This window comes from Methanococcoides burtonii DSM 6242 (assembly GCF_000013725.1).
In the GTDB taxonomy this organism is placed as follows: domain Archaea; phylum Halobacteriota; class Methanosarcinia; order Methanosarcinales; family Methanosarcinaceae; genus Methanococcoides; species Methanococcoides burtonii.
In genome coordinates this window covers 1-56135 of the sequence record NC_007955.1, presented here as the reverse complement: position 1 = coordinate 56135, position 56135 = coordinate 1, and the positions used below count along the sequence as shown (strand labels likewise).

The window sequence follows — 56135 nt, the reverse complement described above, 5'->3', positions numbered from 1 at the left end:
TTTCAGTTAGATCATGAAGTTCTCCAGTCTTTTATCTATCTAAAGCTTTCTGTAGCTGGCCATTTAACATTGTTTGTAGCAAGAACAAAAGGTCCCTTTTGGTCAGTAAAACCAGCATTGCCCCTATTTATAGCGGTTATAACTACGCAACTTATTGCCACTATAATTACTGTTTATGGAATTTTACTTCCTGCAATGGGTTGGAATCTAGCACTTTTTGTTTGGGCATATGCATTGGTGGCTTTTATTATAACTGATTTTATAAAAGTTCGCGCCTACAAATTACTTAACCACACAGGGATAAGATTTCATAGGTAAAAAAAGATGATTATAGTAAACTCGTGACTTTTGCATAATATACTACTGGCGAATGATACTCAAAACCGTCGATTTCCCATAAGTAAAGATCATAATGGATATTGCAATGTTATATTGGTTTCCTCCGAATTCCCCTAATAATAATGTATTATAAGTTCTAGGTACTTCCCCTATGCCTTAAAAGAACTAATTGAATTATTATGATATTACTTCTATCTTTTAGAGATTATTTATTCTAAAGTTAGATTTTTTATCTGATTGACATAATCCAGAATCTCTTGATGTGAAAGTAAATTATACTGAAAAGAGAATTAAAATCCAAATTTATTACCGTGTGTTTTTTACCGTCTTCTTACCATATGAATTAATCATGATAACATATTTGGTGTTATAATCCTTTTTAATATGGGTGATGGTTAATGGCAGGGAGATATAAAATAATTCGTTTTGTAATAATATTCATTTTTTTGACAATGATTACAGGTGCTGCATCAGCTGCTACTATTACTGTAGATGATGATAGGGAAGCAAATTATGCCAATATACAGGATGCTATAGACAATGCAAATTCTGGAGATATAATTCTTGTTAACCCAGGCACCTATAGAGAGAATGTCAACGTAAACAAACCATTAACAATAATCTCAAGATCCGAAAACCCCAATGATACTGTGGTTCAAGCTGGTAAAAATAGTCATGTTTTCCATATAACATCAGATAATGTAACCGTCATAGGTTTTAAGATAACGGGCACTCATGGCCCTACAAAAGCCGGAATTTATCTCGATGGAGTTGAAAAATGCACAATTGCCAACAACATTTTATCAAAAAATGAGGATGGTATTGGCCTCGTTTCTTCCAGTAACAACACTCTGATCAATAACAATATAAACTCGAACAGTTTTGAGGGCATCGATCTTGAGCGTTCAAGTAATAATGAGCTGAGCAATAACACTATAAGCTCAAACATATGGAATGGAATCTTTCTAGAGGCATCCAATAACAACAGATTTAGCAATAACATCATAAATTCAAACCACTTGAATGGAATTTCCTTTATTAATTCCAACAACAGCAAGATCAACAATAACACTATAAATTCAAACGGTCAGAATGGAATCTTTTTGGATATATCCAACAACAATACACTAAATGATAATTTTCTATTAAACAATAGCAAAGGAATAAGGGCAGATTATACTGAAAATCATATCTACGATAACCATATCAATGATAGAGAAGTCCCTGGAATACCATTTGTCAACACTTTAATTACTACAATCATACTTGGAATCTGTTGCATGTTCATAAGGAAAAAACAAAAATAAAGAATGTGCATGAGTCTCTAAAAGATTGAGGCTCTGGAAAAATCCCCCACATCTGTTTTCATGGCTGTGTTTCATCAGATATAGAGGATTTCTACAGAGCCAAGATATGAGCATCAGAGCAGATGCTCTCCTATATCATCGGAAATGATGCGTTCGCAATATGAACAGCGAAGAATCGTCCTTTGCCCATTGGAACTCACAGCGAACTTAGAGGTCACAGGTTCATTGCTATTAGAGATACAGTTCGGATTTATACACCTGACAACGCCCTCGATTTGTGAATGGATATGAACAATATCTTTATCAGATACTTCAAAATCCCTTATGATATTGATGGTTGCATTAGGAGCTATCAGGGCGATCTTATCGACTTCTTCGACATTGAGTTCCCTGCCTTCGATCTTGACGACATCTTTTCTGCCATGGACACTGGGTGCGTTGATAAGTACACTTACGACCCTTGATGAGGAAGTTGGTATATTCAATATCTTAAGAACGTTCAACGCCTGTCCGGCATTAATGTGATCTATAACAGTACCATTCTCAATGGGATGTACACGTATCTCACGTATATGTTGATCATCACTGCTCATTCCAATGCCCCCATAACAAGTGCAAGAAGTGCCATCCTGATCGGAACACCATAGAATGACTGTTTGAAATAACACGCATGCTTAGTATTGTCCACCCTTGGATCGATCTCATTCGTCCTCGGGAGCGGATGCATTACCTTCAGTTCAGGTTTCGCTTTCTCAAGAAGTTCAGGACTGATCAGCAGACTATTAGCTACTTTACGATACTCTGCAGGATCTGGAAAGCGCTCTTTCTGGATCCTTGTAACATAAAGCACATCCACATTTTCAATAGCATCCTCTATATACTCGATCTCAGTAAGTTTTATATTCCTGCTCCTAAGGTCCTCAATGATATCAGCAGGCAAGCGCAGCTCCTTTGGAGAAACAAGGGTGATCTCCGCACCATAAAGAGAAAGAGCATAACACAATGAATGGACCGTTCTGCCATACTTAAGATCCCCCGCAAGAGCGATCTTCAAGCCATCCAGATGGCTTTCCCTGCGTATGGTATAAAGATCGAGGAATGTCTGCGTAGGATGATGCCCTGCACCATCTCCCGCATTCAGTATGGGGACTGAGGAGAACTCGGAAGCAAGTTGTGCAGCACCTTCCTTGTTGTGTCTGAGAACTATCGCATTAGCATAACCATTCACCACACGAATAGTATCAGCAAGAGTCTCACCTTTTGCAATTGAACTCGCATCTACCGAACCAAGGCTTAAGACATCCCCACCAAGACGCATCATTGCAGTCTCAAAGGACATACGGGTTCTTGTGCTTGGTTCAAAAAACAGTACCCCCAGTATTTTGCCCTTTAGAAGATCAGACTTCGTCTTGCCTTTGGCTATCGGTTCAAGCATTTCTGCAGTATTGAGGACATGATCGATCATATCCCTTGAAAAGGATTTCATCGAAATGATATGCAAATCTTTGAAGCTCATTCACCATGAAGAAGAATTGCATGAAATATAATGTTTGCCTATGATAGTTATAATAAAAATAAAATATTGATATGATATCCAGATGGAATCATTCAGCAAGTTCCGCTCGGAACTTCATCCAGCCCTTTACATCTTTAACTGTACACTTCATAGCATCTTCCTTGAATTTAGTCATCCGCTCAGGACCGGGCAATTCATCGATCTCTTTCAGGTCCATGACAGCTCGCAAAAGACCCGCTGTTTTGTCAAATATCCCTTTTGCTTCCTCAAAGGTCATAGTTTCAGTTTCCAGGACACTTTCAAATGACCGAGCTTTCTTAGAAAGAGAAACAATACAATGCTCTATTTGTTCCTTATCTTCATCGTTCAAATCTGGCTTATTGATAAGTTCCCATGTGATCTCATGAAGCGGGAACATTTTCCCATTGAACTCAACCTCATCAGGAATTCATTCACCACACCAGAACAATTGACGATGAAGTCCTGCAAGGAACCTTTTGCGCTGCTTTTCGGTCAATATATCTTCTTCTGCCATAATATGAGCTCATTAATAATGACTTAGTTTTAACAAATAGTATCAACTATTAAGTATTATAACCATATACCCGGATAGATTTATACTTATTCAACTACACTACGTAAGTTCCAAAGGGTGATCATATCAACACAATAATTCAAGTAGCTCTTGACCTGCTGGAAATAGACCGCGCCATCCAGATCGCAAAGGAAGCCATCGAGGGAGGCATAGACTGGATCGAAGCAGGAACCCCACTTATCAAGAGTGAAGGAATGAATGCCATTCGTCAACTGAGGAAATCATTCCCGAACCATACAATCCTTGCCGACATGAAGATAGCAGACACCGGTGCATTTGAAGTGGAGATGGCCGCCAAAGCCGGTGCGGATATTGTCATGCTCCTGGGAAATGCCGATGATTCCACGGTCCTTGATGCCGTCAGATCAGCACACAAATACGGAGTGAAGCTGATGGCCGACCTGATAATTGTCGAAGATCCAGTATCAAGGGCAATTGAACTGGAACTAATGGGTGTCGATTATATCAATATGCATACCGGGATCGATCAGCAGATGACCGGCAAGGACCCCACTCCCATACTTGAGAAAATGACAACAGCAGTTAGCATACCGGTAGCTGCAGCAGGAGGATTAGATGCTGGAAGTGCTGCAATGGCAGTAAAAGCAGGTGCAAGCATCGTTATCGTAGGAGGAAATATAACGCAATCCGACAATGTGACCGGAGCTGCGAAAAAGATACGAGCAGCCGTTGATTCAAACGAGATCCCTGAAAGAGCACATCGGACCCTCGAAGAAGAGATCCGACAACTGCTATCAGAGGTTTCCACCCCAAACATAACCGATGCAATGCACAGGAAAGGAGCCATGAATGACATCCACACAATGGTTGCCGGAAAAAGAATGGTAGGTAAAGCTGTGACAGTTCAGACATTCGAAGGCGACTGGGCAAAAACTGTCGAAGCTATCGAAGTTGCCGTCAAAGGAGACGTAATTGTCATCTACAACGGAAGCCGACATATATCACCATGGGGAGGACTTGCCACCCTTAGCTGCCTTAACAAAGGCATAGCAGGAGTGGTAATTGATGGTCCAGTAAGGGATATCGAAGAGATAAGGACTATAGGACTGCCCGTCTTTGCCACCAGTAATGTACCTAACGCAGGAGACCCGAAAGGATTTGGCGAAATTGGGGCATCCATACACTGCGGCTCACAAAATGTCAACCCTGGAGATTACATAATAGGAGATGACAACGGAGTGGTCGTAATACCAAAAGAAAGAGCATATGAGATAGCAAGGCGTTCTAAGGAAGTTGAAAAGAACGAAAAGCGTATCTATGAAGAGATAAAAAGAGGAAGCACGCTTTCTGAAGTCCTAAAGCTCAAAAAATGGGAGAAAATGTAAATGATAGAACTATTGAAAGTGCTTGTTTGTCTGCTATTTCTCCTTTACTCCTGCTATTCAGATATTAAGACACGAAGGGTCACTAACAAGCTCTGGCCAATAATGCTCGGTGCAGCAGCCCCATTAATCATCTATGATATCGCACGATATGGCATTCCCTACGTAAAATGGACACTCATATCGTTCATATTTATATTCGTGTTCGTTTACATATTGTTCTATTTCGGAGCCTTCGGTGGTGCAGATGCCAAAATATTGATGGTGATATCATTGATACTGCCAATCTATCCTGCACTGGAGCTGATCAGCTACCATTTGCCTGTAGCAGGTATGCCCCCCATTGGCCTTTTCACATTCAGTGTCTTTGGGAACTCGGTCATACTCACCGTGGTCGTACCGCTGGGACTTTTCCTCTACAACCTCACGCAACCAACCCTGAAAGATACTCTTAAGAGACCTCATTACATGTTCATTGGATACAGATCATTGATCAAAGACCTTGAAAGGCCCCACATTCGCCTTATTGAACAATACGAGGAGAACGATGGGATCGTATCACATCGATTCACAACAGGGGGAATGCAGCTTGATGAGGATACAATCGCTATGATGAAGGAATATGATAAAAATGGACTCATTGAGAAAAGGACATGGGTAACCCCAGGACTCCCATTCATGATACCCATAACTGCCGGTTTCATCAGTGCAGTGATTTATGGAGACCTTATATTCCAATTGACACTTCATTTATTACTATAAATGGAATTTACTTGTTTCCTTTTTCAAAGGCAACTATCTCTTTCATAAAAACGGAACCATATTTCTTTAACTTGACCTCACCGACACCCGTGATGCCAATAAACTCTTTTTCATTATTAGGGAAGTTTGCAGCCATCTGCCTGAGACTGGTATCTGCAAATATGATATAAGGAGGAACATTCGCTTCCACAGCAAGCCTTTTGCGCAATTCACGAAGCTTGTCAAAGAGTTTCTTGTTCGGCCGTGATATCGGTGTTGGAGCTCTCTTAGCCTTTCCCGGAACAGACGTTCTTCTTTGGCTGCTGTACTTTGTAGACTTAGCCGGTGATCTGACTACCGTTGAGCTAACCTTTTTCGAACCACTAGATGCAGGTCGGGAAGATACAGAATTGCCCGGCCTTGACACAGTAGCAGGTGCTTTCCGTGGTTTGGAAACAGTTGTTCCCATCGAACGTGTCAGATGTACCTCACTCCCCCCAAGGACCTCACGGCTATTCTTGTTCAAAAGTAATATAGGGTATTTCCCTTCCTTCACATCAACATGACCCAAGCGTATCATTTCCCTTGCCATCTCCACCCATTCGGACTTAATGTATCCTTCACCAGTGCCATAGCTTTTAAGGCGGTCATGTTTGTAGCTTATTATTTTCTTGGACTTAGAGCCTGTAAGGATATCCACTATATGCGTCAGGCCAAACCGCTCATTGACCTCATCGACACAGGAAAGGAAGGTCCTTGCGACATCTGATGCATCATAAGTGTCACGTGGGTTCAAACAGACATCACAGCTTCCGCAATTATCGGATTCCAGCTCTTCCCCAAAATAATGTAATAAGGCTTTCCTGCGACAGGAAGTGCTTTCACAATAATCGATCATTTCCTGCAACTTCGTCATTGCGATATCGCGCTCGGACTTTTTGGGTTTCTGATCAATCAAATATTTGATCTTGTACCAGTCAGCCCGACTGAAATACAAGATGCAATCGCATTCAAGCCCATCACGCCCACCCCTGCCGGTTTCCTGATAGTAGCCCTCTAGGTTCTTGGGGAGGTCATAATGGATAACAAAACGAACGTTCGGTTTATCAATGCCCATACCAAAGGCAACAGTAGCCACAATGATATCGACATCATCCCTGATGAAACGTTCTTGATTATCCTGCCTTTTGGCATCATTCAATCCTGCATGATAAGGGAGAGCATGGAATCCTTCACGATTCAGTTTGGTGGAAACAGATTCAACACTTTTTCGGCTGTTGCAATAGATAATACCCGAATTTCCACGCTGACCCTTAAGGTAACTTACCATGTCACCATAGGTATTGTTCTTGGGTCGTATCTCATAGGAAAGGTTCGCACGATCAAAGCTTGCCACATAGACAGAAGGAGAGACCAGATCAAGTTGTTTGATGGTATTTTCCTTTACCTTCGCAGTAGCCGTTGCGGTCAGTGCGATTACAGGAACATCAGGGTACTTCTTTTTCAAAAATCCCATCCGCCGATATTCCGGCCTGAAATCATGTCCCCATTCAGAGATACAATGAGCTTCATCGATAGCGAAAAGACTTACATTGACGTGACTTAGCAGCTCCTGAGTGCTTTTCATGCAAAGACGTTCAGGTGCAACATACAATATATCCACATTCCCTTCGACAATGGCACGAGTAATTTTCTGAACTTCGTTATAACTCAACGTACTATTGAGGTAAGCAGCCGAGATCCCATTGCTGACAAGTCCATCCACCTGGTCCTTCATCAGAGAAATGAGCGGAGACACCACCACGGCAAGCCCATCCATTATGAGTGCAGGTATCTGGTAGCATATTGATTTGCCACCGCCGGTCGGCATTAATACAAAAACATCCTTTTTATTCAGAACATCATTGATAATATCCTCTTGGAGAGGACGGAATTCGCTATAACCAAAATATTTCTGGAGTGTTCTGTGCATATTGATACCGTGATTAAGCTAATGATACGATCCTAAAAATGTCTTTCAACATATTTAATATGCAACCATGCAGAGTGAAAGTAATTGAAATACTGTATTTGATAAAAAAGTAAAAAAATGAAACGAGTAAGGGAGTCCTTACTCATTCTTTCTGCGCTGGAAGAAGAATGCCAGTCCAATTATTGCCGCAATTGGGAGAGCCACTGTAGGGAATTCAGGGATCTCATTGTCAGTGAGGATCACTTCAGTGTCGTCATCATGCTGAGTGGTCTGAGCTGTGTCGTCACTGTTTATCGTAACAGCATTGTCAAGCATTGTTCCTATTGGAGTACTTGCACCAACATTCACTGTGACACTAACACTATCAGATGGAGCACCTGCTGCAAGTGTTCCAATTGTCCATGTAACAGTGTGTGTTGTGGAATTATAGACACCACTATCACTTGCTGATACAAATGTAACCTCGACTGGCAGAGAATCAACGATCATTACACTATTTACAGGATTGTTGTTCAAAGCATTGTCATAGCTGATCGCATAGGTCAGTGTACCACCCTGATATACCTGAGTAACACTATCGGTCTTTGCCATATTGAGTGGGTTAAAGGATATGTCCTTACCCGGCACACAAATACCTGTTGGGTTTCCAATATCACCAGTAGAATCGGTCAGATCAGATGGCTCGAGAGCAGGTGTACCAAGTGATGGATTAAATACAAGAATCCTATCAGAACCACCACTTGCCTGATTTCCTGTAGTAACATAAACAAGTCCTGTTGCAGGATCCACTGCAATACCAACTGCATTATCGAGTGAAACGCCACCTGGCAAGGTTCTTGTATTAACGGTTACTTCAGTGGAAGTGCCAAGATCATACTGGCTCAAAAGACCGATACTTCCAGCATTAGGGTATGCATTTCCTGTATATACATATCCATTTGTAGCATCAACAGCAATTCCCATCACCTTTTGAGAAACTGGGAAACTACCTGCAGAAGACCAATCTGCAGTATTAAATATTTTAACTTGTGTTGTCAGATCTCCAACATAAAGCAGATCATTTGCCTCATCCAGTGCAATTCCATATATCTGGGTAGTCCCTACTAGAGACTGAATCTTATTGAGAGTTAGCGTTGAAGTAGTTGCATCCCAATCATAGATATAAATGGATTTTGCACCACGGTCGTTTGTATAGACTTGTTGTTTGTCCTGGTCCACTACAATGCCTGCAAGATTCTTTGCCCCAGGGGCAGTTACTGTTCCTAAGACTGCGAGTGTTTTAGCATCGACAATATCGAAAGTACCATACCCTTCAAACGTAACGAACAAAGTCTCAGAGTCTGTATCTATACCCAAGCCAGCACCACCATAATGTGTCGGTACTGAGGTCATTTGATAGGTCAGTGTATTTCCTGATATATCATACGCTTGAATAGGACTATTCGCATTGAGATCCGCGTTTACATACAGTGATTTAGCCGATGCAGCACCTGCACCCATTACTACTATTAAGGCAACTAATAATGCAATATATCTTAATTTCATATTGTACCACCCCATTTAATCAAATATCCAGATTCATAATCTCCGGAGAACATTATCACTAAAGCAGAAAATGCCAAAAAAACTAAGAAAACAGGCATTTCTGCATTCTCGTCCCCCACAGACGGATATGAACCACTAATAAATAATGGTATTTGATTATATATATACATTATGAATAAAATTAAAATGATGGCATAAATATATTAATTTATACTAAGAAAAGATTGAAAATTCCATCGATACTATTAAAACCAACAAACATATTTGTTCTGTGCATATTGATACCGAGATTAAGCTAATGATACGATCCTAAAAATGTCTTTCAACATATTTAATATGCAACCATGCAGAGTGAAAGTAATTGAAATACTCCAAAAAAGTAAAAAAGTGAAATAAGTAAGAAAATCCTTACTCATTCTTTCTGCGCTGGAAGAAGAATGCCAGTCCAATTATTGCCGCAATTGGGAGAGCCACTGTAGGGAATTCAGGGATCTCATTACCATTGCCATTACCATTACCGACCACTTCAGTCATATCAGACTGGGTTGTCTGAGGTGTCTGATCGCTGTCGATCGTAGCATCGTTGGTAATTGTTCTCAATACCCCAGAAGATTCCTGCACGGTCATTGTGACAGAACCGGATTCGCCTGACACAAGATCTCCAATTGTCCAGGTAACAACTCCTGCACTTTCAACATAGGAACCAGTAGCACTTACAAAGGTTGTACCTACAGGAATTGTGTCAGTGATCTCAACATTGGTAACACCCGTTGGATTCGTATTAATGTAGCTCAAGTTGTAGGTTATTTGACTACCAGCAACTACTGATGTTGATCCATCATCCTTGTCAAAACCGAGTGGGTTATAGGATACGCCCGTACGAGGTACACAAAGTCCAGTGGGATCGCCAATATCACCAGTACTGTCTATCAAGGTCAAACTAGAATCAAATACCTGTACCATATCACCAGTGTAACCAGTGGTAGCGTAAACACGTCCGGTTTCTTGGTCTACAGCAAGTCCCATTATGCCATATGTATTAGTGATATTGCTCTCTGTCTTAGCAACAAGATCGTATTGACTCAACACATTGCTACCTGCAAAACCTGATCCTGTGTAAAGATATTTACCATCTTCGACTGCAATTCCTATTGCTTTCTGCCCAAGCGTAATAGTTCCCTGTTGAGTCCATGTAGCAGTGTCGTAGTATCTTACAATGTTATTATATGAAGCTACATAGAGCAGGTCGTTTGCCTCATCAAGGGCAATACCATAAGCATTTGCCCCAGTCAGAGTAAAAGGAGAACCTGTAACTGCAATCAAAGTTTTTGCACTTGAATCCCAATCATAGACATAGAGGTTGGAAGTACCTCTGTTCACAGCATAGACCCTCTGCTTTTCCTCATCGACTACAATACCTGCCAAGTTACTAGCACCAGGAGCGGTAACAGTGCCGGCAGCCGTCATGGTAGTCCCATTGACCAGATAGAGCTGACCTGAAGATTCATGCGTAATGAACAAATACCCCGAATTGCTGTCAATCGCAACACCCACTTCACCCCATCCAGAGCCAGTATTATGTGTTGCCTGATAGGATATGCCTGCAACATTGACATCATACGCCTGTATTGGACTTGATGCGGAGTTCGTGTTCGAAAGTACGTACAGTGATTTTGCAGATGCAGCACCTGCTCCCATAACTACTATTAAGGCAACTAATAATGCCATATATTTTAATTTCATATTGTACCACCTCATTTGATCAAGTATCCGGATTCACCTGCATCTCCGGAGAACAGCATCACTAAGGCAAAATATACCACTACAAAATAAAAACAAAACAGGCATATCTGCCTTTTCGTCCCCCACAGACGGATATGAACCACTAATAAATAATGGTATTTGATTATATATATACATTATGAATAAAATTAAAATGATGACATAAATATATTAATTTATACAAAGAAATGATTGAAAATTCCATCGATACTATTAAAACCAACAAACATATTAAAGCACAGTATATCTAAGAAATTCACTGAATATAATCATTATCACATCATAACTGGAGTTCACATTCATGGTAAAAGTCGAGAAATTCATACCAAATGCTATAGACAGAATCAAGGAACAAGCAAAAGGAAAGACGATAATTGCACTTTCCGGCGGTGTTGACAGTTCAGTCTGTGCAGTACTTGCATACCAGGCTATTAAAGATGACCTGATTCCTATATACATCGATACCGGTCTTATGAGAAAAGGTGAGACCGAAAGGATCAAAGAGATCTTTGCGGACATGAACCTGCAGACCATAGATGCAAAGGATCGCTTCCTTGACGCACTTGTAGGCATCAAAGACCCTGAAGAGAAGAGAAAGGTTGTCGGAGAGACATTCATTCGTGTCTTTGAAGAAGAAGCACGCGAAATAAATGCACAATATCTCATCCAGGGAACTATCTATCCTGACAGGATCGAGTCTGACGGCGGTATCAAATCTCACCACAACGTAGGCGGATTACCAGAACACATCGATTTCAAGGGAATAATCGAGCCTATAGATGACCTTTACAAAGATGAAGTGCGAGAGGTAGCCTGGGCACTTGACCTTCCTGAAGAGATATGCGAGAGAATGCCATTCCCAGGACCTGGGCTTTCCGTGAGAATAATCGGAGAGGTCACTGAGGAAAAGGTAGATGTCGTGCGTGAAGCGAACGCAATTGTAGAGGAAGAACTTCTTGAGCAGTTCAAACCATGGCAGACATTTGCAGCCGTCATAGGAAAAGGAACCGGCGTCAAAGGAGATGTACGCGTACATGGATGGATAATTGCTGTACGTGCTGTCGGTTCAAGGGACGGTATGACCGCAGAAGCACTTGAACTGCCCTGGGAGACCCTCATGAAGATCGAATCCAGGATCTCCGGCGAGATAGCATCAGTCGCAAGAGTACTTTACGACCTGTCACCAAAACCACCTGCAACTATCGAGTTCGAGTAAATGTCACTTAATAAAGCCGTATTAGATATACGCGAACGTCAGCGTATAAAACCATCATCTAACGATTATCCTGCTGCCGTATGGAGAAGCACAGACCACTGTGACGGGAAGACAGTTGATACACTGACCATCATCTTCAAAACATCAGGCTGCTGGTGGGGAAAGGCTGGAGGCTGTACAATGTGCGGCTTTGTTTATGATAGTGCAAAGATACCCCCACAACCAGAAGAACTTGAAAGACAGTTCGATAACGCCATGCGGAAGGGAGAGAAGTTTGAACGTTTTATGGTAAAGATATTCACTTCAGGAAGTTTCCTTGATGAAAATGAAGTGACAGCCGAAACAAGAGCTAACATCCTGAACAAACTGGCAGCCGATGAACGTATCTTTAAGGTACTTGTAGAGAGCAGGCCTGAATTCGTGACAGAGGAGACCCTGAAAGCCTGTAAAGAAGCACTTGGAAAGACAGCTTTTGAAGTTGCTATCGGGCTGGAGACAAGTTCTGACAATATAAGGAAGAATTCCATAAATAAGGGATTCACGTTCGAGGATTATATTACAGCCTCAAACGTGGCAAAGAACAATGATGCGAGCATGAAAGCATATCTGTTGCTAAAACCTCCATTCCTGTCCGAAAAGGAAGCATTGGAAGACATTGTCAAAACTGTCGATGATGTTGCAGCTCATGCACAGACCATCTCGATAAACCTATGCAATGTCCAGAATGGTACGTATGTGGAACAGCTCTGGCAGAGGAGCCAATACAGAACACCATGGCTTTGGAGTATCGTTGAGATCCTTAAACGAACAAAACAACGCCATCCTAATCTGGCAATAACTTCCGACCCCGTGGGTGCAGGTTCAAAACGTGGCCCTCACAATTGCAAGATATGCAGCAGGGATGTTTCAGATGCAGTACATCTTTTTTCACGTACCCAGGACCTAAAGGTGCTTGAAGGGCTGACATGTGATTGCAAACAGACGTGGACAAAAGTGCTCGAACTTGATGATTTTACCTATGGCAGTCCGATACTTGACAGATAAAGCCAAAAAAAGATGAGGGGACACCTTATTTGGTGTCCTTATAAACCATCGTACCAATACCCTGATCGGTGAAAAGCTCCAGCAATACTGAATGGGATATGCTGCCATCGATAACATGAACACGGTCCACACCGCCCTCAACACTTGCTTTTGCACTTCTCATCTTCGGGATCATACCGCCACTGAGAACTCCATCTTCTATCAGTTGTTCAACTTCGTCCACACCTATACGTGATATGCGTGTTGATATATCGGTCTGATCTCTGAGAACACCAGGCACATCGGTCATAAGTATTAATTTCTTTGCATTCAGAGCATCTGCAAGATCACCTGCAACCGTATCAGCGTTGATGTTCAGGGCATTCCCCTCAGAATCCATTGCAATTGGAGATATGACTGGAATATACCCATTTGCAGTCACAATATTGATGATCTCAGGATTGATGATCTCAGTATCCCCTACCCAACCAAGATCAACATCGTGTTCAATATCTTCGATTAGAATTTTCTGAGTGGGCTTTTTCTTTGCCAATATCATATTCCCATCTTTTCCGGAAAGACCGACACCTTTCCCACCATGTTTGCTTATAAGAGAAACTATACGGGTATTGATATTTCCGACAAGCACCATCCTGGCAATTTCCATGGTCTCATCGTCAGTTATCCTCAAACCGCCTATAAATTCCGATTTTTTGCCCATTCGGTCCATCTTTTCAGTTATTTCCGGTCCGCCACCATGAACGATCACAGGATGAATACCGACAAAGCGCAGAAGAACAATGTCCTGGACGATATCACTCATTACCTGAGGATCCACCATTGCATGTCCACCTACTTTGATCACCATAACAGAATCGTGGAATTCCCTTATGTAAGGAAGTGCCTCGATCAACACATTCTCTCTTTTTCCTGTCATATAGGTACAATAAAGATTATACATCGTATAAAGCTTTTTGATTTAGAGAACAAAAGTTAACAGTATAAAGCTTGAAAGAGATATCAACAGAAATTGTTAATAAAATTCAAAAAGAAGAACTTGCAGGCTCAGATCAGAACCTACAATAATTGAAAATATTAGATAGTTTCCAGTTTGATTATGCCTGGTTTCTGTTTCTTGACGAATGGCTTGTTGATCTTGTCAGGCATCCAGTCAGGTTTGTTCTTTGGTGCATCGACCATTTCTTTCCAACCCACGAAAACATGGATCTTTTTGGTGCCGCGCTCACGAAGCATGATATTATCTGGCTTCTTTTTGGTACCCTTGCCCCTGTTAGCAACCTTAAGAGCTGCCTGACGTGGCTGTTTACCCGTGAATACGCCGCTTTCGTTGCCTTTTTCGTCTCGTAACACAAAGTTTCTTGTTTCAGACATTTTATCACCTTACTAACCCGATATCGGTTATAGGTAGTTGTACTTATGAAATATAAATAGTTTTCTTTTAATGTTGCCTTTAGATTATGATTTTGGAGACATTATAGATAAAGAGGAATAATTTGGCATAAATATGCTATCCCTTCGGCTTAAATACAACAAAATATGAAATAATTACAGAGGTCGCGCCTGATATATTATGGCAACATAACAAAACATTTACATGCAATGAATTTGTTTGTGTTGGTTACTATTTAATTAAATATACAATTATTTACTTAATCCTTGTTAGAGGCTATAAATATGGAACTTCCAATTGCGCAATTTCCTGATGTACAGGCAAACAGACCGAAAATACCCATAAACCTTACACGCGTGGGTGTTACCGGAGTTAAAAAGCTTGTTGAGATAAAGAGAAAGGACAAACGTCCAATTGTACTTATCTCAACTTTTGAGATCTTTGTAGACCTACCTTCAGACCGTAAAGGTGCAAACCTGTCACGTAACTTTGAAGCTATGGATGAAGTCCTTGAAAAAGCCATCAACCTGCCAGTCTATGAGATAGAGAAACTCTGTAATGATGTTGCTAAAAGCCTTCTAAGACGTCATGAATACGCCACTCGTTCAGAAGTACGTATGAAGAGTGAATATGTTGTCAAAAGAGAAGCACCATCTACAAAAATGAAATGTCAAGAAGTAGTGGATATATTTGCAGAAGCGACCGCAACAAGACTTGAAGATGGGGACATCGATGTCAAGAAACTCATTGGAGCCGAGGTCGTTGGCATGACAGCATGCCCATGCGCACAGGAAATAATGAGAGACAACGCAAAAACTGCACTAAGGGAACTTGGAGTCGGTCTTGAGACCGTCATGAACTTCCTGAACAAAGTACCAATGGCTACCCACAACCAGAGAGGACGTGGAATTATATCCCTCGAGGTCAGCGGTGACGTTGATGTCTCCCTTGAGACCATCATCCGTATCATCGAGAGTTCCATGAGTTCAAGCATAGTAGAGCTCCTGAAGCGCGCAGATGAAGCACTTGTAGTTGAAAGAGCACACCAGAACCCTAAGTTCGTGGAAGATTGTGTCAGAACAATGGCACAAAATATAGTCAGTGAATTTGCTCATGTGCCTGACAGTGCACTCGTTACCATTAAGCAGATTAATGAAGAGAGCATACACAGACATAATGCATTTGCAGAAAGAGTTGCTCTTCTCGGTGATCTCAGAGACGAGATAAAAAATAATTGATGCGAGGAACAAATGAACGAAGTGCCCAAACCCGTTGATATCGATGGCAAACCAATTAATGTTGGCAGCAATGTACGCTATATTAACACCGACACCATAGGAGTGATAGAGGATATCACCACCGATGACGAAGGCACCTGGGCACTTCTTGACACAACACAATTATACTACAGGATCGATACATTGCAAATCACTGAAAAGGTATCGACCAAAGGAAAGGAACACGTCCTTACAAAGGAGGAAGCAAAGGAGCTTATAAAAGCGCATTCCGAAACCGGTCAGGAAAAAGTAGAAGACGTTTTTCAGGCAACTGGTGGCGGTTGATTCATCCGATCAACTTATAGAGTGCGCATACATTTCGCTGCACTTAACATAACTATTTTTAATACATTTTCACATCTTTATTAACATCGATTCTAACACTTTTTGATACAAGACCATATTACAGATCTAGTAGTGTCAGTGATCTTATCCACTCGCCTTTAGGCTCCCTCGAAGTTCCTACTACAAGTCTCTTAATATCGCCTACCTGTTCAACTACGCCCTGTGCTTCGATCAATTCCCCTTTTAGAGCCTGACCGGCATAGGTGTGAGTGTATGAAAGGACATGATCGATCTCATCGTGATCGATATTGTATATAGAAGGATTATCGAATGCCAGTTCTGCATCAGTTACCATTGCCTCGATTTTTGCAGTACCGATGTCTTCACCGCGGGAGATAGGCAAACTTATTTGATCCCAGTCTCGAACAAAAAGGAGATCAAAATATGTGCCACCGACCATTCCCCTGTTGCCCTTACGCTTTTCGTGTAGAACGAATTCTTCAAAAGATATCTCAGGGATACGTTTGTTGTAAATGCGACGCCACATATCCTCATCAATATCCTCAATGAATCCGCCCTTTGCTTTTGCAACTGCAATGACATCCCTTGCATTGAACCAGTCCTTGCCATATACAACAAAATCAACATCGGACATATCGTTTTGTAAGCCAGGAAGGAAAGAGCCGGTAACACCCATCTTTTCAATTGGGATACCGGCTGCATGCAATACTTCATAGACGGCTTTTACCCTCTCATCCTTTTTTATGAGTTCTGAAATGGGATCTGAAGGATGGAGAATGACCTTTACCTGATCCTCAGGAACTACATGGACATCCTGAACCCACTCAGGTCTGTTATTACGCATAAAATCAAAAGCAACATCGAAATCATATTTGCGGTAATTCACCCCATTGAGCTGACGTTCCCCATTCTCATCGGGTACATATCGTAGCACACACCTGACACCTTCGGGATGGAAATAGTCAGCAACTGCAAATATCCAGTCGTCTTTGGTAATTATAAAATCTCTGATACGTGCTTTAATCATTATTATCTTCCTGGTTTGGTTATAGCTAGGCAAATGTACTTGGGATTAATAAATGATTACATTGATTAATCGAATTATGAAAGTTCCAATGAAAGAGCTATTTCGTCACAATCAGGGAACTTATGACATTTGATGCAACCAATCCATATTTTGTGCGGGAGAGTTGCCTTGTCCACACGTTTGAAATGATTTTTCTCAAAAAAGACAGGTGCATACGTCAATGTGAAGACAGAGGTAGCCTTGAGTTCACGAGCATCATCAAGGCATGCATTTAACAATTGAGTGCCAATACATTTCCCCCTATATTCCGGAAGAATAGCAAAGGACAGGATCTCTGCAAGATCTGCCCACAACACCTGCAGACCACAGCAACCTACCACATCGCCATCGATCTCATAAACATAGAAGTTACGTATGGACTCATAGAGCTCACTGACAGAACGATGGAGCATAAGCTCCTGCTTTGCATAGAAACTAATGATGCTTTTAATCGCATCAACATCATTTAATGTGGCTTTCCTAATCAAAACACAAGCTCCTTAACCTGAAACATTATCAGAAGAATAATGGCGGGCGTGAAGGGATTTGAACCCCTGATTTACAGCTTAGGAGGCTGCCGCCATATCCTGGCTAGGCCACACGCCCTCGAACAACCCTTGTAATGTCAACCAATATTTTAAACCTATTGGTCAAAATACATCGCAAAAGAAAGAGATGAAAATAGAGAACAGAGCTATCCAAATGAGATAACATCGATGAGAAAAAATCGATTGGCAAAAATGATTTTATGACAAGTAAGATAAGATGAGATTTTTCAACAACAACTATAAATATAATCTATCATTATGAGGTGCAGCGCGAAATGCCCGTACGGAGATGAAAAAATGAAGATAGTACATGCCCAAACCGTTCTTGCAGAAGAACAATTATTAGCATTAAAAGACAAATGCAACAACACATCAACAAAAGAGGCACTTATCATTGCAGTTGAGCACTATATTGAATGTGAATATACAGATATGAACGAAGAGATGTGGACGAAAAAACTTGAGAAGATTGTTCAGAAGAAAAAAGAACAGAAGGCCTGAATTTCACCCTTTTTTGTTGAGTGGGCCAAATATTCAATTGCCCACATAACAGATACTTACTTATTATTTACCTGCCTTCCCCTAATTAAATACTTATCTTTTTTATCACCATCCATAATAGATTTCCATCCCTGATGAAAATTCGATTTTTTTCACAATATAGAACTTCATCCAAAGAACATTGTCTGATAAGATCAGCAATATAAGGGACATAGGGGGAAAAATACTGAATTGAACACTTTAAAGTAAGAACATTTCAACTAAAAAATGAATGTTCTGAATATATATGAGTTAAATAATATATGAATAGACAATATGCTAATGCCCATATAAGCACAATATATTTTACAACTTCCACATATAAACTAAAATAGTGATATCATGACAAATAAACTAAGTTCAATTCTTGAAAAGAGAGGTCCGATAAAAAAGATAGGGGTTCTTGGAATGGGATACGTAGGTATTCCTGCAGCTGCTTTATTTGCAGATTCTGAGAAGTTCGATCTTGTCCTGGGATTCCAGAGAGATTCGCCCAGCTCCGGCTACAAGATAGAGATGCTGAACAAAGGGGACAGTCCATTAAAAGGAGAAGAACCTGGCCTTGAAGACCTACTTCGAAAAGTCGTAGATGCAAATAAATTTGAATGTACCCCAGATTTTTCAAGAATATCTGAGGTTGATGCTGTGGCACTTGCCATACAGACACCATTCTTAGACCCGGCAAGTCTCCAGCCTGATTTTAGTGCCCTTATCGAAGGTATTCGTAATGTTGGCAAATACCTAAAGGAAGGAATGCTAGTAGTCCTGGAATCTACAATAACACCCGGAACAACGGATACCCTTGCAAGGCAGATACTTGAAGAAGAATCAGGGCTTAAAGCAGGAGAGGATTTTGCACTTGCACACGCTCCAGAGAGAGTGATGGTCGGACGCCTGTTAAAGAACATACAGGAACACGATCGTATCGTAGGTGGGATCGATGACAACAGCACGAAAAGGGCAGTAGAACTATACAGTCCTGTTTTGACAAAAGGTCAGATCATACCCATGACAGCAACCGCTGCCGAAGTTACAAAGACCGCTGAAAATACGTTCCGTGACCTTCAAATAGCAGCTATCAACCAGCTTGCATTGTATTGTGAAGCAATGGGAATTAATGTATATGATGTTCGAGCAGGAATAGATAGCCTCAAAGGAGAAGGAATCACACGAGCTGTGCTTTACCCGGGTGCCGGAGTAGGTGGGCATTGCCTCACCAAAGATACATACCATCTTGAAAGAGGAGTCACAACAAGCAATGGAGATCTTGACTATCCTGAAAATACAGATTCTTTATTTGTACTTGCAAGGAAGGTAAACGACTTTATGCCAGATCACATGTACTACCTGACACGAGAAGCCCTGAAGCGCATTGGTAAAGACGTGAGGGGATCAAAAGTAGCAATATTGGGTTGGGCTTTTATCAATGATTCTGATGACGCAAGAAATCCACCATCTGAGCCATATAGAAACCTTCTGATAGAGAACGGTGCTGAAGTGATGGTACATGACCCCCATGTACTGAACTACCCTGAAGTAGAGATAATGAAAAACATTGATGAAGTAATAGAGAATGCCGATGTCGTTGCAGTTCTGACAGGACATTCAGATTACTTTAAACTCGACCCAGCCTATCTTAGATCACTTACAGAAAAGAAGAACACCGTGATCGTAGATGGAAGGAATGTCCTCGACCCAGATGCCTTTATTGGCAATGGATTCGTTTACAAAGGTATTGGCAGGGGCGACAAGAACAAACATCCCATAATTTGATATGATGTCAGATCTCTTTTTAAAAAAAGGTGAGCAGTTGAAAGAACTGCCATCTTTATAATTTTTTGAATTGTCTATCCCGCGCATCCATTTAATAGTTCTATGTTGATCTTTGACCGCACTCACATTCAACAAATATTAAATTTTCATACAGTGTAAACAATATAGTTACATTTTTATAATTAAACTAAATATTTTCCTGTAGATATACACAGGATTGAACATCGTGGTCAATACAGACAAATTATATAGATCATTCTTAAAGAAGGATGCAAAAAACGATAACAAATGCTCATATAAAATACGGCAGACAAAGACTCAGAGATCAATCATATTTATGTGTTCGATCTGTGAAAATTCATCAACATTGAACGATCAGAACTGCCGTAAACAAATACTTTCAGCACTCCTCAGAGAACCACTTGTCGAAAGAATTGTCCTTTCTCATCTTTATGAACGTGATTACGAAGGCAAAGAAATAAAAGCCCTTTACGAACTTGCACACTTGCAGGAAACCCTTAGTAACTACATCAATCCGAACCTTTCGTTCAATTGTCATCAGGCAGCAACTGATAAATGTTGTTCAGATAGGATCAAAATGATCAAAACAATTATTGCAACATCAAAAAATGATCTATTCAGATAGATCCAGCTTCTCAGAGAACTTCAGGAAAGAAACGAAGGAATAAACGGACCAATTGTTGTAGATATAGTTCCCGAATGCGATGAATGTAATAGATTTACTAAAAGTTTCCAATTGATTATGGATGAAATATGGGAAACAAAACCGGGTTTGAGACAATTAATTGATACTGATGAAAGTACCCATCAGAAATTGATTATGACAAATTAATAAAACCAAGTGTTAGACCAGCATTTTCTACATCAAGAATATACATAGAACCTCCTGAACTATCGGAGTTCCTTGAATGTTATGAGATTTCACACCACAACGGAAGAGATCTACAAGTCTCCATCTATGAGATGACAGATCGTCCTGAAAAACTGTACATGATAATTCCCAGAGAATACAATCTCGATACAAATACTCTTAAAATGATAGAGAGAGTTCGAAAAAAATTGATACGATTCAGACCGGATGATATGAATTTTGCAAACCCTGCCAACTCCAGTGAGTATTTCCGAAGGATCGGAAAGAAGATGATCGAGGAAGATGCAAGGTCACATAATATCGCACTTGCCCCTGCAGATGTGAACAGTTATTCTGAACTTCTGGCAAAATACACCACCGGACTTGGAATACTTGAAGATATATTGTCCGATACAAGGGTCACAGATGTTTACATCAATGCCCCGGCAGACAAAAATCCAGTGCATGTGCTCATCGATGGAGATGAATGCATCACTAACATATTTCTATCACAGGATGACCTGGATTCGATGGTATCAAGATTTCGTGCCATAAGCGGAAGACCTTTTGGAGAAGCTACCCCGATACTCGAGATGGAACTTAAGGAATTCGGCGTCCGAGTTTCTGTCATAGGGGACCCATTGAGTGCGAACGGGCTTGCATATGCATTTAGGAAACATTCCAGAAGACCGTGGACACTACCAAAACTCATTGCCACAGGGTCTATCTCCCCACTCACAGCCGGTTTATTAAGCTTTCTAATGGATGGTGAGACATCCATCCTCGTTGCCGGAGAAGTAAGAGCAGGCAAGACATCGCTATTGTCTGCAATGATAATGGAAATACCACAGAAATACAGGATACTTACCATTGAAGACACCAGAGAAATACCTATCGAGGATCTTCAGGAACTGGGTTGGAAGATGCAGGGAATGAGCTCTCGGTCATCCATACTTAACACGAATCTTGAAATTCGACCGGAAGTTGCACTAAGGGCAACATTACGACTTGGAAATTCATCGCTCGTTATAGGAGAGGTAAGAGGAGAAGAAGTAAAAGTTCTCTATGAAGCAATGCAGGTCGGAGCTGCAGGCAATTCTGAACTTGGTACGATCCATGGGGCATCTGCAAGTGCAGTTTACGAAAGGATAGTACATACGCTTGGAGTACCTCCAGCCTCATTTAAAGCAACAGATGCCGTTGTAGTCTGCACAAACACAAGGGTAGGCGGAAGTATGAGCAAGAAGAGGCGTGTTACCCAGATATGCGAAGTGGTCAGTGGCTGGGATGAAACTGCAGATGCAAATGATATTTTTGCAGACATCATGGAATATAATGCTGCAACAGATTCGCTTGTACCCACCGATATTCTTGACAGGGGTCAGTCTGAACTTGTTGGGAAAATAGCTCACAAGTGGGGAATCTCGATAGATACCGCGTCCCTTAACATCCGCATAAGGGGAAAGATAAAAGAAAAGATGGCAATTGCAGGACAGACCAATCCGGACCTTATAGAAGCAGAAGCAGTCAGCAAAGCCAACAATATGTTCTGGCTCTACATGGACAGGGAAAAGAATGGTTCCGAGGGACCTGATTATGAAAATGTCTATCAAAAATGGTCAGATTGGTTTGACAAATTCTCTTCAACTTATATCTGAAATAAAGTGGCGGAATTCAAATGGAAGCATCCCGGAATTGGTATATTCGAAGCTGTAAGTTCACAGTCCACCACTTTTCCCATTTCATAAAGGACATGGACAGTTTTGCCACAAAGGCCGAAAGGTCCGTCAGTCAGGAATATCGTGATTCAATTACTTTTACCGGATTCGTGATAGAGCCTTTTGAGACCGTGATGTTCTCCTATGTTGGTACATTTGCCACTTTAGCATTGTTACTGCTCTTTGACACCCTATTATTTCAGATAACGACATTCGACCGTACTATATTAACACTTGTAGTGGTCCTGACAATTACTTTACCCTGTGTGTTCTTTTGTACCTTAGTGAATATGTGAAGATACATGCAAGATACATGAAGATACAGTCAATAGGTGATATTCCAGAGGTCTTAAGCTATGTAGTGATGTCAATGAGACTTGTATCGAACATGGAAAAAGCAGTCCATTTTGCAGCCAGCCATTCGAAGAGACCTCTTGCATATGACCTTCGGAAAATGTTATGGAACTTGCAGGTTAGAACATATTCCAATATCGATGATGCACTTCTTGATTTTGCTGACATGTGGGGAAAGAACAGCGAACATTTCAAAAGGTCACTTCATCTTATCAAAAGCTCAATTAGTGAACCTGACGAAGCTCAGCGTATAATAACACTCAATCGCGCCCTTGACATCGTTCTTGATGGTACGAAAGAACTGATGGAACAATTTGCATCGAAATTAAAAACGCCCACATACATCCTATATTCGATATTCATATTGATACCACTTGCACTGGTCGCATTACTTCCTGCAATGACCGTTGTTGGATTCAAGTTCAATATTGTGACGCTGGTCATACTCTATGACATCATTCTTCCCCTTGCGACCTTTGCTTATGCTGAATATATCCTAATGCAGCGACCAGCAACCTTTGTACCTCAGAATATCCCAGATACACACCCGGAGCTAAAGAACATTGATCAGAAAAAACGCAATGGATTCATTATAGCAATTATTGTGGGAACGCTCATTAGTATCTCTGGTTATACATACAAATATATTGGAAATCCATTCAACATAATATCTACAGGTACGCTAAATGGTATCCTACCACCCACACTCCTGATAATATGGGGGGTCGTGATCGCTTTTTCAATATACATGAACGCTGCTTATTCCCCATATAGAAGAATACGTGATGAGATAAAAAGGATGGAAAATGAATTTGCAGATGCATTGTTCATTCTCGGGCGGCGTATCTCGGAGGGCAGGGCAGCAGAAGAAGCATTTGCCCACACTGCAAGAACAGTGCAGGGATCCCATATCGGAAAAGCATTTGAAAGGATCTCTACCAACCTGATAACGATGCGAACGGATATAAGGACTGCAATATTCGATGACGAGTTCGGGGCTTTCAAAGATATTTATTCAGACAGGATACAAACGACTATGGTCATGTTCACTGAAAGCATACATAAAAGTCATCAGTCGGGATTGCCATCATTAAACTTGCAGATCACTTGAAGGAGCTTCAGGTGGTGGAACAGAACATAAAGCATTCTCTCTATGACATGACATCTACCATGCGAACTACAGCAATCATATTTGCACCTCTTATAGCAGGAGTTACAATTGCACTTTCAGAAGTCATATCAAAAATATTGCAGAATATAGCACAAGGGATGAGTAGATTACCAGAGGAGATCATGCCCGGACCTGCGAACATCACACCGGAGAACCTTGACCAGACAATTGCCCCAGAGCTATTCATGCTAGTCATAGGGATCTACTTGATACTGATCACAGCAATACTCACAAGATTTTCAAGCACTATTGAGAACGGTGGAGACAGAACACAGTTCATGTATGACCTGGGACAAGGATTACCAATTTCTATAATCGTTTTCACTGTAACTGCCATTGCGGCAAGGACATTCTTCAGAGGGCTTATCTGAGCTACTAAGAACAAGAATGTGATATTATTGGCAGATCATTCGATATAGACAATGGCCTTTATGAAGCATACCTTTGCGCAATCCATACAGAGAACACAACGATCATGATCGATGGTCACTCTATCATTGTGAAACTCTAAAGCATCATGAGAACATATTAGAGCACATTTTCCACAATTATTGCATCCTATGATGGCCATATGGCCTTCAAGACTCGCCATTGTCAAAGATTATGGTACAAAATAGATAAGCACTTTGCTTTAAAACATGCTTATATATCAGAGGGCATATGAAGGGATACTATGAAAGAAATGATCCAGACGGATAAAGGGTCTTTCTACAATTTTCTAACTGAAGGTTGCAGACTCTGTCAACAAGGTGCCAAAATGGTACTATTCATCACAGGTATATGTGATAGAGGATGTTTCTACTGCCCCCTTTCCGAAGACAGGAAAAGAGATACAGTTTATGCGAACGAAAAGGCAGTTGAAACTGATGAGGATGTTTTGTGCGAAGCACATACGATGGATGCGCTAGGCACAGGCATCACCGGAGGTGAACCTTTACTGAAAAAAGAGAAGGTTATCCATTATATAGAACTTCTCAAAGCAGAGTTTGGGAAGGCACATCATATTCACCTCTACACATCCATAGCACCTTCAAAAGAAACACTTGAAGCTCTTGCTTCTGCCGGTCTGGATGAGATACGATTCCACCCACCGCAAAATATGTGGCACGTTCTGAAAGGATCCGCTTATGAGAAAGCGGTGAAGGATGCAAAATATCTGGGCATTGAAGTAGGGTTCGAACTGCCTTCGATAAAGGGAGTTCTCGAGTTGAAGGACATTATTAACGAGATGGGATGCTTCCTGAACCTTAACGAACTGGAATTTTCAGATAACAATGCCATGGAACTCACAGGAAGAGGATTCATGCTTAAGAACGATATAAGCAACGCAGTTGAGGGTTCTGAAACATTTGCCCGGGAAATTGCGCAGTATCTCCCAAAGATGCATTTCTGTTCATCAAGATATAAAGATGCAGGGCAACTTAGGGAACGACTCATTAGAACTTCTAAGCAGACCGCCCGCCCATTTGATGAGATCACAGAGGATGGGACACTGCTATACGGATCCATAGAAGCAAGCGATATAGAGGAACTTGTGAGCTTCTTAAATGAAATAGGAGTCCCTGAAAAGATGTTCGCAATAAAGGAAAGGGCAATAGAATTGCCGGGGTGGTTTGCCGAAGAAAATGCCCAGGAACTTAAAGAGTTTGGATTCGTGCCATCAATTATCGAAAGATATCCTTTCAAAGATGGTCTGGTAGTCGAAGTTATACCGCTTTGATACTAACATTTATAAGGATTAATGCTGTAGAGAAAACGCATTCTGCATCAGAAATCAAATATATTACCATAAATTTATAACTTAAAATCACATAAAGACAATTGAGGTGTTTGTGCTGGAGACTATAGAAGACCGGGTTAAGGCGAGACTTATAAAATATTTGGGCCGAGACGATACCGGAATACGGGAAGTTGTTCTGAAAATGTTCCTAGACGGAGGCACTTTCACTACAAGTGATGTCTACAAACATCTCCATGAAAAGGAGTTCGATGTAAGCTACAGAGGAGTTTCAGCCATGGTAGGGCTTATGAACACAAGGCTTGGAATACTCAGTATCGATGTTACAGGCGACCATAATCTATACCTGTTGAAAGAGGACTACAAACCAGTAGTTAAGTCCGTACTTGATAACTACTGATCGTCACTAAAGCTCATACTACTAATTGATGTGGATGATCAGTTTTGGTACTGTCAAACAGTTATTGTTACAATTTATACATCCACAATCAATCAATCAATCAATCAATCAATCAATCAATCAATACCAAGATCTGATCTTTTATGACATCACCATTAAATCTGTTCTATAATATATATGAAAGATCCCTTCTTGCAAGTATGAAAGGGAAAGCGGTTCCAGAGCATATTGCGATAATTATGGATGGGAACCGTAGGTTCGCTGGCAAATTAGGGAAAAGGGTGGATTATGGCCACTCTCGCGGTGCAGATATTACGGAGAGGGTTATCGAATGGTCTTATGAAATAGGAGTTAAAGAACTCACAGTATATGCTTTTTCTACAGAAAACTTTAACCGCACCGATGATGAGACTGTACGCCTTTTTGAACTTATTGCTAACAAATTTGACTATATGCGCAAGAACGAGCGTACCCATGAACGAGAGATAAGGGTGCGTGCTGTCGGAGATATTGGTCTTTTGTCCAAAGAACTTCAGGAAGCTACCCGAAGGATAGAGGAAGCTACAAAGGACTACAGAAAGTTCAAACTGAACGTTGCTATTGCTTATGGCGGCAGACAGGATATAGTACAAGCTGTAAAAAAGATGGCGGATAAAGTGCTGATCAATGAACTGATGCCTGAAGATATCAGTGAGAACACTGTTGCAGAGCATCTATACCCCATAGAAAGTCCCTCGGTCTCGAACGTAGACCTTATAATCCGCACAGGTGGAAATGAAAGGATCTCGAACTTCCTGCCATGGCAGGCCAATGGGAACGAATGTGCTGCCTATTTCTGCGCACCTTTCTGGCCAGAGTTTAGGAAGATCGATCTTTTGAGATCGATACGCATTTATCAGACACGTCTTGAAGAACAAAAAAAGTACGAAAGACACCGAGAAGAACTTTTCTTAAGCAAAATGCAAGATCGCTGTAAAAAAGAAGAACGTATTTGAAATTGAGCTTTTACACAAAACACATTGGAAAAAGAGGAATGAAGCCGTAGTGAAAATAAATAGTTTGACGGGATGGAGGAAACTACGGCTGAATGTTGCAGAAACTCATCTGCAAACTCTTAGAAATTCTTCAAATTGTTCATAATATCTTGCTCTGTTTATCAATTCTGTAAAGAAATCATCCATTTTAATTCACCTCAACTGATAGTACTACTTCTGCATATATTAAAGACTGCCAAGCGGGGTGAAAGTATTATTTATTTTCACTAATGAAGACGATCAATAATGGAGAATTGTTAATCTGAAAGCTGGCGAATATCAGAATAAACTGCTATCGGACCCAGAAGAGTTATTTCATTGTGCAGGGCTACAGCAAAATATCCAGATTTTCTAGAGCAACCCGCCAATAATCCAATGTCATCAAGAGGCATCATTGGTCTGAACTTCCAATCTACGAAATTCTTTATTAGAACAGATTACGAGCCTATCGATTTGAGTAATGAGGAGGCTGAATTACTGGAAGCTATTTCCAAGAGATCTACATCAATAAGGGAGATAAGAAATCGTTTGAATAAGCTACCCATAACGAAACACTTTGAGATGCTTATGCAGAAACGTTTGATACAGCCAATTTATTAAACACGTACTCTGAAAAAGGGAAGAGAAAGCTTCTATGAACACTAGGAAGCTTTAGAACATGCATTCAGACTTGGTAATGAAATTATCCACAAGCCGTAAAGAATGCTAATATGGATAATGGTTCGGTGAAACTAAGTGAAAAAGAATGAGCTTTTCATGGAAAATTCAAATCCGCTGATCGAAACAAAAATAATCGTTCTTGGAATAGCTGAACATACTGAAAGGGAAGTAATCTCAATTTAAGGTTACATCGGTTAGCCACTTCACTCTTGTATATTTTTTGAAAAAAATAAAGATGTTGTATGCACAATTGCTATCGAATTTAGATATATTGCGTAAATGTGTCAAAAACTGACTATATGGAAGCAAAAGAGAGTAAAAGATGCATCGGTGTTTAATAATTAAATAGAATATGATGCGGGAGGTGTGATTCGAACACACGAACTCCTACGAGACTAGGCCCTCAACCTAGCGCCTTTGACCTGGCTGGGCAACCCCCGCATTTCGTTGTTGTTTATTGAACTTATATCCCAATGAACTCAGGATAAATCGATTCCATATTAGTAGTATGTTTGGTGCGGGAGGTGTGATTCGAACACACGAACTCCTACGAGACTAGGCCCTCAACCTAGCGCCTTTGACCTGGCTGGGCAACCCCCGCACGGGAATACTTCAAATTAAATAAAGTAAAAAGGAAATCAGATTTCCCAATTTACAATGTACTCAAGATGTTTTGCATCTCAGAGGCTTTCCCCTTAATGGTATTCACTGCATTTAAGATTAACTGTTGAGCAGTGTATGAGCCATCAGATTCCATAGTAAAAATGAAAGATTTTTCATCTGCACTTACAGTAATTGCATTAATGTCGCAGGAATCCTGACAAAGCCTACAAAGTGAACACTTAAGAAGGTCTTCATCGGCCACCATTGCAGATCCATCAATGAGTTGAATGATGTTCCTAGGACAAGAATTGATGCAGATGCCGCACCCGTCACAGCCTTCAAAGGTTACAATAGGCATGATCTTGTAGCCGCAGGCAACGCCTGCCTGCCACTTTGCATGCTTGTTACCGTAGCCCATATGAGCAATTGCTTCAAGTACAACCTTCTGCCCCACCCTAAGATCAATTATAGGGATGTTCTTGTCTGCTGGTTGAACATTCGGATCAGATGAAACAATATCACCGGAGTGAACGATCGTCTGACCACTCTCATCTGTTTCTACACTGAGTGTCAATGAAACAGTACATGCAGGGCAACCTGCCCCATCGCATGTACATTTATCCTGAGGAACGAAGTCGTCGAAGCTGGTAGTGAGTGGGATCAAACCCAATCTCAATGCCAACTGTTCGTCATACAGAACAGAAGTATTGTTATAGATATTCACGTCATCGATCGCAAGCGTAGGTACGTCGGCAAGCATTGCGCGACGAACTCCATTTGCGAAAGCTGCAGTTGTATTTGACAGTATGAACTTTGCTGATCTGTCCGATAACTCAAGTATATCGATTTCCATAAAATAACCTCTGTCCTTTGTGATTATACACGCCTTCCGCCTTTTGGACGAGTTCCATCATGTGGAACTGGTGTTACGTCTTCGATCCTTCCGATCCTGACGCCAGCTCTTGCAAATGCCCTGATAGCAGCCTGTGCCCCTGGTCCAGGACTCCTCTGCTTGTTTCCACCCGGTGCTCTTACCTTGATGTGGACACCCTCGAGACCCTTGTCCCTAAGAATGTCTGCAAGCTGAGTAGCCATCTGCATAGCAGTATATGGGGAGCTTTCATCCCTTGCTGCCTTTACAACCATTCCACCAGAGGATTTTGCGATGGTCTCTGCGCCTGTGAGGTCAGTCACAGTGATGATAGTGTTATTGAATGAGCACTTGATGTGTGCAACACCCCAGATTCCGTTAGCCATATTTAATTCCTCCTTATTCCTCAACCACTGATGCTGCGATCTGTGCAGGCCTCTCTGGATGAGATTCCTTGGTCATAGGTGATGTACCGTAATATTCGACATTCATCTCCTGCTCCCTTGTTACCATCATACCAGGGACTGTTACCCTCTTACCATCGATAGCGATATGTCCGTGTGTAATGAACTGCCTTGCCTGACGTGCGGTGCGGGCGAGTCCAAGTCTGTGGACCTGGGTCTGAAGCCTGCGCTCCAGAATAGCCTCGGTCTGGAGACCAAGAACATCATCGATATTGGAATCAGATTTGAGAATTGAGAACCTGATAAGTTTTGTAAGGAGCTGATCAGCTTCGGTCTTTGAGTGACCTATAAGATCAGATTCTGCGGACTCTGCAAGAAGACGTCTTGCATCTCCCCTGAACCTTCTCAGAACACTGAGTGATTTCCAGAGTTCCCTTTTGTTACGGAGACCATACTTCTTAACGAGCTCGACCTCGGATGCCATCCTTTCTGCTTGCCATGGATGTTGTGGAGTGTCATAGCTCTTTGTACTTTTACCTGGATATGCCATAGTTCATCACCCTCATTTCTTCTTCCTGACACCAATGGTGCTTCCACGCCTGCCGGTGGATTTGGTTCTCTGTCCTCTGACCTTGAGACCTCTCTCATGTCTGAGACCACGGTATGCACGTGATTTCTTGAGGTCGTTAAGATCTTCTTTAAGTGTCAGAATGATGTCCTGACCAAGAAGGTGCTTGTTTTCCCCTGTTAAAGGGTCAAACTGTCTGTTGAGCATCCATTTCGGAAGTTGCTCTTCGAACTTATCAATAGTTGAATCCAGTTTTTTAATATCTTCGTCAGAAAGGTAACCGATCACTGCGTTTGGGTCGATACCTGTACTGTCAACGATAACACGAGAGGTTCGTAATCCGATACCACGTATACCGGTCAATGCATACTTCACTGGCTTTTTGCCCTGCAGATCAGTATTCATTATACGAACCAGATGTCTTATTTCTTCATCTGCCATATATTGTCCTCCTTAAGAATGCGATATCGCACCCCGTAGCCTCGGAACTTATCTGTTCCGACACAGCCATGTGGCTTTATAAATTTTTATAAATTCAAAAGCGACTTCGCTGAATATGCCGTTTCTGGTATATAAAGGTATTCATCTAAATGAAATACTAACAAACTTATCTCAAAATAAAAATATGTATTTGGACGCATATTGCCAAATCCGCAATCATCCATATTCAGCATTGAATCTGCATATAACTGTCCATAGCCCTTTCAAAAGGAACCCTCACAAAGCAGAAAATGGCTCCAAGACACTGATCACGTCTCGAATTCAGGGTGCTTTCTAAAAGAGATATTCTCCATAACAGCAAGAAGAGCACCTGCAATAATAAACACACACCCCAAAACCGTTTCAGCAAATATTACACTATGCAAAAGAGCATAATCAAAAAATATCCCACTTACAGGCTCAAACATAGCCAGTATACTAGCAGTCTGAGTTCTTACCTTTGACAAACCAGTGAAATAGAGAACTCCACTTATACTTGTATTCACCACTCCAAAAAGAAGCAGTAGCATAAAATTGTCCTTAAGTACCGGGACCGTAACATCCGATGCAAAAGGAAGTAGCACAATTACACAAAATACTGTTGCCCAGAAAAATTGTGCAAACCCTGAATATTCATCTCGGAGGTAGCGTGCATTCATGATAAGGAAACTGAACGATATACCCGAAAGAATACCAGCGATCAAACCAACAAAGTGCATATCACTAAATCCAGCACCAACGAGGTTTGAAGGGTCCACCACCAGAACAATGCCTGCCATAGACAGGAGCAATCCAACGATGCCAAGCCTCGTAGGTATTTCCTTGAGTACAAAGGGAGAGAATAACGTAACATACATAGGTGCTGTATAGAGCAACAAAATAGCAATTGACAACCCCGAATATAGAATGCATGTAAAATAAAAATAAATGGTCATGAGCTTGAAGATACCAAGAAGCAATAAGTGCTTACGTTTGCCTTTTATCTTGATAAGGTCCATTTTGCCTGTCAGATACACATAACCTGCAAGAAATATCACACCAATAAGAAGTTTGTAAAAGATAATAGGCAGAGTACCCATATCATTGATGAGAACAAGAAAAACACCCACCATACCATAAACGATACAGCCGGTCGTGATCTCCAGATATCCCTTGACAGAAGATGATGCCATGAACGACAAATGAACCACACATTATAATAGAATATTGCATCCATCACCGGTATGGATAAGTATAAGGTATAACAATCTGAAAATAAAAGGTAACTAATATGGACATCATATCATTCTACCCAGGATTTGGCACACAACACCTTATAGCTGCCATACTGCTCTACGCATATATTTCCTACTCTTTGCAAATAATAGCTGCCAAGACTCAAGTTGGAAATTCATGGATGGCATGGATACCAATATTAAATCTCATATTGATGTGCAGGATCGGAAATACATCGACCCTAGCACTTCTGGGACTGCTCATTCCATTAATAAACTTATTTATATTCGCATACATCTGGGGAGAAATAGCTTTTGCCACCAACAGATCAAGATGGTACGGATTACTCATAATAGTACCCGGGATTAATGTGATCCTCCCGGGATACCTTGCATTTACAGACTGAATGCGAGGATATTAAAAATACATGGCAAGAAATATACAGGCTGTCCTTTTTGATATGGACAACACCCTTTTCGATTTTCTGGAAGCAAAACTAATAGCATGCCAAAGGATAGTAGAGCACCTCGGCACAGGTGATGCAGAAGCAATGCTTCAATACTTTCTAAGAGAGAATACCGGTTTTGAAGACCTTGAGAACATACAGGACTACCTTCTTGACAACAAATTATATTCCGAAGATAACTATGCGATCAGTTGCGATCTATATGATAAAGTGAAAGTGGAAGCACTCGTCCTATATCCCGGCGTCATAGAAACACTGCAAAAGCTCAAAGAACAGAGACTGGATATCGCACTTGTTACGGATGCACAATCATACAATGCAATTAAACGTATCGAAAGAACACAGATTGGCAATTACTTCGATACAGTTGTGACAACTGACATGACCGGTGCAAAAAAACCCGACCCAAAAGTATTCCATTATGCACTGAACATTCTGAAAATTCCCCCATCAAAAGCTCTTTTCGTAGGAGACAGTCCCAGAAGAGATATCGAACCTGCCCGAAAGATAGGAATGCAAACTGCCTACGCAGCCTATGGTGATAAAAGAGAAAATGGACAAAAAGTAGAAGCCGACATCACCCTTTCAAAAATATCAGAGATAATCGACTTTATATTTGAAAAGTGAAGGGATCAGAACCCTTCGATCGTACCATTTTCTTCCTGATATCTTGCAACCGCTTTAGGAGCACCTTTCAGAAGCTTCCTTACCCGATTATAGACACTCGGAACCTTTTCAGCATCCAGTTCATTCAACATCTGTGCAAGGATATCCACCAAAGGCACATAATATATCTCTTCCATCAGATCTATATTTGCAAACACGTTCAGCATGCTAGTGGTACTATATTCATTGACATTAGAGAGCTTGGACAAGATCTCGCGAAGCAGTTCACGTCCAGCTTCCGTTTGCAGGGATATTTTCCTGTTCCTCGCAAAACCACCATAAAGAGCACGCTGGTCATTTGCCTGCTCGATACGGAACGATTCGGAGGCTTCGATCTGCCTGACAAGGGATACAGCATCCATACTGCTATTTCCTGCGACTATTGACAAGAAGGTCTCCCATGCAACAAGGCTTTTCTTTGACTCCTCCATGAACATTTCAAGAAGTTCCATCTTATCCTCAGCAGAACTGTTAAGATAGCGGTCAAAGGCTGCAAGTTTGTCACTTGCACAAGAGGCTTCATAGAATTGTTTCTTGCATAACTGTTGCACAAAAGGAGTATCAAGTGTCGCAAGTATTCTTAGAACCAGGTTCTTGACCTGACGGGCTTTAATGCAACGTGCCTGCTCTTCAAGAGTATCGTTCGCAGGAACTGAAAGCGTAAGGTATTTGTGATAGATATTAAGAATCGAAACGGTCCGGTTCTTTGCTATTTCATTGAGAATACGTTCCTTAACATCATAAAGGAGCTGATAGCGGTGAGATAAAGATACATCCTCAACTGATTCGAATATCGAGAGGAACTGGCCACCAACATCTTCCATAAGTTCATCATCAGTTATGAGCTCACTAAAGAGATCAATGAACATTTCAGAGACACGGGCATCCTTGTCTGCAATGAGCTTCATCTTTTCCCGGTCGACCAGAGTGTAATACGCAACGAACCTATTGATCATATCGTTATCCTTTTCCACCTGCAGGAGCAATTCATCATCGGAAACATCACGAACGACCTTCCCATAGAACGAATATCCACGGTTCACAGAAATAAAGGCAGGCAGGTCAACATTTTCCACAAGAACCTCAGCTTTTTCAGAAGCTATCCATTCAGTGAATTCTGCAATATCAGTTCCTTCATTATCCACTAATGCAGCCACGAAAGGGAATTCCCAATGAGTGCTGCCTTCCGGAACGACCTGAGCCAGATCAAACTTAAATGAACGGTTCGAGCTGTCGTAAGAAGTATTGATGTTCAAGACAGGGAATTTGGTCTGTTTAAGCCAGTTTTTGGACATTTCTGAAAAGTCCATTCCGGAGAACTCTTCCATCGTCCTGAGCCAATCCTCACCTGTTGCATTGGAATGACTGAACTTCGTATGATAACTATCAAGAGCACGTGCAAACGTTTCCTTGCCCATTAACGTTTCAAGCATCCTGACAAATTCCGGTGCTTTCACATAGGTGACAGCGGTTATCAGGTCATTGGGATCGTTAAAGCCTTCCGGAACAATAGACATCGAAGCTGCTCCGCTATCAATGGCAAAGGTACCCACCCCGGGATATAGCAGGTCCAAGACGTTCGCCAGACGGCTGTAGTTATCTCCGAAAAGGAAAGCATGGAACTGATGTTCAATGTGTACGGTCACCGCCTCATTAAGCCAGATCTCAAAAGGACTCCAGCCAGTGACCTCCGAACCATTGATATTGTGATAATATTCATGCACCTTGACACGTATCATGTATTCAAATGCAGGATCAGTGGTTTCCGGATATGGCATGATGCGGTTCGTGGTGATGGTAGTATTGCCGACATTTTCCATCCCGCCAAAATCAGAGTTCTGCATTCCGATCTCACGATAGACAGTACCGGTATATTTATAGCCCATTTTAAGAGAGCTATCAAGCTTTTTCAGTTCATCACGAACGAACTGGAGGTCTTCAGAGTCACCTTCTTTCTTCAGACCATCCCTTGTCCTGACAAGCTCATATATCTCTTTCCTCTTGTCAAGTTCATTGTATTGTTCAGGTCCGGTGAAAAGATATGTCCACAGAACCGAATCATAGAGAACATCAAGTGCCTTTTCTGCAGGATATATATCAGATGCCGGAGGGACCAGGAACTCGAGATTGAAAGTGTCGCCACAGGGGTATTCGAATTCTCTTGTGAAAGTGCGGTAGGTACCCACTCCCAAAAAGAAGAGATAGGTCGCCATGGGAGTGATAGAATTGTCATAGATGATCTTTGACCTGCCATTTCCGATGGAATAACGTTCATCGATCACATCACCATTGGATATGAGATTGGTGTAACGTTCATCTGCAATTATTGTTGTAGTGTAAGTGCATTTTGCAGTCATGTCGTCAATGCAGGGAACAATGCGCTGGAAGCCCCACTGTTGACACTGAGTGATCTGCTGAGGGGGTGCACCTGCCGGTGTTTCGTCATAATAGAGACCTTCGAGTACATTCGAGGTTGGCCTGCAAATGGTTTCCGTGTGAATGACAATTTCAGTGTTTTCCGGCACCATTGCAGGGAATTTTATGGACAGTATATATTCGTCCGGCCTGTAATCATAGGATATATCATAGTCCTTGCAACTAATGTCCTTTATTTCCAGATCACGACAGTTAAGGTCAAGATGATCTATCGAATTTTCAAGTGTCTTGACCTTCAGATCGGATGTAACATATGTATGGTCATTATATACATCGAACAAAAGGTCCATGTGAATGACATTTACAGTAAGCTCCCCAAAATCTTCAGGATAATATTTGTATATACGTTCCATGTGATCACACCTATTTTCCTAAAGTCATGTTAGCTTAAACATGTTTCTAAATAGTGATAGGCAACGGTCATTCAATATTCTGTGAGTAGGGGATAAAAGCAACACTTTTTCAAAGAAAAGGACACAATTATAGAAAGAGATAACTTTTTGTTGGTGATCATTTTGACAGAGCAGAAGAAAATACTCATGGTAATAGCACAGGAAAATTTCAGGGATGAAGAATTTCTTAAACCAAAGAAGGTATTCGAGGACAGTGGTGCAAAGGTGACCGTTGCGAGCAACACCACAAAGAAAGCAAAAGGCGTGCTTGGAAAGAAGGTCAGTCCGGATATCAGCATCTCTGATGTGAACATCGATGATTATGATGCAATCTCAATAACCGGAGGTGGAGGAGCAAAGCAATATCTGTGGGATAACAAGGAACTTCAGGAAATTGTCAGAAAAGCAAACGAACAGGGAAAGATCATTGGTGCAATCTGTATCGCACCTGTGGTCCTTGCCAATGCGGGATTGCTGGAAGGTAAAATGACCACTGTTTTCAAGAACGAGGAAACTGTGAAGATCCTGAAAGACAATGATGCGAAATACAGGGATAAAGATGTCATGGTCGATGGGAATATCATAACTGGTAGGGACCCAAATGCTGCCAACAAATATGGACAAGCTGTGATAAAGGCTTTGAAGTAAATAATACAGCAAAAGTAGTTAAGAAAAGGATAGAAGGAGAGGGATAAGATATTAGCGCCCTTTCCTTACAATAAAAGCCACTGCAGCAAGAAGTGCTATTGAGATGAAAGCACTGAACCCAGGAACCGGTTTTTCAGCTTCATCGGAACCATCGCCTGCAATTATGACCTTGTTGAACAGTTCTTCTGAGGCCACGAGATCATTTGTAACGGTCTCAAGGTTGTGTATCCCAAGACTTCCATCATTCTCTATTTTTGTCAGATAAAATTGACCGTTGTTGTAGTTTGCCCTTTGTGCCTCATATGAGTCAGTGCCGTTAATGCTCTCAAGTGCATTGCCTGCTTTTTCTTTTAATGAGTTCAGAGCAGAGATATGCGATTCAATAGGAGCCTGTTTATCCTCTATCAATGAGGCTAATGACGACTGATGACAGAGACTGCAGTTGTTCCCGGAATCAGGATTCGACAATCGTTCCGCATCAAAGTCGAATGTGTGCCCGGTTTCAACAACTTCATCATTAGAGATCTGCACCATGTGACAATCGACACAACCAATGGATGTAGGATGAGACCCATCCACATATCCAGAAGTGCTTACCAATTCCCACTGCGCATGTCTTACTACCGGAGTGTTGCCATCCATGACCACACCTTCGGTGTTATGGCAGTTCCCACACAGAAGGACCGAATCATCTATTCGAGGACCAGTATCGTGAGGATCATGACATGCAGCACATGAGATTGCCCATTCTTCCACAACTTCAAGATCATGAATACCTCCTTCATCCAGAGCATAAGGTTCAGCGTCTGCAATGTTCAATATACCCCCATCAGTGCTCTTGCATGCAACACATGATGCCCCACTATTCAGAACATAAGGCTCAGCAACTTCTGTTGGTTCTGAATGGCTTGCAATAGCCTCCATATCGAAGTCAGCTTCACCGAATTCGTTCCATTCATCATAAACACCTGAATGGCAGTCCCCGCAAACTTCAGAAGAAAGGCTGACGTTAGGCGCAGACGTGAACGGCGCAGATATATGAGCATCAAACCCGCCCGGTGATGCTGTATGACATATCTCACAGGATGCAGACCCGTGAGGTGATGAGCTCCAGACCGCATAAGTTTCCCCATGGCAGTCGCCACATTCTTCAAAGTCTACCGCCCCCACAACAGTTGTTAAAAATAGCAATACTGTTGTAACTACTACTATTGATCTTAAGATTTCCCCCATCATATGAATCATGTTAATATTGGACATTCCGGACATATAAAGATTTCTGATAGAGATTTAAGATTAGAGAGAATATAGAATCATGGCCTTTCATGTGATACCACAAATGAACTTGTTTCAAAGCTTAAGAACCGTGGTGATTTGTTGGCTGTTGGAAAAGAAACTATTGTGAAGATGGTTTGATTGATATATTCTTCAATGTTACAATTCATTTTATATGCATGTTTATACTTTATAGGTTGACAATATTACTTATATTTTAGATATAATAAATGTCTAACAAAAAAGGATGATAACTAATTATAGGAAGTTATCGTAAACTTTAAGTCTAATATGCTTATTTAGAGCTACTAAATTCAGCGCGATAATTAATTTAGTCTGTAAACAGTTATATCATTTTACAGATATATTTATTAATTGAGAATCAAAATTAAAAAAAAATATTGATTATTTATTTACACTTGGGGTGAAAAGGATGTTCAAAAAATGTATGGAAAAAATAAGTTTATCTCAAAAATATGATTCTTTAAAAGCTTTATCTACGAATGAAAAATTATTTTTAGAAGAGTACGTTGAGGACAACCGAGAACTTTTGAAGAAATTGTCCGAAATGTAAACTCCTTTTTTTATTTTTTGTTAATATTGCCCCCATTGTCATTAGGTTTTGGGCAGCATATTTTAAAAAGATTCCAAACTTGTAAGTACAAACCAAATCTTGTTTTTCTGAATAGCAAATCTATTTTAAATCTAAGCTTTCCAATGTGGTGTGAGTTAGCAGTTAGCCACAATTCAGTGTCTTCAACTTCCATTTGATACTTAGCAATACTTACTAAAAAGTCAAGTCGTTCTTTGCTATTTGCAGTAATTCTGTAACCTTTTGACTCAAGAAGAATGGATGCCACTGCAAATCCTGTCCTTTTGTTTCCATTATTAAATGCATGTCTTCTAGTGATTGAATCAAGAATTAGAGCTGCATTTCGGATTGGACTGTTATCGTTGCTAACCCGCCACTCAAATAGCCCTTCAAGAACTCCAATATCATGAATACCAGGTAAATAATCATCTGGATTTATAGCTTTATCTAATTCGATTATAAAATCATGAATTTGAATTATTTTATTAACATCTCTATTGCTCATATTCATACCATTAATTTAATTTTCCATAATCAGATCTCAAATTGTTTTTAATGTATTTATAGATTTTTTTATGTATCTGTATTATGAACATGAGTAGATATATTTTTCATCCCCATTTCCCTCTATCCTGCTATACTTAAGAATATACTCCCCATCGGTATCTTAACCTACATAGCAGAGGGACAAAAATACTATATTTACTAATATCTACTTTAATATATAAAATGGAGTACAATCAAAATAAATAGATCAACGACATCAACAAAAGCACTAAAAAAGAATTATACGCCGAGGGGGAGATTCGAACTCCCGAGGGGTCAAGCCCCACAAGCTTTCCAGGCTTGCGCCCTACCACTAGACTACCTCGGCAAAAATGCCAGATTCGTGCTGACTGGCGTTTATTTCGCCTTCCAGCACCTTGGATAAATAGCGGCATCCATTATTACCCTTTCGGTAATACAGGCTATGCCGTGACTTTCATTTTCAAGTTCATCTGCATTCATGAATGACCTGCAAAGTGCCACAGCTTCTCCTTTTAGAGTGAAAACGGCAATTTTGTCATCTTTTTGGATGCATTTACTGAATGAAACGATACCGGGAACTGCAAGGGAAGCACCCCTGCAAACAGCATCTACAGCACTATCACGAATGATGATCTTCGGCAGATGGGACAGACCTTCTTCCATTGGACGTACCAATTTGCGTAGTTCAGACTCATCGCCATCTTCCTGCCAGAACACGCATGCATCCTTGAGGTCATATAGTGATACAAGCGTATCCTCCCTGAACGGACCCGTTCCGGTTCTTCGAAGCTGCTTCATGTGACCGCCACAACCAAGGACAAGGCCGATGTCATGACAGAGTTTGCGAAGATATGTCCCTGCCTCACAACCCACTCTCATGAGCACTTCCCTACCTTCGATCTCAAGGACATCCAGATAATAGATGTTCCTGATCCTCAATTGCCTTTTGACAGCAGAGATAATTGGAGGGGTCTGGTAGATAGGACCTGTGAATTCCTTGCATGCTTTTCGGATCTTCCTATCAGGGATGTCATCATGCAAATGCATAACACAAATGTACTCTTTTCCGGAAAGACGCAGAGCTGAGACCGCTTTTGTTGCCCTGCCAAGCATCACGGGAAGCAGACCAGTTACATGCGGATCAAGTGATCCGGAATGTCCTGCTTTTTTCACACCGAGCATATCCCTTACCCATGCTGTGACCTCGTGACTGGTTGGGCCTATTGCCTTATCGATGTTCACAACACCCATATTAATATACTCAAGGATCGGTCGGTCCTGAGGAAGACAACCATATGCTGCATTGGTAGTTGCGTGAAATTTTTCCACCATAATATTAACATCTTTGGGAGAACGTTTAGATGAAACCATGAACTAAAACTCCATTAAAATTAAAAACTACCAGAGGCATCAATTGCTTTCTTAAGCATATCTGTGATCACAAACTGATCCCAGCGACTGGAATCGATTACTAAGTCATAGACAGAGAGATCATGGATATCAATAGAATGGATCTCTTTGTAGCGAAGAGCCTCTGAAGCTTCACGCTCTACAGTTTCCTGCATGCGTACATCAAAAGAAGAACCTTCCCTGTCAACTATTCTCTTAACACGCACTTCAAGAGGGGCCTTTATCCATATTTTAAGTGCTTTTTTTGCCATTTGACCAGCAAGTCTGCCCTCAAGTATAAGATTATCTGAAGAATTGGCGATATCTGATTGTCTCTTATCAATCTCGACATCAATGCTTGGATCAGATTCAGCGAGACGACCGAATTCAGCAAGGGTCACGCCACGTTCTTTTGCAAGACCCCTGAAAACATCACCTGCGGATATTATATCCACAGAATAATGTTCGGCCAGCAGTTTTCCCACAGTAGTAGTCCCACTGCCAGGCAAACCACTAATAGTCAGTAGCATGCTTAGACGCCACCGATATTAAGTGCTTTACGTACTACCTGGCTGATAGCCAGTGATGTAATGAAATACCAGAAGATCCAGTACTGAATAGGACCAATCACAGTCTCGACCAATATCTGGGTTCCCCAGAATGGAAATTCAAGGGATGCACCCGGATGACCACTTATGTAGTGGTATGCCCACATAAAGAGCGGAAGAGAGATTATACTGATATATGCCATTGGCTTGAACTGCTGTTTTGACATCTCCATCTGGTCGCCCATCATATCAGCACGCTGCTCTTCCAGTTTTTTAACCATATAGGTATTCTGGGAAAGCTGTGCCTCACGAAATTCCTTCTGGAATGACTTCATGCGCTCCTGTGTGTTACGCATCAGGTCCCAGTCAATTGTATACTTCTGTATGAGGGATGCATAAAGAGCAGTAATAGCTGCCATTATGAACAGCATTATGTGGAAGTTGCCTTCACCGACCATCATACTGATAGGATCCATAAAGACACCCATGATAGCACCGATGGACTCTCTTCCTTCCTGCCCAAGTACAACAATACCTATCATTAAAGAAATACCGACCGCCAGAACAAATTTTTCTGCGGTCTTCTTAAAATTAGAATCTGCCATGCGTCACACCTGTTTTTGTTTATTTGTACTGATCAAGGGTTTTACAGATATCCGAAAATATCCGATCTATTGCACCAGTACCATCGATGTCCACAAGAAGACCTTTCTCACCATAATAGCTTATGAGAGGTTGTGTCTTTTCCTTGTATGAATCAAGCCTCTGCCTGATAACATCTTCCTTGTCATCGTCACGCTGGTAAAGATCCGCACCACATGCATCACAAACATTCTCCTTTTTAGGAGGGTTGAACTTCATATGATAGCTTTCACCACACGTACACACGTACCTGCCACAAAGGCGGGTGACAAGTTCCTCATCAGCAACATCTATATTCAGTACGACCTCTAAAGGCATGCCGATCTCCACAAGAATCGAAGATAAAGCATCTGCCTGAGGAGTTGTCCTTGGATACCCATCAAGAAGATAGCCAGGCTTACAATCAGATTCAGCCAGACGGTTCTTTATGACACCAATAAGCACCTCATCAGGAACCAGTTCGCCTTTATCCATATAGCCCTTTGCTTCTTTACCAAGTTTAGTACCATCGCGCACATTAGCCCTCAGGATATCACCGGTAGATATGTGAGGGATCTGATAATGCTTATCAAGTTCTTTGGCCTGGGTGCCTTTTCCTGCACCCGGTGGACCAAACAATACAACATTCATCAATATATCTCCATTATTTAATTATTCCTGTCCGAAGAATGATCTGACCATTGGATGCATTTCCATCATCTGTTCAGATGCAATGTCCTCATACAGGCGATACACAATACTTACTGTAAGCAACAATCCAGTACCTCCAGCACCACCAATGGTACCGAGCAAACTTGCCAGAAGTGTCAGTACACCAATGAAAGCACCACCAATGATAGTGACCTTCGGGATGTACCTGAGCATTACTTTCTCGATACTTCCGACATTACGCCTGAAACCTGGGATCTGCATACCTGAATTGAATACCTTTTGAGCCGTTGGTTTTGCACCCATTCCGGTCGTTTCGATCCAGAACAGAGCGAATATGATACCACCTGCGATCAAGAAGAACGCATCAACGAACACATGCAACCCGACCTGCCACATTGATGGAACAGGAGCACCATATCCAGTGAACGTTTCCCTCACGAGTGATGGGATCCAGTCATAAGGACTGTTAATCGGTGAAATATAATACATGATGCCGTTGATAGGCGTTGAACCATAATATTCACCAAGTACGTTGATACCACGTCCTGAAAGCAGCAGACCTATCATCTGAAGGTTTGCCTGAAGTGCCCTTACAAGGATCATCGGAAGAACTGAAGCATATATAAGTTTTACGGGGAATCTGCCTCTAGCACCTCTCACTGCACTATGTGCAAGAGGTATCTCGATACGAGTACTCTCCACGAACACGACCATTAGGAATATAGCTACTGTACTGATCAGTGCAAGTATCCCACCTCTAATGAGCAGGAACATTACGCCTTCACTGGTCGCGATGTAATCCAACCCCACATTCTGGACTATGTATATCCATTTCGGAAGGATACCAATTGGAAGACCCGTAGTGTCAAGACCCCAATTGAACAGACCTGTTACGATCTGCTGGGAAACACCGGCCACGATGAAAAGTCCTACACCGGAACCAATTCCCCATTTTGAAACGATCTCATCCATAAAGAGGATAAGAACTCCACCAATACAGATCTGGATAAAGATGATCGCAGTAACGGCTCCGAGCCCTACTCCAAGTGCTGATGCTACACCAGCATCAGGCTGGATATAACCACCAACTATCTGTGGCAGAGCTTCAAGAATAATCATGACAAAGACCATAAATTTCTGTGCACCCTGGAAGAATGCCTGGTCTGCAGGATCGGACATATTGAGTTTGATAACATCAGCACCAACAAGAAGCTGAAGTACGATAGATGCGGTAACAATAGGACCTATACCCAACAGCATCAAAGAACCAGATGCTCCTGCGAAGAAAGCACGATATTGTTCGAACAGGTCAATAGAATCACTTGAAAGACCAAACAGTGGAATATTCGCCAGAGCGAAATAAAGCACAAGTATTCCAAGAGTCCACATTAACTTGTTTTTAAAATGCACATGCCCTTCCGGACTAGCTACGGCGGGCAATCTATTAAAAATCGGTTCCAAACTCTCCCTTAGACTCATTAACTACACCCTTAAATTAGGTTTGAAATCCAATAACAGGACATCAAAATCATTTGTACAGTATAATGATTGATAACAAATATAAAAGTAATGTCTAAAAAGACATTACTCTTTAAGTTCTACGCAGGATCCACCTGCAGTTTCGATCTTGCCCCTTGCAACTTCTGAGAAATTGCATGCAGTAACAACCATATTCTTTGTTACTTTTCCGGTACCAAGAACTTTTTCAATTTCCAGATCTGCAAGGTCCATGACATATGCTCCAGCTTCAAGCTTTGCAAAGCCATCTTCTACGAGCTGATCTGCAAGTTCATCAAGTTCGCCTACATTCACGACAGAAACATCATGTATCGCCTTTAATGGACGAGAAAAACCACGTTCGCTCCCACGTATGTAACCGAGCTGAAGAGCCCTTGTGAAGTGGTGTTTGTTTTCACCAGATCTACCACGGCCACCACGGTTACCTGCACCGCGCCGGTTCTTTGTAGTTCCGCCACCACATGTACGGGAACCCCTGAACTTCTTTGTGTTGCATTTTCTGCTAGTCATAACATCACCTCATCTTGTTCAAAAGTGCCTTGATATCATCGCCATGGTTTCCAAGGACACCGCCCTGTTGAGCAGTCCTTTTGATACCAGCGTGTCCCTTCCTTGGAGGGTGAAGCCTGAAAACAGGTTTCAACAGTGGGACATCGGTGATCTTTGCATCATCATTAACAAGAGCTTCTGCAAAGGAAGCAATGGAAGCAAACTCGGAGTTTTCCTTCACATATTCATCGGTAAGACGAGCATCGCCTTCCAACCTTCCACGTTTGCTGAGTACCTCAGTCAGTGATTCAACATCGACAGTACCGTATGCGATGTAGTCCTTTGACTTCTGGATCATACCCTTATTGTTAGGGGTATCCTGAAGGAAGACGCAATGGTTGACCTTGTGTAAACGGAGCATGCCGAGGGTATCCTCGATCTTGCCGCTTACATTTACCGGGCCTCTAACTCTAACTACTGCGAACATTTTTAGGCCTCCGTCTCATCGAAAACGATTGGACGCCTTACAGTGCCTGTGTTCATCAAAGCATTGTATGTTGCCTTTGCGAAGTTGAGGGTTGTCCTGGTCTGACCTTCGGTACGTGTCCAGACATCTTTGACGCCTGCTTTTTCAAGCACCTTTCTTGCAGTGCCTCCTGCAGCAAGACCAAGCCCACGAGGAGCAGGCTTGAGAACCACAGTTACACTACCTGCTTTACCATTGACCTCTGAAGGAACGGTGTGTGGAAGTCCACACCCACATTCCCATGATCCGCATCCACGTTTGATACGTGTGATGTTGATCTTTGCATTGTCAATAGCTTTTCTGATAGCAGGTCCTACCTGTACATCTTTTGCCTGACCAAGTCCTACGAAACCGTCTCCGTTTCCAACGATAACAGTAGCCCTGAACTTGACACGCCTTCCGGAGTCAGTCATTCTCTGAACCATGTTAATGTCGAGAACTTCGTCTTCAAGTTCAGGTAATAATAGATCTACTATTTTTGATTCCCTTATAGGCAGACCGGAATCCATAGCTTCATCCATGGATGTGACCTGTCCATCAAAGACAAGCTTTCCGAGCCTTGTCTGTGGAACCCATTCTTCATTATATTCATATGCCATATTAACCACACCTTAACTGAACTCGGCAAGGATCTTTTCCTTTACTGCATCGAACACTTCAGGCAGATTTGATCCTTCCATGTATTCTGCAACATGTTCTCCCCTTATGCGCTCATCGGATGGGAACACTGAGGAGTTGTGAGGAACATCCAGTCCTGAATCAACAACACCTTTAAGTGCTGCGTAGACACGGGAACCTGCGGATGATGCCTGAATACCGATATCCAACACACCGCTCTCATAGCCTTCAGCAAGTGTCTTGTAACCAAACAAGAGCCCTGTGAGGTATGCTGCGGTAGTGTTACCTGTCGATCCTTCATAGCCGTATTTTGCAAGCTCTTTTGAGATCGCGGATGACAGTGTTACATCCCCATTTGCATCGGGTGCAACAAGCTGTATCTGCATGTGCCTTGCGCTCTTACGCACAACAACACGGTCCTCTCTTGACAAAAGCAACCTGAGTCTCTGGTGATAATCTGTACGCCCTTCCCTTCGTCGCCTGAATGCAACTTTATAACGGGGTCCTGTAGCCATATTAGATCCTCCACATCAGTTTAACATTTAAATTTGTTTTCATTGTTCATTCCTCAGGCTTACTCTTTCTTTGCAATATTGAGGTGTGTTTCCATATGAGCCAAGTTCTTGTACTCGCCACCCTTTGCCTTACGGTAAGCTTTGCAGAATGCGGATTTATCAAGTGTACCATCTGCTCGAAGCTCTTTGAGCTTCCTTCTGAGAGCACGGATCTTCTTCATCCACTGTTCTTTTCGAGGATTACGCGCACCTTTTGTACCTTTGCGGGAACCATGCCCCTTACGGTGACCGTACCTGCGCTTTGCATCCCTTGCTCTTGCTCGTCCACGGCTAACGCCTTTCACAGCTTCTGCTTTAATGCTTCCACTTGCGATAAGACCACGGATATCTTCCCTTGTGATAGCAACAGCGATATCGCTAGATGCTTCAGGATTTAACCAAACTCTGTGAACACCGCATCCAAGCACTTTAGCTGCAAGTCTTTTTTGGTTTGTGAGATCAGTCATCTCACTCACTCCTTGTTGGGTTCAATATCTTGATTCCCAGTTCTACAGCTTTTGCTTCAATAAGAGCTTTCTTTCTTGCGCCAACAGTCCTTCCGATCCTGATAGCCTCAAGTGAAGCATCAACACCTTCTATTCCTGCAAGATTGTTCACAAGAACTTCTGAGTAGCCAGATGGATGAAGACCTTTTACTGCTTTAGGGCTTCCATATCCTGCCTGCACAACTGCACCTTTTGCTTTAATGCCCTTGCGCTGTTTACCCTGAAGACCCCTTGGACGTCTCCAGTTAGAATCCAGACGCTTGTACTTGTGTGAATCGGCCCTTTTGAAATCAGGCTTTTTGCCCTTCTGGACCTTTCTTACATTGAAAAGTCTCTTGGACTCTTCATCAAGTGCAAGTTCAGTGGACACTGCTTCCTTCATGTTAGTTTCATTAACTGTATCTTCCATTCAGATCACCTACAATATCTCTTCTTACACCCTCTTGTCTACGATGTATATACCATCCTGGAACACACGTGGGTCGAAACGCTTGATCTTGGTCTTCTGCTCAATGTTAGCAGCGGTCTGACCGACATCTTCCTTGTTGATACCAGAGACAATTACCTCATCGCCACTTGCCTTTACAGAGGTTTCACCAAGGATATTTGATACCCTGGGCTTCTTCTCACCAAGGAAATTGTTGATGACGAACTTCTTGCCATTGACCTTGATCTGCATTGGAAAGTGAGAATAGACCACTTTCATATGGTACTCAAAACCATCCACAACACCTTTCATCATATTGGTGATGTGGGAGGTATATGTTCCAACCATTGCTTTCTGTTTTTTCCTCGATGAAGCAGAGTCAACGATAATTTCTGAACCGTTCACTTCAATATTCACGCCTGGATACCACAAGAATCTTGTATTGGTACCTTTGGGCCCTGAAGCAGACAGGACGTTCTTCTCAAACGTCACTGTCACACCTTCAGGAATCGAGATTATTTTCTTGATTTCTTTTGCCATATCATCTCACCCTTAATCTTAGTATACAAATGATAATAACTGACCACCGACATTGTTCTCACGAGCCTCGTACTGGGAGATCACTCCCTTAGGGGTTGTGAGGATCAATACACCAAAGTTCTTAGCAGGAAGGAATTGTTTCTCCCATCTCTCGAACTCGGTTACTCCTACGGAGTAGCGTGGCTTGATAGCTCCACATTTGTTAATACGTCCAATAAGTTCAACTGTATAAACTCCAGCCTTACCATCCTCTACGAACTCAAAATCACCGATATATCCACGGTCATTCATGACCTTAAGGACATTTCCAATGAGTTTTGATGCAGGTCTGATCGTACAGGAATCTTTACCAACAGCTTCTGCGTTCTTGATAATAGATAACGCATCAGCAAGAGGATCTAATAATACCATATCTGTTCACCTCACGAATATTTTTCAAATCCCATGTCATGGGCAATTTCCCTGAAACAATGCCTGCAAAGATATATCCCATACTTGCGCACAAGACCCTGCTTTCTGCCGCATCTTTTACACTCGTTTGCGCCTCTTCCAAAGTTCTTCACTGTCTGAGTCATTATTCTACCTCCACAGCATACTTATCCTTAAAGAAAGATATTGTATCCTCTTTTGTAATCTTGTGGGAAGTTGGTATCTTTCGTTTTGCGATCCTTCGTTTACTCACCCTGTAACCAGGACGATTTACAACCACAGTGATATCCATTCCAAAGATACCGATGTTTGGATCGTATCTCATGCCTGGATAATCGGTGTGCTCTTCAACACCAAATGAAACATTACCAAAGATATCAAACTGGGACTCATTGAGCCTTTTCTCAACGATTCCCAATGAAGTCTCAAGAAAACCTTCTGCTGCTTCGCCACGAAGTGTGACCTTACATCCGATAGGCTCTCCCTTTTTGATAGTGAATGCTGGAAGTGTCCTCTTTGCATAGCTCCTGACAACTGTCTGTCCGGTAATTGTCTCAAGGATACCTTCTGCATCAACAAGGTGCTGACCACTTTCACCAACGCCCATGTGGACGACTACCTTCTCGACCTTAGGATTTCTCATTGGATTACTCAACAGTTTCACCACCTATGAAGATCTCTGGTTTTGATTCACCGATCACGAACACATAATCTTCGATGGTCTCGAATTCAATCTCACCGGAGATAGTAACTGTGTTGTTCTTGGAACTTTTCACTGTATTGATCTCTTTGATAGATCCAACTTCGCCTGCATGGCTTCCACCAACGATCATTGCAAGATTGCCCACTTCATATTTGATGTGTTTGACGACCTTTTTGTCTGGAACGGACAGGATTATTGAATCCTTGGTATTGTAATTGTTGGAACCAATGATATTGACACCATCGTTAAGACGCATCTGGATCTTACCTTCTTTGATAGAGGTCTTACCTTCAATGCGGCACAATTTGTCAGCACCTGTTCCATCAAGCTTGTTCAACACAAGTCTGCTCTTTCCATCGAGCATTACGCGGTATTCCACGTTGTTCAATGGGATGGTAATAATATCCATCAGACCTACAGGGAACCTAAGGTCTTTCCTTGCTACTCCGTCAACAAGTACATTGCCTTCAGAGAGTACTCTCTTTGCCTCTGCGCGGTTATCGACAACACCGAGCATATCCCTGAGTATAACTGCTAATGGGATGCTCTGGAGTCTGTTGTGAGGACCAGGCCTTGTGGATGTTATCCATTTGTTGGATTTCTTTGAGATCTGCCAGCTTTTTGGGACAGATATCCTCTTTTGATGAGTGGCCACGAAATCACCTACCTCTTGATAATATTGAATCTCTATGTTTATCATTCATTTCTAGTGATGTGATCATCACATTTGAAGGATAGATCGGCCTTGGAACCTCGGTTCCATCCACCTTGCTGACAGAAACACCTTCTACAACAATTGTTCCGCTCTTCAAGGATAATGCCTCGACCTTTCCTTTAGTACCTGCATGGTCACCACGCATCACAATTACAGTGTCACCTACAATGACATTTGCACTGCGACCGTATTTACCACGAAGGGCCTTTGACAGAGGTGCCGCCATGTACTTCTGCTTCATGTGAAGTGGAGCCTCGTAACGTGCTTTCCTCTGTTTCCTTGGCTGTTTTGATACCATATTTAACACCTCACACAATCATAGATGCAGTTGTACCGATCTTAGGGAACCTTTCTGCTGCTTCTCTTGCAACAGGACCTTTGATATCAGTTCCTTTTGGAATTCCTTTGTCATCCACGATAACTACAGCATTGTCCTCGAATGCGACCCTGATGCCATCTGGACGACGGAATTCCTTCTTCTGGCGTACAATGACTGCGTAAAGGATCTGCTTACGCATTTCCGGAGTACCCTTCTTTACAGATACAACACACATGTCACCAATGCCCCCTTTAGGCATCCTGTTCTTTACACCTCTGTACTTCTTGACAGAGATAATCTCTACGGTACGTGCTCCAGTATTATCAACACATTCGATCTTAGCACCAGCATTCAGTGCACGTGGGATCTTTGAACGAATACCCCTCATGCCTTCACCTCCGCCTTGACAACTACGTATGATTTTGTTTTACTGAGAGGGCGGCATTCCGCGATGGTCACAATATCTCCAACCTTTGCATCAATGCAAGGTGGATTGTGAGCGTGGATCTTTGATTGCCTCTTCTCATATCTCTGGTATTTATTTATCAGTTTTTCACGCCTCTGTTGAATTACCACTGTACGATCCATTTTGGCGCTTACAACAGTACCGACGTGGATCTGTCCCCTAACGGGGAGTTCGCCATGGAACGGACAATTAATATCATCACATTCCTTTGTTGGCTCGGGTATATCCAATCCAATGTCTTTTGCCATGATTATTACCTCATGCGAATTTTCCTAATGTTCTTGACTCTATTCTCGGGTTGTGAGAGCAATAATGTCCCGAATATTTTAACACGTTGATCGTGATCGGCAGATGATGAGGGAAGATGGAACACAAACGTAGTCCCGTTCTTTGGAACCATTTTTTCGTGCGTGTCTTCCGTTTCGATAATAAGCATATTGCGCGTCTCGTCTATCACTCTGCCACAAATATTGATTAGTTTGGGATTTGTTGACTCAAATACTTCCGCATAAAGCCCGATAAGCTCGTGAAAGATCAAATTAGAAGGCAATGCTTCCAATTCAGATCTCCTTCAATTCGTGCTGAATCGTCTTTATCTTTGCGACTGTCCTTCTAAGCTCTCCGACCCTGCCAGGATTATCTGGAGCGCCACCTGCTGATGCAAGTGCTCGTTCACGGATAAGTTCACTGCGGATCTTTACAAGCTCATCCTCACGTTCGTGAGGGGTCATGTCCCTTATTTCTTTTGTACGAAGAATTGCCATGATCAGCTCTCCCTGTGCATACGTCCGGTTGGATGCCAGTAGTCGTGTCCACCATGTTTGTGTTGCCAGACACCGTTGACCTCGCGGCGCTCCTCGCCTTCTTCGGTAACAGATTCCCCGGTAATCATATCAGCTTCTACTTCTGATGCTGCCACTTCTTCAACTGTCTCTTCAACGGTCTCAGCTTCAGCCTTTGCTGTTTCCTCGACCACTGCTTCCTCAGCTTCTGCAACTTCACCTTTAGCTTCTACCTCAACGAGTTCCTCGATACCTGCGCTCTTCTCTTCTTCAACAGGAGTAGAAACCAATGAACCAAGTTCTTCGGCGTTCTTCAACCTGTATGAGTCTGGAAGAACTGCATCTGGGTGAATGATACGTACTTTACAACCAAGGGTACCGAGTTTCTTGACAGCGGTAGCAAAACCATCATCGACTATATCATCGACAGGCTTTCCTGCATGTTTGATGTAACCATTGACCATCTTTTCTACCCTTGACCTTGAACCAGTCAATTTACCAGAGATGACGATCTCGCAGCCAAGTGCACCAGCATTCATGACAGCACGCATGGTGTTGTGTCCAGCCTTTCTGAAGTACCACCCACGTTCGATGGAGGATGCAAGTCTTGATGCCATCATCTGTGCATTGAGTTCCGGCCTCTTGACTTCCTGTGCATCGATCTGAGGATTGTCCAGATCGTATAATCGGTCTACATCACGAGTGAGCTTCCTGATTACCTTTCCAGCCTTTCCAATAACCATACCTGGTTTTTCAGCATATACAGTGATCTGGGTTCCCATAGGAGTACGGTTGATATCCATACCACCATAGCCAGCTCTGCTGAGTTGTTTTGCAAAATATTCATCCATGGATGCTTTTACATATCCATCCTGAACGAACTTTTTCTCTACCGCCATTAGCGCACCTCGCTTATGATCATCTCAAGATTTACAGTTTCTGTGTTCTCTGGACTTGCCCTTCCACGGGCCCTTGGTCTCATACCATGGATCACACGGCCACGGTTCATTGCTGTATGTGCAATGAACATATGTTCCGGGTTTAAGCCTTTATATTCTGCGTTACTTTCTGCATTCTTGAGCAACTTAAGCATCTCAGATGCCACCTTAACAGGATAGCGACCTGCTGCCATTGGTCCTTTTCTGTGACCTAAGCTGTCATTGTGCCTTCCGAAAGGTACTGCCTGCTTTAAGATAACAACATCTTCAAGATATTGTCTTGCTGCGTTTGTGCGCATGCCCTTGATAGCCTTGCAGAGTTCACGGGATTTCTTAGGTGAAATGTGAAGCTCTGAACCCATTGCTTTCGCACTGGTCTCAGCATCAAGCTCTGTAGTATATTTGATCCTTGCCATTCATATCACCTTATTTCAATGGTACGAACTTACTGGAACGTGTTGCACCGACACCAGCGCTTCCGTGGGAAACCCTGTTACGTGTAGGTGAATATTCACCGAACCTGTGCCCGATCATTTCAGGCATGATCTCGATCTTCACGAATTCTTTACCGTTATAGACCTCGAGATTCTTACCGATCATTTCAGGGAAGATTATCATGTTCCTGAAATGCGTGCGTACGCTTTCCTTTCCGTCTCTGAACTGTTGCAGAACACCTTTCTGTGAATCAGAAAAGCCCCGGCGTATAGACCGGCGTTCCTTTGCAGGCAAGAGTTCCGCAAAATCTTCAAAGCTCATTTCCTGGAGCTGTGCTACCGTCTTACCACGGAAGGTATATTCTCCTTTTCGCTTTGGTAACCTTGAAGTTGATTTTTTTGCCATGTTAATACCTCTTTACTTAACGTTTTCCGGTCCTACGTGCTGCGATATGACCAACCTTTCTACCTGGTGGTGCATTCCTGCTGACTGTGGTCGGCTTACCTGGATGCTTTCTGTTACCTCCACCGAACGGGTGATCGACAACGTTCATAGCAATACCTGATACACGAGGGTACTTAGCTGCCCTTGCTTTCATCTTGTGGTATTTCTTTCCTGCTTTAAGGAATGGCCTGTCAACTCTACCGCCACCAGCAACAATACCGATCGTTGCTCTGCATTTAGGATGGAACCACTTTAACACACCAGATGGCATCCTGACAACTACTTTGCTTAGCTCACGGGATACAAGTGTTGCATAAACACCTGAGGAGCGCGCATATTGTCCACCATCGTTTGGTTTGGATTCAATGTTACAGATAGGGATACCTTCAGGGATCTCTGCAAGAGGAAGCGTGTTACCTGGCTTGACCTCTGCGGAAACACCGCAGGAAAGCTTCTCGCCAACAGAAATTCCCTCAGGAACAACTATAAACTGCTTCTTTCCGTTCTCAAAAGCGACCATTGCGATCGGAGCTGACCTTGCAGGGTCATGTTCGATACCTATAACTGTACCATTTAGAGTGCTTTCCTCATCCACGCGTGGGTGTTTGAGTTCAGCTTTATATTTATGGGATGGAGCCCTGTATGTTGGACTTCCACGACCCCTGTTCTGGGATATAATTCGTTTAGCCATGGACTTTCACCTCACACCAATCCAATCCTTGTTGCGATCTCATGTGCAGCATCCGTCTCATTGAATGTCACAAGTGCCTTTTTCAAGCCTTTCATTGTGGTCATGGTACAGACTGACTTTACAGTAAAACCATACATCTTAACCACATCGTTTTCCACCTGAGTCTTGTTAGCACGTGTGTCAACAACGAACTGAAGCTTATTTTCGTCCATGAGCATCATTGCTTTTTCAGTGATGAATGGATATCTGATAGCATTCATAAGAACATACCCTCCATGTTGGTTATTGCAGATTGGGTCCAGACTGTGAGTCTGCCTGCGTGGGTACCTGGTGCAAGAAGCTCTGCGTTAAGAGCAGTTACTGTTGCAACATCAACACCTGGAAGGTTGTTTGCTGCCTTGCTGAGTAGACTTTCTTCGCCTGTGACGATCAGAACGCTCTTTCGGTTCTTGTACTTACGTCCTCTGCGTTTACCTTTACCTGCCCTTATGTGTTTACCCTCTTTAGCGCGGATAATATCATCATAAAGACCAGCTGCCTGAAGAAAACTGATGACCTCTTTGATCTTTACAAGACCTTCGATAGCATCATCTGCAACGAAAGGAACCTCTGCAGTGAACTTGTGGCCACGGGCCTTTACAAGGTCAGCATCGATAGTTGCTGCAATTGCAGATCTGACTGCAAGACGCTTTTCCTTCTTGTTGATCTTCTCTGTACGGTCGGTCTCGGTCTTTGGTGGATGTGCACGCCTACCTCCCACTGCCTGTGGAATTCTTGCGACACGACTACCATTTGAGATCCTTGGAACCTGTGCAACGCCTCTTCCTGATCCCCAGGAGTGTGCTGACGTCTGCATACCTGCATAGAGCTTGGTACCGTATGGCTGGAGTCTGTTTGCCTGAGCAGAAAGGACCGCCTTCTTAATAAGGTCAGGTCTGAAAATCTCACTGAAAACTTCCGGCAATGCAATCTCGCCTTTGGAATTTCCGGATAAATCGATAATATTTGCTGTTGTCATTCACATCACCCCTGCAGTGTTTGAGTGCTAACGTGCATGATCTGAGGCTCGCCAATGCTGGATACCTTTGACCTTGTTGGCTCCCTGAGTCTGATCAACCTTTTGGATGGACCTGGAACACTTCCTTTGATAAGGATGTAGTTTCCACGAACAAGACCGTAGTTAACAAAACCACCAGCTGGATTGACCTCATCAACATCAGAGGACATCTTCAAGATCCTCTTGTTGTAGTCGGTTCTCTGGTGATAACCCATCTGACCTGCCTGTGGAACTCTCCAGCTCACGTGTGCAGGAGTCCATGGACCGAGTGTACCTACCTGTCTCAAACTTCCCTGACGGGAGTGTTTGTTCTTCATTAGATTGATGCCCCATCTCTTTACAGGACCCTGTGTACCATGCCCGGTTGTGATCGCTGCGACATCGACGATCTTGCCGTTGTCGAATACATCAGAGATCTCCACCATTGTACCCAGAACTGTCTTAGCATACTCGAACTTTGCTTTCACATCAGAACCACTTACACCAGTTTCCATCACATCAGGTACCTTTTTAGGTACACCAGTAAGAGTGGATGGTAAAGTGTATGTGATGAGCCTGATATCATTTGCACGTCCGCTTTCAACAAGAGTCTCAAGCTTCTCAAGTGATGCATTCACATCAGGGTTCTTTGCGGTCTTGAGCCTGCGGCTAAGATCCTTGTCAAGAACGTCTGTCCATGCTTCTGCAATAGCGATTTCACCATAGGTGTCTTTGCCATATGCACGAATTGCTGCAACACGGATAGCTGGAGTTTCGATGATAGTAACAGGAACGGATATTTCAGTACCCTCTGTAAGACTATGCTTAACGTCGTCGATCATGATTACATGGGTCATGCCTACCTTGTAACCTGCAAAGCCCTGAAGCTTTGGTTCAGCGTCTGACTCTGGCCATGATCTAAACCTTGGTATGTGGCTTTGTGATCGCTTGCGTGGACTGTATGCAAGTGAACCGCGCCTTGGTCTGTGTCCTTTTGCCATTTATATTCTCCTCCTATTTCAATTATTTTTGAAACAATGTTTCATTTATTCATGATGTAGGACAAGACAATTAGAAAAGTATAATCTTACGTGATGTACTAATACCCCTGCCCAGCTCAAATAGAACCACTGGCAGATCGAACATATACATTCACGCAGGAAGCAAGATAACTAACATACTGGACTGACCTGATTAATAACCGGTCTGTCCGTCCTCAATCATCTCTAGAAGATTTAGCCAGTTAGCATTCCTTAATGCACATTTGTACACAAAGAAGGGCATTCCGAGAAGAGGCCCATGAACACTTACTGTCAAACCCGACTTTTCACACTTGCTTATTCCTACGTTATGATCTTCAATGATGTAATAATAGCAAT

General features: G+C 42.2%; 70 protein-coding genes and 4 tRNA genes (1 of these 74 running past the window's edge). 21 read left to right on the top strand and 53 right to left on the bottom strand.

The genetic code is table 11. The annotated features are described in order from the left end of the window. A protein-coding gene (locus MBUR_RS00350) for a plasma-membrane proton-efflux P-type ATPase (RefSeq protein WP_232221918.1) crosses the window boundary here: on the top strand, window positions 1-318 show its end. The gene continues 2109 nt to the left of window position 1, outside the view; 318 of the gene's 2427 nt are visible here — the last part of the coding sequence; the start codon falls outside the window, past its left edge; it ends in the stop codon at window positions 316-318. Window positions 319-737: 419 nt separating this feature from the next. Next, window positions 738-1646: a right-handed parallel beta-helix repeat-containing protein gene (locus MBUR_RS00345; protein ID WP_011498252.1), complete on the top strand. Its 909-nt coding sequence runs from the start codon at window positions 738-740 to the stop codon at window positions 1644-1646. A 113-nt stretch (window positions 1647-1759) separates the two neighbouring features. Here MBUR_RS00345 and pyrI read toward each other — a convergent pair whose 3' ends face one another. The 3 genes from pyrI to MBUR_RS00330 form a co-directional block, all read right to left on the bottom strand. Further along, entirely contained in the window at window positions 1760-2239 is a 480-nt protein-coding gene (pyrI, locus tag MBUR_RS00340; RefSeq protein WP_011498251.1) for an aspartate carbamoyltransferase regulatory subunit, read from the bottom strand. Continuing rightward, window positions 2236-3162: an aspartate carbamoyltransferase gene (gene pyrB / locus MBUR_RS00335; protein WP_011498250.1), complete on the bottom strand. Its 927-nt coding sequence runs from the start codon at window positions 3160-3162 to the stop codon at window positions 2236-2238. The genes pyrI and pyrB overlap by 4 nt, the downstream gene beginning before the upstream one ends. Window positions 3163-3250: 88 nt before the next feature. Further along, on the bottom strand, window positions 3251-3610 hold the full coding sequence (locus MBUR_RS00330; protein ID WP_269479047.1) for a DUF5788 family protein: 360 nt from the start codon (window positions 3608-3610) through the stop codon (window positions 3251-3253). Between the two features lie 212 nt (window positions 3611-3822). Here MBUR_RS00330 and hxlA point away from each other — a divergent pair, with 212 nt between their 5' ends. Then, complete coding sequence (gene hxlA, locus MBUR_RS00325) at window positions 3823-5103, top strand: 3-hexulose-6-phosphate synthase (protein WP_083754918.1); 1281 nt, start codon at window positions 3823-3825, stop codon at window positions 5101-5103. After that, window positions 5104-5862, top strand: coding sequence for an A24 family peptidase C-terminal domain-containing protein (locus tag MBUR_RS00320; RefSeq protein ID WP_011498248.1), 759 nt, complete (start codon window positions 5104-5106; stop codon window positions 5860-5862). 7 nt (window positions 5863-5869) lie between these two features. Here MBUR_RS00320 and recQ read toward each other — a convergent pair whose 3' ends face one another. The 4 genes from recQ to MBUR_RS14005 all read right to left on the bottom strand — a co-directional run bounded on the left by recQ (window position 5870) and on the right by MBUR_RS14005 (window position 11101). Continuing rightward, window positions 5870-7813 carry a DNA helicase RecQ gene (recQ, locus tag MBUR_RS00315; protein ID WP_011498247.1) on the bottom strand — a complete coding sequence of 648 codons (1944 nt, stop codon included), beginning with the start codon at window positions 7811-7813 and terminating at the stop codon, window positions 5870-5872. 138 nt (window positions 7814-7951) lie between these two features. Continuing rightward, window positions 7952-9358, bottom strand: a complete 1407-nt coding sequence (locus tag MBUR_RS12725) for a PEF-CTERM sorting domain-containing protein (RefSeq protein ID WP_011498246.1) — start codon at window positions 9356-9358, stop codon at window positions 7952-7954. Beyond that, window positions 9355-9528, bottom strand: coding sequence for a hypothetical protein (locus MBUR_RS14010; protein WP_198003757.1), 174 nt, complete (start codon window positions 9526-9528; stop codon window positions 9355-9357). Before MBUR_RS14010 ends, MBUR_RS12725 begins: the two co-directional genes overlap by 4 nt. Before the next feature lie 238 nt (window positions 9529-9766). Further along, on the bottom strand, window positions 9767-11101 hold the full coding sequence (locus MBUR_RS14005; RefSeq protein ID WP_011498245.1) for a PEF-CTERM sorting domain-containing protein: 1335 nt from the start codon (window positions 11099-11101) through the stop codon (window positions 9767-9769). A 340-nt stretch (window positions 11102-11441) separates the two neighbouring features. Here MBUR_RS14005 and guaA point away from each other — a divergent pair, with 340 nt between their 5' ends. Together guaA and MBUR_RS00295 are read left to right on the top strand one after the other, a co-directional pair. Further along, the gene (gene guaA, locus MBUR_RS00300; RefSeq protein ID WP_011498244.1) at window positions 11442-12356 is read left to right on the top strand and encodes a glutamine-hydrolyzing GMP synthase; all 915 of its coding nucleotides are present in this window, start codon (window positions 11442-11444) and stop codon (window positions 12354-12356) included. Beyond that, on the top strand, window positions 12357-13400 hold the full coding sequence (locus MBUR_RS00295) for an archaeosine biosynthesis radical SAM protein RaSEA (RefSeq protein WP_011498243.1): 1044 nt from the start codon (window positions 12357-12359) through the stop codon (window positions 13398-13400). It begins immediately after the preceding gene. Between the two features lie 25 nt (window positions 13401-13425). On the opposite strand, the gene argB is transcribed toward MBUR_RS00295, so the two are convergent. Beyond that, entirely contained in the window at window positions 13426-14316 is an 891-nt protein-coding gene (gene argB, locus MBUR_RS00290; RefSeq protein ID WP_048063440.1) for an acetylglutamate kinase, read from the bottom strand. A gap of 158 nt (window positions 14317-14474) precedes the next feature. Then, window positions 14475-14771: a non-histone chromosomal MC1 family protein gene (locus tag MBUR_RS00285; protein WP_011498241.1), complete on the bottom strand. Its 297-nt coding sequence runs from the start codon at window positions 14769-14771 to the stop codon at window positions 14475-14477. 303 nt (window positions 14772-15074) lie between these two features. On the opposite strand from MBUR_RS00285, the gene mptA reads away from it, so the two are divergent. Beyond that, window positions 15075-16028 carry a GTP cyclohydrolase MptA gene (mptA, locus tag MBUR_RS00280; protein ID WP_011498240.1) on the top strand — a complete coding sequence of 318 codons (954 nt, stop codon included), beginning with the start codon at window positions 15075-15077 and terminating at the stop codon, window positions 16026-16028. A gap of 12 nt (window positions 16029-16040) precedes the next feature. Then, on the top strand, window positions 16041-16352 hold the full coding sequence (locus MBUR_RS00275; RefSeq protein WP_011498239.1) for a DUF2098 domain-containing protein: 312 nt from the start codon (window positions 16041-16043) through the stop codon (window positions 16350-16352). A 118-nt stretch (window positions 16353-16470) separates the two neighbouring features. Here MBUR_RS00275 and MBUR_RS00270 read toward each other — a convergent pair whose 3' ends face one another. The 3 genes from MBUR_RS00270 to MBUR_RS00260 form a co-directional block, all read right to left on the bottom strand. Beyond that, on the bottom strand, window positions 16471-17400 hold the full coding sequence (locus MBUR_RS00270) for a nucleotidyltransferase domain-containing protein (RefSeq protein ID WP_011498238.1): 930 nt from the start codon (window positions 17398-17400) through the stop codon (window positions 16471-16473). Between the two features lie 74 nt (window positions 17401-17474). Then, window positions 17475-17927: an N-acetyltransferase gene (locus tag MBUR_RS00265; protein ID WP_011498237.1), complete on the bottom strand. Its 453-nt coding sequence runs from the start codon at window positions 17925-17927 to the stop codon at window positions 17475-17477. Between the two features lie 40 nt (window positions 17928-17967). Continuing rightward, window positions 17968-18045, bottom strand: a tRNA-Arg gene (locus tag MBUR_RS00260). A 239-nt stretch (window positions 18046-18284) separates the two neighbouring features. Here MBUR_RS00260 and MBUR_RS00255 point away from each other — a divergent pair. From MBUR_RS00255 to MBUR_RS14215, 7 genes are all read left to right on the top strand, one after another. Continuing rightward, window positions 18285-18488, top strand: a complete 204-nt coding sequence (locus tag MBUR_RS00255) for a DUF5371 family protein (RefSeq protein WP_157196598.1) — start codon at window positions 18285-18287, stop codon at window positions 18486-18488. Between the two features lie 381 nt (window positions 18489-18869). Beyond that, window positions 18870-20300 carry a nucleotide sugar dehydrogenase gene (locus MBUR_RS00250; protein ID WP_011498235.1) on the top strand — a complete coding sequence of 477 codons (1431 nt, stop codon included), beginning with the start codon at window positions 18870-18872 and terminating at the stop codon, window positions 20298-20300. A 367-nt stretch (window positions 20301-20667) separates the two neighbouring features. Further along, window positions 20668-20946 carry a hypothetical protein gene (locus MBUR_RS12715; RefSeq protein ID WP_157196597.1) on the top strand — a complete coding sequence of 93 codons (279 nt, stop codon included), beginning with the start codon at window positions 20668-20670 and terminating at the stop codon, window positions 20944-20946. Window positions 20947-21380: 434 nt separating this feature from the next. Further along, entirely contained in the window at window positions 21381-22829 is a 1449-nt protein-coding gene (locus MBUR_RS00245; RefSeq protein ID WP_232221917.1) for a type II/IV secretion system ATPase subunit, read from the top strand. A gap of 20 nt (window positions 22830-22849) precedes the next feature. Further along, a complete protein-coding gene (locus MBUR_RS14225) occupies window positions 22850-23185 on the top strand; it encodes a hypothetical protein (protein WP_011498232.1) in 336 nt (111 codons plus the stop codon). After that, window positions 23164-24354 (top strand): hypothetical protein, encoded by a 1191-nt coding sequence (locus tag MBUR_RS14220; RefSeq protein WP_232221916.1) that lies wholly within the window; start codon window positions 23164-23166, stop codon window positions 24352-24354. Before MBUR_RS14225 ends, MBUR_RS14220 begins: the two co-directional genes overlap by 22 nt. A 14-nt stretch (window positions 24355-24368) precedes the next feature. Next, on the top strand, window positions 24369-24785 hold the full coding sequence (locus MBUR_RS14215) for a hypothetical protein (protein WP_232221915.1): 417 nt from the start codon (window positions 24369-24371) through the stop codon (window positions 24783-24785). A 35-nt stretch (window positions 24786-24820) separates the two neighbouring features. Here the strand turns inward: MBUR_RS14215 and MBUR_RS14660 are convergent, their stop codons facing one another. Next, on the bottom strand, window positions 24821-24985 hold the full coding sequence (locus MBUR_RS14660) for a 4Fe-4S binding protein (RefSeq protein ID WP_394295782.1): 165 nt from the start codon (window positions 24983-24985) through the stop codon (window positions 24821-24823). Window positions 24986-25087: 102 nt separating this feature from the next. On the opposite strand from MBUR_RS14660, the gene MBUR_RS00235 reads away from it, so the two are divergent. From MBUR_RS00235 to uppS, 3 genes are all read left to right on the top strand, one after another. Next, window positions 25088-26134, top strand: coding sequence for a radical SAM protein (locus MBUR_RS00235; RefSeq protein ID WP_011498230.1), 1047 nt, complete (start codon window positions 25088-25090; stop codon window positions 26132-26134). Between the two features lie 106 nt (window positions 26135-26240). Continuing rightward, on the top strand, window positions 26241-26552 hold the full coding sequence (locus MBUR_RS00230; protein ID WP_011498229.1) for a DUF2551 domain-containing protein: 312 nt from the start codon (window positions 26241-26243) through the stop codon (window positions 26550-26552). 143 nt (window positions 26553-26695) lie between these two features. After that, window positions 26696-27547, top strand: a complete 852-nt coding sequence (uppS, locus tag MBUR_RS00225; RefSeq protein ID WP_011498228.1) for a polyprenyl diphosphate synthase — start codon at window positions 26696-26698, stop codon at window positions 27545-27547. Between the two features lie 296 nt (window positions 27548-27843). Here the strand turns inward: uppS and MBUR_RS13630 are convergent, their stop codons facing one another. The 8 genes from MBUR_RS13630 to MBUR_RS00185 form a co-directional block, all read right to left on the bottom strand. Then, window positions 27844-27981, bottom strand: a complete 138-nt coding sequence (locus MBUR_RS13630) for a hypothetical protein (protein ID WP_157196596.1) — start codon at window positions 27979-27981, stop codon at window positions 27844-27846. A gap of 621 nt (window positions 27982-28602) precedes the next feature. Continuing rightward, window positions 28603-28687 (bottom strand) — tRNA-Leu (locus MBUR_RS00215). A gap of 72 nt (window positions 28688-28759) precedes the next feature. Continuing rightward, window positions 28760-28847 (bottom strand) — tRNA-Leu (locus tag MBUR_RS00210). A 51-nt stretch (window positions 28848-28898) separates the two neighbouring features. After that, window positions 28899-29702: a DNA-directed RNA polymerase subunit D gene (locus MBUR_RS00205; protein WP_011498227.1), complete on the bottom strand. Its 804-nt coding sequence runs from the start codon at window positions 29700-29702 to the stop codon at window positions 28899-28901. Between the two features lie 23 nt (window positions 29703-29725). Then, complete coding sequence (locus MBUR_RS00200; RefSeq protein WP_011498226.1) at window positions 29726-30106, bottom strand: 30S ribosomal protein S11; 381 nt, start codon at window positions 30104-30106, stop codon at window positions 29726-29728. A 13-nt stretch (window positions 30107-30119) separates the two neighbouring features. Next, window positions 30120-30674, bottom strand: a complete 555-nt coding sequence (locus MBUR_RS00195; protein ID WP_011498225.1) for a 30S ribosomal protein S4 — start codon at window positions 30672-30674, stop codon at window positions 30120-30122. Between the two features lie 12 nt (window positions 30675-30686). Next, window positions 30687-31133, bottom strand: a complete 447-nt coding sequence (locus tag MBUR_RS00190) for a 30S ribosomal protein S13 (protein WP_011498224.1) — start codon at window positions 31131-31133, stop codon at window positions 30687-30689. A gap of 308 nt (window positions 31134-31441) precedes the next feature. After that, on the bottom strand, window positions 31442-32344 hold the full coding sequence (locus tag MBUR_RS00185; protein ID WP_011498223.1) for a DMT family transporter: 903 nt from the start codon (window positions 32342-32344) through the stop codon (window positions 31442-31444). 98 nt (window positions 32345-32442) lie between these two features. On the opposite strand from MBUR_RS00185, the gene MBUR_RS00180 reads away from it, so the two are divergent. Together MBUR_RS00180 and MBUR_RS00175 are read left to right on the top strand one after the other, a co-directional pair. Further along, window positions 32443-32793, top strand: a complete 351-nt coding sequence (locus MBUR_RS00180) for a DUF5684 domain-containing protein (protein WP_048063105.1) — start codon at window positions 32443-32445, stop codon at window positions 32791-32793. Between the two features lie 21 nt (window positions 32794-32814). Then, window positions 32815-33480, top strand: a complete 666-nt coding sequence (locus MBUR_RS00175; RefSeq protein ID WP_011498221.1) for an HAD family hydrolase — start codon at window positions 32815-32817, stop codon at window positions 33478-33480. A gap of 5 nt (window positions 33481-33485) precedes the next feature. Here the strand turns inward: MBUR_RS00175 and MBUR_RS00170 are convergent, their stop codons facing one another. Next, window positions 33486-36308 carry a M1 family metallopeptidase gene (locus MBUR_RS00170; protein ID WP_011498220.1) on the bottom strand — a complete coding sequence of 941 codons (2823 nt, stop codon included), beginning with the start codon at window positions 36306-36308 and terminating at the stop codon, window positions 33486-33488. A gap of 153 nt (window positions 36309-36461) precedes the next feature. On the opposite strand from MBUR_RS00170, the gene MBUR_RS00165 reads away from it, so the two are divergent. Beyond that, entirely contained in the window at window positions 36462-36995 is a 534-nt protein-coding gene (locus MBUR_RS00165; RefSeq protein WP_332244225.1) for a DJ-1/PfpI family protein, read from the top strand. Window positions 36996-37046: 51 nt separating this feature from the next. Here MBUR_RS00165 and MBUR_RS00160 read toward each other — a convergent pair whose 3' ends face one another. From MBUR_RS00160 to rpl3p, 31 genes are all read right to left on the bottom strand, one after another. Next, complete coding sequence (locus MBUR_RS00160) at window positions 37047-38240, bottom strand: ammonia-forming cytochrome c nitrite reductase subunit c552 (protein WP_198003754.1); 1194 nt, start codon at window positions 38238-38240, stop codon at window positions 37047-37049. A gap of 614 nt (window positions 38241-38854) precedes the next feature. Beyond that, a complete protein-coding gene (locus MBUR_RS12710) occupies window positions 38855-39367 on the bottom strand; it encodes a type II toxin-antitoxin system death-on-curing family toxin (protein ID WP_052286158.1) in 513 nt (170 codons plus the stop codon). A gap of 286 nt (window positions 39368-39653) precedes the next feature. Then, window positions 39654-39736: transfer RNA gene (locus MBUR_RS00150), tRNA-Ser, on the bottom strand. A gap of 29 nt (window positions 39737-39765) precedes the next feature. Next, window positions 39766-40761 (bottom strand): RNA-guided pseudouridylation complex pseudouridine synthase subunit Cbf5, encoded by a 996-nt coding sequence (locus MBUR_RS00145; RefSeq protein ID WP_011498216.1) that lies wholly within the window; start codon window positions 40759-40761, stop codon window positions 39766-39768. A 20-nt stretch (window positions 40762-40781) separates the two neighbouring features. Beyond that, window positions 40782-41309, bottom strand: coding sequence for a (d)CMP kinase (cmk, locus tag MBUR_RS00140; RefSeq protein ID WP_011498215.1), 528 nt, complete (start codon window positions 41307-41309; stop codon window positions 40782-40784). A 2-nt stretch (window positions 41310-41311) separates the two neighbouring features. Then, on the bottom strand, window positions 41312-41932 hold the full coding sequence (locus MBUR_RS00135) for a DUF106 domain-containing protein (protein WP_011498214.1): 621 nt from the start codon (window positions 41930-41932) through the stop codon (window positions 41312-41314). 19 nt (window positions 41933-41951) lie between these two features. Further along, window positions 41952-42599, bottom strand: coding sequence for an adenylate kinase (locus MBUR_RS00130; protein ID WP_011498213.1), 648 nt, complete (start codon window positions 42597-42599; stop codon window positions 41952-41954). Window positions 42600-42620: 21 nt separating this feature from the next. Continuing rightward, window positions 42621-44099, bottom strand: a complete 1479-nt coding sequence (secY, locus tag MBUR_RS00125) for a preprotein translocase subunit SecY (RefSeq protein ID WP_011498212.1) — start codon at window positions 44097-44099, stop codon at window positions 42621-42623. 105 nt (window positions 44100-44204) lie between these two features. Then, window positions 44205-44648, bottom strand: coding sequence for an uL15m family ribosomal protein (locus tag MBUR_RS00120; protein ID WP_011498211.1), 444 nt, complete (start codon window positions 44646-44648; stop codon window positions 44205-44207). Between the two features lie 4 nt (window positions 44649-44652). After that, entirely contained in the window at window positions 44653-45114 is a 462-nt protein-coding gene (locus MBUR_RS00115) for a 50S ribosomal protein L30 (RefSeq protein WP_011498210.1), read from the bottom strand. A 2-nt stretch (window positions 45115-45116) separates the two neighbouring features. Continuing rightward, window positions 45117-45752 carry a 30S ribosomal protein S5 gene (locus tag MBUR_RS00110; RefSeq protein WP_011498209.1) on the bottom strand — a complete coding sequence of 212 codons (636 nt, stop codon included), beginning with the start codon at window positions 45750-45752 and terminating at the stop codon, window positions 45117-45119. 12 nt (window positions 45753-45764) lie between these two features. Then, window positions 45765-46286: a 50S ribosomal protein L18 gene (locus MBUR_RS00105; RefSeq protein ID WP_011498208.1), complete on the bottom strand. Its 522-nt coding sequence runs from the start codon at window positions 46284-46286 to the stop codon at window positions 45765-45767. A gap of 59 nt (window positions 46287-46345) precedes the next feature. Further along, entirely contained in the window at window positions 46346-46792 is a 447-nt protein-coding gene (locus tag MBUR_RS00100; RefSeq protein WP_011498207.1) for a 50S ribosomal protein L19e, read from the bottom strand. 1 nt (window position 46793) lies between these two features. Further along, window positions 46794-47240, bottom strand: a complete 447-nt coding sequence (locus MBUR_RS00095; RefSeq protein WP_011498206.1) for a 50S ribosomal protein L32e — start codon at window positions 47238-47240, stop codon at window positions 46794-46796. A gap of 24 nt (window positions 47241-47264) precedes the next feature. Further along, complete coding sequence (rpl6p, locus tag MBUR_RS00090; RefSeq protein WP_011498205.1) at window positions 47265-47798, bottom strand: 50S ribosomal protein L6; 534 nt, start codon at window positions 47796-47798, stop codon at window positions 47265-47267. A gap of 18 nt (window positions 47799-47816) precedes the next feature. Continuing rightward, window positions 47817-48209 carry a 30S ribosomal protein S8 gene (locus tag MBUR_RS00085; RefSeq protein ID WP_011498204.1) on the bottom strand — a complete coding sequence of 131 codons (393 nt, stop codon included), beginning with the start codon at window positions 48207-48209 and terminating at the stop codon, window positions 47817-47819. Between the two features lie 11 nt (window positions 48210-48220). Continuing rightward, the gene (locus MBUR_RS00080; protein WP_011498203.1) at window positions 48221-48373 is read right to left on the bottom strand and encodes a 30S ribosomal protein S14; all 153 of its coding nucleotides are present in this window, start codon (window positions 48371-48373) and stop codon (window positions 48221-48223) included. Next, the gene (locus MBUR_RS00075; RefSeq protein ID WP_048063435.1) at window positions 48373-48870 is read right to left on the bottom strand and encodes a 50S ribosomal protein L5; all 498 of its coding nucleotides are present in this window, start codon (window positions 48868-48870) and stop codon (window positions 48373-48375) included. Before MBUR_RS00075 ends, MBUR_RS00080 begins: the two co-directional genes overlap by 1 nt. A gap of 4 nt (window positions 48871-48874) precedes the next feature. Continuing rightward, window positions 48875-49630: a 30S ribosomal protein S4e gene (locus tag MBUR_RS00070; protein WP_048063104.1), complete on the bottom strand. Its 756-nt coding sequence runs from the start codon at window positions 49628-49630 to the stop codon at window positions 48875-48877. Beyond that, entirely contained in the window at window positions 49590-49943 is a 354-nt protein-coding gene (rplX, locus tag MBUR_RS00065) for a 50S ribosomal protein L24 (protein ID WP_011498200.1), read from the bottom strand. The genes MBUR_RS00070 and rplX overlap by 41 nt, the downstream gene beginning before the upstream one ends. A gap of 10 nt (window positions 49944-49953) precedes the next feature. Next, a complete protein-coding gene (locus MBUR_RS00060; protein WP_011498199.1) occupies window positions 49954-50352 on the bottom strand; it encodes a 50S ribosomal protein L14 in 399 nt (132 codons plus the stop codon). Beyond that, window positions 50349-50678 carry a 30S ribosomal protein S17 gene (locus tag MBUR_RS00055; protein WP_011498198.1) on the bottom strand — a complete coding sequence of 110 codons (330 nt, stop codon included), beginning with the start codon at window positions 50676-50678 and terminating at the stop codon, window positions 50349-50351. The genes MBUR_RS00060 and MBUR_RS00055 overlap by 4 nt, the downstream gene beginning before the upstream one ends. 5 nt (window positions 50679-50683) lie before the next feature. Further along, a complete protein-coding gene (gene rnp1, locus MBUR_RS00050; protein WP_011498197.1) occupies window positions 50684-50989 on the bottom strand; it encodes a ribonuclease P protein component 1 in 306 nt (101 codons plus the stop codon). A gap of 1 nt (window position 50990) precedes the next feature. Beyond that, on the bottom strand, window positions 50991-51194 hold the full coding sequence (gene rpmC, locus MBUR_RS00045) for a 50S ribosomal protein L29 (RefSeq protein WP_011498196.1): 204 nt from the start codon (window positions 51192-51194) through the stop codon (window positions 50991-50993). A 2-nt stretch (window positions 51195-51196) separates the two neighbouring features. Then, window positions 51197-52111 carry a 30S ribosomal protein S3 gene (locus tag MBUR_RS00040; RefSeq protein ID WP_011498195.1) on the bottom strand — a complete coding sequence of 305 codons (915 nt, stop codon included), beginning with the start codon at window positions 52109-52111 and terminating at the stop codon, window positions 51197-51199. Further along, a complete protein-coding gene (locus tag MBUR_RS00035) occupies window positions 52111-52566 on the bottom strand; it encodes a 50S ribosomal protein L22 (protein WP_011498194.1) in 456 nt (151 codons plus the stop codon). Before MBUR_RS00035 ends, MBUR_RS00040 begins: the two co-directional genes overlap by 1 nt. 10 nt (window positions 52567-52576) lie before the next feature. Then, the gene (locus tag MBUR_RS00030; protein ID WP_011498193.1) at window positions 52577-52990 is read right to left on the bottom strand and encodes a 30S ribosomal protein S19; all 414 of its coding nucleotides are present in this window, start codon (window positions 52988-52990) and stop codon (window positions 52577-52579) included. 16 nt (window positions 52991-53006) lie between these two features. Further along, entirely contained in the window at window positions 53007-53720 is a 714-nt protein-coding gene (locus tag MBUR_RS00025) for a 50S ribosomal protein L2 (protein ID WP_011498192.1), read from the bottom strand. Between the two features lie 11 nt (window positions 53721-53731). Further along, window positions 53732-53980, bottom strand: a complete 249-nt coding sequence (locus MBUR_RS00020; protein WP_011498191.1) for a 50S ribosomal protein L23 — start codon at window positions 53978-53980, stop codon at window positions 53732-53734. After that, window positions 53977-54738, bottom strand: coding sequence for a 50S ribosomal protein L4 (rpl4p, locus tag MBUR_RS00015; protein WP_011498190.1), 762 nt, complete (start codon window positions 54736-54738; stop codon window positions 53977-53979). The genes MBUR_RS00020 and rpl4p overlap by 4 nt, the downstream gene beginning before the upstream one ends. A 5-nt stretch (window positions 54739-54743) precedes the next feature. Beyond that, entirely contained in the window at window positions 54744-55757 is a 1014-nt protein-coding gene (gene rpl3p / locus MBUR_RS00010) for a 50S ribosomal protein L3 (RefSeq protein WP_011498189.1), read from the bottom strand. Window positions 55758-56135 lie beyond the last annotated feature (378 nt).

What these genes read in the sequence shown, in the direction of transcription:
- MBUR_RS00345 (WP_011498252.1), top strand. Translation starts at nt 738, where the DNA reads ATGGCAGGGAGATATAAAATAATTCGTTTTGTAATAATATTCATTTTT.
- pyrI (WP_011498251.1), bottom strand. Translation starts at nt 2,239, where the DNA reads ATGAGCAGTGATGATCAACATATACGTGAGATACGTGTACATCCCATT.
- pyrB (WP_011498250.1), bottom strand. Translation starts at nt 3,162, where the DNA reads ATGAGCTTCAAAGATTTGCATATCATTTCGATGAAATCCTTTTCAAGG.
- MBUR_RS00320 (WP_011498248.1), top strand. Translation starts at nt 5,104, where the DNA reads ATGATAGAACTATTGAAAGTGCTTGTTTGTCTGCTATTTCTCCTTTAC.
- recQ (WP_011498247.1), bottom strand. Translation starts at nt 7,813, where the DNA reads ATGCACAGAACACTCCAGAAATATTTTGGTTATAGCGAATTCCGTCCT.
- MBUR_RS12725 (WP_011498246.1), bottom strand. Translation starts at nt 9,358, where the DNA reads ATGAAATTAAGATATATTGCATTATTAGTTGCCTTAATAGTAGTAATG.
- MBUR_RS14010 (WP_198003757.1), bottom strand. Translation starts at nt 9,528, where the DNA reads ATGTATATATATAATCAAATACCATTATTTATTAGTGGTTCATATCCG.
- MBUR_RS14005 (WP_011498245.1), bottom strand. Translation starts at nt 11,101, where the DNA reads ATGAAATTAAAATATATGGCATTATTAGTTGCCTTAATAGTAGTTATG.
- guaA (WP_011498244.1), top strand. Translation starts at nt 11,442, where the DNA reads ATGGTAAAAGTCGAGAAATTCATACCAAATGCTATAGACAGAATCAAG.
- MBUR_RS00295 (WP_011498243.1), top strand. Translation starts at nt 12,357, where the DNA reads ATGTCACTTAATAAAGCCGTATTAGATATACGCGAACGTCAGCGTATA.
- argB (WP_048063440.1), bottom strand. Translation starts at nt 14,316, where the DNA reads ATGACAGGAAAAAGAGAGAATGTGTTGATCGAGGCACTTCCTTACATA.
- MBUR_RS00285 (WP_011498241.1), bottom strand. Translation starts at nt 14,771, where the DNA reads ATGTCTGAAACAAGAAACTTTGTGTTACGAGACGAAAAAGGCAACGAA.
- mptA (WP_011498240.1), top strand. Translation starts at nt 15,075, where the DNA reads ATGGAACTTCCAATTGCGCAATTTCCTGATGTACAGGCAAACAGACCG.
- MBUR_RS00275 (WP_011498239.1), top strand. Translation starts at nt 16,041, where the DNA reads ATGAACGAAGTGCCCAAACCCGTTGATATCGATGGCAAACCAATTAAT.
- MBUR_RS00270 (WP_011498238.1), bottom strand. Translation starts at nt 17,400, where the DNA reads ATGATTAAAGCACGTATCAGAGATTTTATAATTACCAAAGACGACTGG.
- MBUR_RS00255 (WP_157196598.1), top strand. Translation starts at nt 18,285, where the DNA reads ATGAAGATAGTACATGCCCAAACCGTTCTTGCAGAAGAACAATTATTA.
- MBUR_RS00250 (WP_011498235.1), top strand. Translation starts at nt 18,870, where the DNA reads ATGACAAATAAACTAAGTTCAATTCTTGAAAAGAGAGGTCCGATAAAA.
- MBUR_RS14225 (WP_011498232.1), top strand. Translation starts at nt 22,850, where the DNA reads ATGGAAGCATCCCGGAATTGGTATATTCGAAGCTGTAAGTTCACAGTC.
- MBUR_RS14660 (WP_394295782.1), bottom strand. Translation starts at nt 24,985, where the DNA reads ATGGCCATCATAGGATGCAATAATTGTGGAAAATGTGCTCTAATATGT.
- MBUR_RS00235 (WP_011498230.1), top strand. Translation starts at nt 25,088, where the DNA reads ATGAAAGAAATGATCCAGACGGATAAAGGGTCTTTCTACAATTTTCTA.
- uppS (WP_011498228.1), top strand. Translation starts at nt 26,696, where the DNA reads ATGACATCACCATTAAATCTGTTCTATAATATATATGAAAGATCCCTT.
- MBUR_RS13630 (WP_157196596.1), bottom strand. Translation starts at nt 27,981, where the DNA reads ATGATGCCTCTTGATGACATTGGATTATTGGCGGGTTGCTCTAGAAAA.
- MBUR_RS00205 (WP_011498227.1), bottom strand. Translation starts at nt 29,702, where the DNA reads ATGGAAATCGATATACTTGAGTTATCGGACAGATCAGCAAAGTTCATA.
- MBUR_RS00200 (WP_011498226.1), bottom strand. Translation starts at nt 30,106, where the DNA reads ATGGCTAACGGAATCTGGGGTGTTGCACACATCAAGTGCTCATTCAAT.
- MBUR_RS00195 (WP_011498225.1), bottom strand. Translation starts at nt 30,674, where the DNA reads ATGGCATATCCAGGTAAAAGTACAAAGAGCTATGACACTCCACAACAT.
- MBUR_RS00190 (WP_011498224.1), bottom strand. Translation starts at nt 31,133, where the DNA reads ATGGCAGATGAAGAAATAAGACATCTGGTTCGTATAATGAATACTGAT.
- MBUR_RS00185 (WP_011498223.1), bottom strand. Translation starts at nt 32,344, where the DNA reads ATGGCATCATCTTCTGTCAAGGGATATCTGGAGATCACGACCGGCTGT.
- MBUR_RS00180 (WP_048063105.1), top strand. Translation starts at nt 32,443, where the DNA reads ATGGACATCATATCATTCTACCCAGGATTTGGCACACAACACCTTATA.
- MBUR_RS00175 (WP_011498221.1), top strand. Translation starts at nt 32,815, where the DNA reads ATGGCAAGAAATATACAGGCTGTCCTTTTTGATATGGACAACACCCTT.
- MBUR_RS00170 (WP_011498220.1), bottom strand. Translation starts at nt 36,308, where the DNA reads ATGGAACGTATATACAAATATTATCCTGAAGATTTTGGGGAGCTTACT.
- MBUR_RS00160 (WP_198003754.1), bottom strand. Translation starts at nt 38,240, where the DNA reads ATGATTCATATGATGGGGGAAATCTTAAGATCAATAGTAGTAGTTACA.
- MBUR_RS12710 (WP_052286158.1), bottom strand. Translation starts at nt 39,367, where the DNA reads ATGAGCAATAGAGATGTTAATAAAATAATTCAAATTCATGATTTTATA.
- MBUR_RS00145 (WP_011498216.1), bottom strand. Translation starts at nt 40,761, where the DNA reads ATGGTTTCATCTAAACGTTCTCCCAAAGATGTTAATATTATGGTGGAA.
- cmk (WP_011498215.1), bottom strand. Translation starts at nt 41,309, where the DNA reads ATGCTACTGACTATTAGTGGTTTGCCTGGCAGTGGGACTACTACTGTG.
- MBUR_RS00135 (WP_011498214.1), bottom strand. Translation starts at nt 41,932, where the DNA reads ATGGCAGATTCTAATTTTAAGAAGACCGCAGAAAAATTTGTTCTGGCG.
- MBUR_RS00130 (WP_011498213.1), bottom strand. Translation starts at nt 42,599, where the DNA reads ATGAATGTTGTATTGTTTGGTCCACCGGGTGCAGGAAAAGGCACCCAG.
- secY (WP_011498212.1), bottom strand. Translation starts at nt 44,099, where the DNA reads ATGAGTCTAAGGGAGAGTTTGGAACCGATTTTTAATAGATTGCCCGCC.
- MBUR_RS00120 (WP_011498211.1), bottom strand. Translation starts at nt 44,648, where the DNA reads ATGACTAGCAGAAAATGCAACACAAAGAAGTTCAGGGGTTCCCGTACA.
- MBUR_RS00115 (WP_011498210.1), bottom strand. Translation starts at nt 45,114, where the DNA reads ATGTTCGCAGTAGTTAGAGTTAGAGGCCCGGTAAATGTAAGCGGCAAG.
- MBUR_RS00110 (WP_011498209.1), bottom strand. Translation starts at nt 45,752, where the DNA reads ATGGCATATGAATATAATGAAGAATGGGTTCCACAGACAAGGCTCGGA.
- MBUR_RS00105 (WP_011498208.1), bottom strand. Translation starts at nt 46,286, where the DNA reads ATGGCTACAGGACCCCGTTATAAAGTTGCATTCAGGCGACGAAGGGAA.
- MBUR_RS00100 (WP_011498207.1), bottom strand. Translation starts at nt 46,792, where the DNA reads ATGACTGATCTCACAAACCAAAAAAGACTTGCAGCTAAAGTGCTTGGA.
- MBUR_RS00095 (WP_011498206.1), bottom strand. Translation starts at nt 47,240, where the DNA reads ATGGAAGATACAGTTAATGAAACTAACATGAAGGAAGCAGTGTCCACT.
- rpl6p (WP_011498205.1), bottom strand. Translation starts at nt 47,798, where the DNA reads ATGGCAAAAGAAATCAAGAAAATAATCTCGATTCCTGAAGGTGTGACA.
- MBUR_RS00085 (WP_011498204.1), bottom strand. Translation starts at nt 48,209, where the DNA reads ATGGTATTATTAGATCCTCTTGCTGATGCGTTATCTATTATCAAGAAC.
- MBUR_RS00080 (WP_011498203.1), bottom strand. Translation starts at nt 48,373, where the DNA reads ATGACTCAGACAGTGAAGAACTTTGGAAGAGGCGCAAACGAGTGTAAA.
- MBUR_RS00075 (WP_048063435.1), bottom strand. Translation starts at nt 48,870, where the DNA reads ATGAGAAATCCTAAGGTCGAGAAGGTAGTCGTCCACATGGGCGTTGGT.
- MBUR_RS00070 (WP_048063104.1), bottom strand. Translation starts at nt 49,630, where the DNA reads ATGATAAACATAGAGATTCAATATTATCAAGAGGTAGGTGATTTCGTG.
- rplX (WP_011498200.1), bottom strand. Translation starts at nt 49,943, where the DNA reads ATGGTATCAAAACAGCCAAGGAAACAGAGGAAAGCACGTTACGAGGCT.
- MBUR_RS00060 (WP_011498199.1), bottom strand. Translation starts at nt 50,352, where the DNA reads ATGAGGGGTATTCGTTCAAAGATCCCACGTGCACTGAATGCTGGTGCT.
- MBUR_RS00055 (WP_011498198.1), bottom strand. Translation starts at nt 50,678, where the DNA reads ATGGCAAAAGACATTGGATTGGATATACCCGAGCCAACAAAGGAATGT.
- rpmC (WP_011498196.1), bottom strand. Translation starts at nt 51,194, where the DNA reads ATGGCAATTCTTCGTACAAAAGAAATAAGGGACATGACCCCTCACGAA.
- MBUR_RS00040 (WP_011498195.1), bottom strand. Translation starts at nt 52,111, where the DNA reads ATGGCGGTAGAGAAAAAGTTCGTTCAGGATGGATATGTAAAAGCATCC.
- MBUR_RS00035 (WP_011498194.1), bottom strand. Translation starts at nt 52,566, where the DNA reads ATGGCAAGGATCAAATATACTACAGAGCTTGATGCTGAGACCAGTGCG.
- MBUR_RS00030 (WP_011498193.1), bottom strand. Translation starts at nt 52,990, where the DNA reads ATGGCAAAAAAATCAACTTCAAGGTTACCAAAGCGAAAAGGAGAATAT.
- MBUR_RS00025 (WP_011498192.1), bottom strand. Translation starts at nt 53,720, where the DNA reads ATGGCTAAACGAATTATATCCCAGAACAGGGGTCGTGGAAGTCCAACA.
- MBUR_RS00020 (WP_011498191.1), bottom strand. Translation starts at nt 53,980, where the DNA reads ATGAATGCTATCAGATATCCATTCATCACTGAAAAAGCAATGATGCTC.
- rpl4p (WP_011498190.1), bottom strand. Translation starts at nt 54,738, where the DNA reads ATGACAACAGCAAATATTATCGATTTATCCGGAAATTCCAAAGGCGAG.
- rpl3p (WP_011498189.1), bottom strand. Translation starts at nt 55,757, where the DNA reads ATGGCAAAAGGACACAGACCAAGGCGCGGTTCACTTGCATACAGTCCA.